The organism is Streptomyces canus (genome assembly GCF_041435015.1).
In the GTDB taxonomy this organism is placed as follows: domain Bacteria; phylum Actinomycetota; class Actinomycetes; order Streptomycetales; family Streptomycetaceae; genus Streptomyces; species Streptomyces canus_G.
Window position 1 is genome coordinate 5,812,047 of sequence record NZ_CP107989.1, and the last position, 57,514, is coordinate 5,869,560.

The following is a 57,514-nucleotide window of genomic DNA, read 5'->3' on the forward strand; positions in this document are numbered from 1 at the left end:
CCCGGCCGTCCAGGCGGACGTATCCCATGCGGGCCAGCGTGGACGTGATGCGGTCGACCGTGGAACGCGCCAGGCCCGTCGCCCGCTCCAGAGCGCTCGCACTCAGCGTCCCGCCCGCCTCGGTCAGCTCCCGCAGCACGCCGACCCCCCGGATCAGCGGCGCGACCGCCTCGGCCGGCACGGCGGACTCCGGCACCGGCAGGGATGTGGGCGTGTCAGCGGGCATCGGTTCTCCGGTACGGCGGTCGCGGGACGCCTACGGTAATCCGAACGTCGGTCGCGGCACGCCCGCGGTCATCCGACTCGGCACCTTCGCCCCGCGCCTACTCCCTTGTGACCCGCACCCGGTAGTCGCCGTCCCCGTCCGCCCCCACCACCCGCACCCGGACCCCCTGGCCCGGATCCCGGAACTCCTCGCCGACCGCGAAGGACGCGTCCGAGAGTTCCGCGTGGACGTTGGGGCTGCGCGTGCACCCCCCGCTGTTGCGCCGCGAGTCGTACACCCGCACCGGGCCCCGCCCGGTGTCCACGTCCGCGTCGACCTTGTAGACGAGGACCCCCGGCCGGCACACCGTCTCGTCGTTGCCCTCGCGGGTGCGGAGCTCGACCGCGTAGCCGGTGCGGCCGCCGAGGGGGACGAAGAGGAGTTTGGTGCCGAGTCCGGGCCGGGCCAGCGGGGTCAGGGTGTACTCCGAAGCCCCGCGCGCCGTCACGCAGTTGACCTGTGTCGCGTCCAGCCAGCCCAGCTTCCACTTGTGCCAGCCGAGGAGGTCGTTGTTGGCACCCCAGTCCTCGCTCATGATGTCCCAGTGGCCGACCGCGCTCCCGCCCGCCTGGGTGTAGAGGTCGGGCAGGCCGAAGACATGGCCGTTCTCGTGGGGCAGGACCCGGTAGCCGGTCTGCGCGTAGGAGCCGGAGCCGTCGTCCTGGCGGGAGTAGACGAAGGAGGCGTTGGCGACCGGGACGCCGTCGGCGACCGGGGCGTCGGGGTTGCCGGCGAAGCTCACCGACAGGACCGTGTCGAGGGCGGAGGGGCCGGCGTTCGGGGTGACCAGCACGTTCAGGAAGTCGTAGGAGCGGAAGTCCACCGTGGGATCGGCGGCGGTCACGATGTCCTGGACCAGCCGGCGGTAGCCCGGGTCGAAGGGGGCGCCGCGCTCTATGCCGTAGGCCCGGAAGGACTTCGGCATGCGCAGCCAGTCGGTGATCGGGGCCTCGGGGCGGTAGTCGAGACGGCCGTAGGAACTGGTGCGGAACCAGTCCTGGGTCTTCGGGAAGAACTCGCGGAAGCGGTCGAGCGCGGGCCCGGAGCCGGGAGCGTCGGAGAAGTCGATCATCAGGGTGAGGGCGTGGACGGTGCCGGTGGAGCGGGAGTAGCCGCCGGGCGTGGGCAGGCCCTCGGACATCTGGACCGCCGGGCCGCCGCTGATCAGACAGGCGCCGTGGGCGTCGGAGCGGGCCACGGCGATCGGACCGGCGGTCGTGGCACCCGGAGCGAGGCGCTCGGTGCCTGCCGAGGTGCTGACCGCGAGGGTCAGCGCGGTCACGAACACGAGGGCGGCGACACGGCGCGGGCGTATGCGACGACTGGTCCACGGCATGCGGGCACCCTTCGGAGCGCGGCAGCCGCTGGTCGGAAGGCTGCACCTTCTCGATCACCCTCTTCCGGGGGAGGGGGCGACGCGCGCTGGAGGAGACCGAACGTGGGTACCGCCAGATCTGTGACTCAGGTCACAACATGATTTCTCCTCAACCTGAAATAACCGGGGAGCGTCTCCCCGTTTAGACGTGTGTCCGAGCGAAACGGGGACCGAATCCCCGGATCGCGGAAACCAGACCCCGAGGGGAGCACACCGTGACCGCCACGACGACCGCGCAGCGCAAGGCGCCCCGGCCCCGCGCCGACGCCCTGCGCAACCGCGAGCGGATCGTCACCGCCGCCAGCGAGATGTTCACCGAGTTCGGCCCCGACGTGCCGCTCGACGAGATCGCCCGCCGGGCCGGCGTGGGCAACGCCACGGTGTACCGCAACTTCCCCGACCGCGACGCGCTCGTCCGTGAGGTCGTCTGCTCCGTCATGGACCGGACGGCGGAGGCGGCCGAGCTCGCGCTCGCGGCGACCGGGGACGCCTTCGGCGCGCTGGAGCGCTTCGTGCACACCGCCGCCGACGAGCGGATCACCGCACTGTGCCCGATGGTCCAGAGCACCTTCGACCAGTACCACCCCGACCTGGTGGCCGCACGCGAACGCATCGAGCAGCTCGTCGAGCAGCTCATGGACCGGGCCAGGGCGGCCGGTCAGCTGCGCGGCGACGTGAGCGTCGGTGACCTGATGGTCGCCGTGGCCCAGCTGTCCCGGCCCCCGGCCGGCATCGGCTGCCTCACCCTGGACGGGTTCGTGCACCGCACCCTTCAGCTGTTCCTGGACGGACTGCGGGCCCCGGCCCGGTCCCGCCTGCCGGGTGCGGCGCTGACCATGGAGGACCTCCGCCAGGCCTGATCCGACGAGAACCGATTAGTTCAGAGCGCGAGAACAGTCACTTACAACGACTTTCGACCGGCCGTCACCGAAGACGGACCGTCCCCTCAAGACATCTTTTTTCCGTCCCGAAGTACCGGAGTGGGTACCCCCATGTCTGAAACAGCCGCAAAGGCACCCGGCGCACCGGCCACGTCCGGTGACGCCAACCGCTGGAAAGCGCTCGTCTTCATCGCGCTCGCCCAGCTGATGGTCGTCCTCGACGCCACCATCGTGAACATCGCCCTGCCGTCCGCCCAGACCGACCTGGGCATCTCCGACGGCAACCGTCAGTGGGTCGTCACGGCCTACGCCCTCGCCTTCGGTGGCCTCCTGCTCTTCGGCGGCCGCATAGCCGACCTGTGGGGCCGCAAGAACGCCTTCGTGGTCGGCCTGATCGGCTTCGCGCTGGCCTCCGCACTGGGCGGCGCGGCCACCAGCGGCGCCATGATGTTCGGCGCCCGTGCCCTCCAGGGCGTCTTCGGCGCGCTGCTCGCGCCCGCCGCGCTCTCCCTGCTCGCCGTGATGTTCACGGACGCCAAGGAGCGCGCCAAGGCCTTCGGCATCTACGGCGCGATCGCCGGTGGCGGCGGCGCCGTGGGCTTCATCCTCGGCGGTGTGCTGACCGAGTACATGAACTGGCGCTGGACCTTCTTCGTGAACATCCCGTTCGCGATCGTGGCCGCGCTCGGCGCGTACTTCGTCATCCGTGAGCCCGAGGGCGGCCGCAACCGCAACCCGCTCGACATCCCCGGCGTCCTGCTGTCCACCCTGGGCCTGGTCGCGCTGGTCTACGGCTTCACCCGCGCCGAGTCCAACGGCTGGGGCGACTCCGTGACCGTCGGCATGTTCGTCGCGTCGGCCGTCCTGCTGACCGCCTTCGTCGTCACCGAGGCCAGGGTCAAGGCCCCGCTGCTGCCGCTGCGTGTGATCACCGACCGCAACCGCGGCGGGATCTACCTCTCCCTCGGCATCGCGATCATCGCGATGTTCGGCACCTTCCTGTTCCTCACCTACTACCTGCAGATCGTGAAGGGCTTCTCGCCGATCAAGACCGGCTTCGCCTTCATGCCGATGATCGTCGGCATGATGGTCGGCTCGACCCAGATCGGCACCCGTCTGATGACCCGCCTGCCGGCCCGCCTGCTGATGGGCCCCGGCTTCCTGGTCGCCGCGGTCGGCATGCTCCTGATGACCCAGCTGGAGATCGGCTCGTCGTACGCCTCGACGATCCTGCCGGCGATGCTGCTGCTCGGCCTCGGCATGGGTACGGCCTTCATGCCCGCCATGTCCCTGGCCACCCTGGGCGTCGAGCCCCGGGACGCCGGTGTCGCCTCCGCGATGGTCAACACCTCGCAGCAGGTGGGCGGCGCGATCGGTACGGCCCTGCTGAACACGATCGCCGCCTCCGCCACGACCTCCTACATCGCCGACCACATCGGCTCCGCGACCTCCAAGTCGCAGCAGCAGCTGGTCGCGCTGGAGGGCCAGGTGCACGGCTACACCAACGCGATCTGGTTCGCCGTCGGCATGCTGGTGCTCGCCGCCGCGATCGTCGTGACCCTCGTCAACGCCGGCCGCCCGGACACGACCGCCGTGACCGGGTCCGGAGAGGGCGCCGAGGAGGAGCTGGCGATCCCGGTCGTCGCCCACTGACGGCGGCCGGCCGGTCGTACCCCTTCGAGAACCACGTACGTACGGGGAAGGGGACGCCCCGTACGTACGACCCCAGGAACTGCCCTGGTCCCGCTGAGTGAGCGGCTCAGCGGAGCCAGGGCAGATCCGCGCCCGCCTCGTTCGGCTGAAGTCCCTCGGCGACGATCTGCATGATCTCGCCGAGGGACTTCTGCTGTTCCGGGGTGAGCCGGTCGAAGACGGCGTTGCGTACGGCCCGCACATGGCCGGGCGCGGCGCCCCGCAGCATCTCCAGGCCCGGGTCCGTGAGCACCGCGAACTGGCCGCGCTTGTCGTCCGGGCAGTCCTCGCGGCGCACCCAGCCGTTGCGCTCCAGGCGGGCGATCGCGTGGGAGAGGCGGGACCGGGTGATCTTCGCCTTCATGGCCAATTCAGTCATCCGCAGCCGCCGGTCCGGGGCCTCGGCCAGCCCCACGAGCAGCCCGTAGTAGATGTGCGGCATGCCGGCGTCCCGCTGGAGCTGGCGGTCGAGGTGATCCTCGAGGAGGGTCGTGGCGTGCACATAGGAACGCCAGATGCGCTGCTCTTCGTCGTCGAGCCACTGGGGCTCCTCGTCGGGGACGGATGCCGTGTTCATGTACCCCACTCTACGAGCTTTCTCCTTGAAGTTTAAACAAGTGAGGCGTACAGTCATCTCCAGAAGCTTTAAATTTTAAGCATTACCCGCATCGGAAGTACCGGAGGAGTCCCCGCCATGTCCGCCGACACGCTGGAGCGCATGCCCGCCCTCTATCTGAGTCACGGCGCCCCGCCGCTCGCCGACGACCCGATCTGGCCCGGTGAGCTCGCCGCCTGGTCCGCGGACCTGCCCCGCCCCAAGGCGATCCTCATGGTCTCCGCCCACTGGGAGGAGGCCCCCCTCGCCCTCGGCGCGGTGCGGACCGTCCCACTCGTCTACGACTTCTGGGGCTTCCCCGAGCACTACTACCAGGTGACGTACGGCGCCCCCGGCGCCCCCGAGCTCGCCGAGTCCGTACGCAAGTTGCTGCGCGCCCCCGGCATCCCCGTGCAGGACATCCCGGACCGCGGACTGGACCACGGCGCGTATGTCCCGCTGGTCGAGATGTTCCCCGAGGCCGACATCCCCGTCCTGCAGATCTCCATGCCGACCCTCGACCCGGTCAGGCTCATGGAGATCGGCCGCAAGCTCGCCCCGCTGCGCGACGAGGGCGTCCTGATCGTCGGCTCCGGCTTCTTCACCCACAACCTCGCCGCCCTGCGCCACGTCGGCTCCGGAGTGCCCACCTGGTCCTCCGAGTTCGACGACTGGGGCCGGCGGGCGCTGGAGGCGCGGGACGTGGACTCCCTGCTGGACTTCCTCAACAAGGCTCCGGCCGGGCGCTACGCCCATCCGCGCACCGAGCACTTCGCGCCGCTGTTCGTGACGATGGGCGCGGCGGACGTGAGCGGCGAGCTGGACGCGCAGAGGTCCGTCATCGACGGGTTCTGGATGGGGATGGCCAAGCGGTCGGTGCAGTTCGGCTGACACCCTCGCGCGGGGGTCTAGAGCGCCTTTTCGTACCAGGCCACGTCCCAGTAGCGGCCGAACTTCCTGCCCACTTCCCGGTAGGTGCCGACGTGCCGGAAGCCGAAGCGTTCATGCAGCCGCGTGGACGCTTCGTTGGGTTGTGCGATGCCCGCGTAGGCGCGATGCAGGTCCTCGTCGGCCAGAGCCTCGAAGAGGGCCTTGTAGAGGAGGGTGCCGATGCCCCGGCCGCCGGCGTCCGGGGCGAGGTAGACGGTGACCTCCACGGAGGTCGCGTACGCGGGCTTGGCGCGGAAGGGGCTGGACGTGGCGTACCCGAGGATCCGCTGTGAGGTTCCTGTCGGGTCCGTGTCGGTGGCAACCATTAGACGGTACGGGCCGTCTTCAGGGTGGGAGAGCAGCCAAGGGCGGCGCTCTTCCGGAGTGAAGACGGCGGTGTCGAATGTGATGGGCGTCTCACGAGCGTAGTGGTTGTAGATGTCGGTGAGGGCCCCGAGGTCGCTTTCGGCTCCCGGCCTGACCTGCACCTCTGTACGTTCTGACGGCATCACGCCTCCTCGTGTGGCCGGACAGGGTACTGCAAGATCAGAAAAATAGCGGCACGCCTTGGGAATTCTGTCCGGTTTCCAGTCGTTGTTTCCATCGGATGCAGGGCACCCGAGGAGAGTCCGGGAAGCAACCGGAGCCGGGAACCAGCACCCGAAGGACCACCCGCTGACCCAAACATCGCAAGGGAGCACGCATGGCAACCCGTGCCGTCGCCCGTCGTAAGTCCGCCACCGGCGGGTCTACCGACGCGGCGCGCAGTGTTCGCGTCCATGGCGGCGAGATCGCCGACCGCGACCTGGTCGGCATGTACCTCGACGAGATCGCGCGTACGCCGCTGCTCGACGCCGCCAAGGAAGTCGAGCTGTCCCAGATCATCGAGGCGGGTGTGTTCGCCCGACAGGTCCTCGACGGGTATGAGGAAGCCAAGGCGGACGCCACCCGTGCGGAGCTGGAGGCCCTGGTGGAGGAGGGGGAGCGCGCCAAGGACGTGTTCATCCGCTCCAACCTCCGCCTGGTCGTGGCCGTGGCCCGCCGCTATCCCCGCAGCGGCCTGCCCCTGCTCGACCTGATCCAGGAGGGCAACGCCGGCCTGGTGCGCGCGGTCGAGAAGTTCGACTACCGCAAGGGCTTCAAGTTCTCGACGTACGCGACCTGGTGGATCCGTCAGGCCATCACCCGCTCCATCGCCGACCAGTCCCGCACCATCCGGCTGCCCGTCCACCTCGTGGAGGAGCTCGGCCGCATCCGCCGTGTGCAGCGCGAGTTCAACCGTGAGCACGGCCGCGACCCGGAGCCCGCGGAGATCGCCGCGGAGCTCGGCTCCAACGCGGAGCGCGTGGTCGACGTCCTGGACTGGGCCCGCGACCCGGTCTCGCTGAACATGTCGGTGGACGACGACGGCGACACCCAGTTCGGTGACCTGTTGGAGGACACCTCCGCGGTCTCACCGGAGCAGTCGGTGCTGACGTTGCTGCGCAGCGAGGAACTGGACGACCTCATCGGCCGCCTCGACCAGCGCACCGCTTCCATCATCAAGATGCGGTACGGCATCGACGACGGGCGCGAGCGCACGCTGACCGAGGTCGGCAAGGAACACGGCCTCACCCGTGAGCGGATCCGGCAGATCGAGAAGCACGCCCTGCTGGAGCTGAAGAAGCTCGCGCGGTCCACCGGGTTCGACGCGGCGGCGTAGACGGGGTCTGCCCGCGTACGCCGGGTGGCGAAAGACCGCGTAAACATGGCTGTACTAGGCCGCTTCAACCTGGCGGACCCTGGGAACAAGACTTCAGGGTCCAAGTGTTCGGGTCCCGGAGGTCCTGCCTCCGGAACCTCGTGAACCAAGTCCCGACGCAACCCCCCCCGGCGCCGGGACTCTCCCCGAGCCGGACTTCGGCGCCCCTCCCCCCGGGCGCCGGGGTCCGGCTCGTTTTGCGCCCGGCAAACGGAACGGTGGGTCACCCCGTACCTGAACCACGGGGTGACCCACCGGACGGCAGATTCTGTCACATCGGCATGGTGCGTCCGGTCCGTCGTGGTGCGCGACGTGGTGAACGGTCCGTCCTGGCACGGGTGGCTGCAACTCCCAGGGGCGCGGGGAACTGCGCGACCAGCCCCCGCCGGCCCTCAGCCGCCCGACAACCGAACCCGGCACCCCCTAGACGTCTCCCCCCGACGCCCGAACCAGCCGTCCCCCCAACTCCCTTACCGCCTCCACCAGTTCCGCGGGTTCCTCCACACGGAACTCCACCCCCGTCATCGCCAACCGCACCGCCATCCACTCCACCGCGTCCCCCACGGTCGCCCGCAGCCGACACCGTCCCTCCCCGAGAGACTCCGGCACCCCCATCCACGCCGGCACCCGAGCCCCCACCACCGTCGCGTCCGCCTCGAAGGTCACGGCGATCTCGTATGTCTCCTGACGGTGGTACATCGACTGCCGCAGATACTCCGCCGCACTCCCCGTCGGCAACTCCCGCGGAGCGAACCGCGCCCCCGTCGCGAAGGGATCGTTCACCCGGTCGACCCGGAAGGTCCGCCAGTCGCCGCGGTCGAGGTCGTAGGCGACCAGGTACCACCGTCGCCCGGTGGAGACCAGACGGTACGGCTCCACGACGCGTCGCGACTCGGCCCCGTCCTTCGCGCGGTAGGAGAACCGCAGCCGCTCGTGCCCGGCCACCGTGGACGCCATCACCGTCAGGGTCCCGGTCGCGATGCTCGCCCCGTCCCCGCTGGTCAGCGGAGTCGTCGCGGCCTGGAGGGTGGACACACGGTGCCGTAGGCGGGACGGCAGGACCTGTTCCAGTTTCGCCAGGGCCCGCACGGACGCCTCGTCCATCCCCTCGACCGCGTGCCCCGCCCCCGCCCGCAGCCCGACCGCGATGGCCACCGCCTCCTCGTCGTCGAGGACGAGCGGGGGCATGGCCTTGCCCGCGACGAGCCGGTAGCCGCCGTCGGAGCCCTTCGTCGCCTGGACGGGATAGCCCAGCTCGCGGAGGCGGTCGATGTCCCGTCGGACCGTGCGGCGGGAGACCCCGAGGCGGTCGGCGAGCTCACCGCCGGGCCATTCACGGGGCGTCTGGAGGAGGGAGAGGAGCGTCAGGAGCCGTGCCGGGGTGTCCGTCGTCATGAGTGCGAGGATGCCGTAGAACTAGGACACGATCTGACCTAATGGGGTCGTAGCTTCACGGTATGACCTCCACCGAGACCACCCTTTCGGGCACCCTCGACGCGCCGCCCGCCGCGGGCGACCGGCGTCGCTGGTTCGCCCTCGCCATCGTGATGACCGCCGCCTTCATGGACCTCGTCGACGTCACCATCGTCAACATCGCCATCCCGTCCATCCGGCAGGAGGCCGGTGCCTCCGTCAGCCAGATCCAGTGGATCACCGCCGGCTATGCCCTCGCCTTCGCCGCGGGGCTGATCACCGGCGGGCGGCTCGGTGACATCCACGGGCGCAAGCGGCTGTTCCTCGTCGGCATCGGCGGGTTCACGCTCGCGTCGGCGCTGTGCGGCTTCGCCGCGAACCCGGAGATGCTGGTCGCGGCCCGGATCCTGCAGGGCGGCATGGCGGCGATGATGGTGCCGCAGGTCCTGTCGATCGTGCACGCGACCTTTCCGGCGCACGAGCGGGGGAAGGTGTTCGGACTGTTCGGCGCGATCGTGGGGCTCGGGGCCGTCTCCGGCCCACTGCTCGGCGCGCTGCTGACCGAGTGGAACCTGTTCGGGCTCGAGTGGCGGCCGATCTTCCTCATCAACCTGCCGGTCGGGATCGTGGGGCTCGTGCTCGGCAGCCGCTTCATTACCGAGTCCAAGGCTCCGCGGGCGCTGAAGCTGGACCTGGTGGGCGTGGGACTCGTGGTGGTGGGGTTGCTGCTGCTGCTCTACCCGCTGACCCGCGGTGAGGAGCTGGACTGGCCGCTGTGGGGGTATGTGGCGATGGCCGGTGCGCCCCTCGTCTTCGCCGCGCTGGTGGCGTACGAGAAGGGCAAGGGCGCGCGGGACGGGTCGCCGCTGGTCGAGCTGTCGCTGTTCAAGGTGAAGAGCTTCGCGGCCGGCATCGCGGTGCAGACCGTGTTCGGGGTCGGACTCGGCATCTTCTTCCTGGTGTGGACGCTGTACATGCAGACCGGGCTGGGCTGGAGCCCGCTGCGTGCGGGGCTGACGGGGGTGCCGTTCTCGATCGCGGTCTCCACGGCGGCGGGTCTGTCGGTGCAGAAGCTCGTCCCGCGCTTCGGGCGCAAGGTGCTCCAGGCCGGTGCGCTGCTGATGGCGGTGGGTGTGCTGCTCTACCTCTGGGAGGCGGAGCGGTACGGCATGGGGATCAGCTCGTGGCAGATGGCGTTGCCGCTGGTCGTGATGGGTGTCGGCATGGGTCTGATCGTCGCGCCGCTGACGGACGCGGTGCTCTCGGAGGTGCCGCGCGAGCACGCCGGTTCGGCGTCGGGGCTCATCAACACCGTGCAGCAGATGGGCAACGCGCTCGGACTCGGGCTGGTGTCCGTGGTGTTCTTCGGGGTCATCGGCGACGACCTGCGACCCGCTCAGGTGGGCCCGGCCTTCGTGGACGCGTTCCAGCACGCGCTCGGATGGGTCGCGGCGGTGATGGGCGTGATCTTCCTGCTGATGTTCGCGCTGCCGAAGCGGCCCGCGCAGCACGTGGAGGGAGCCGAGACAGGGGCGGAGCTTGCGGTGGTGGAGGAGAAGGCACCCGAGCTCGTATAGGGGTTGCTCGGCGTGGGGCCCGGTACCTGTCGTCAGGTGCCGGGCCCTTCTGACGTGCCCCTTCTGGCCCACGCGATCAGGGCCGGAAGTCCGTTCATGCCCGGATCACGCCCGAACCTGTTTACTTTCCAGAAATGCAGGCGTAGCCTCCGTCTGAAACCACACGTTCGGGCATGGATCGGAGGCGAGCGGACATGTACGCACCGGAGCGGCAGCAGGAGATCCTCCGGCTCGCTCGTGACGGCGGGCGCGTCGACGTCGTCTCACTGGCCGAGGAGTTCCAGGTCACGGCCGAGACGATCCGCCGGGACCTGAAGGCCCTCGACCGTGCGGGGCTGCTGCGCCGGGTGCACGGCGGAGCCATCCCGGCCGGGCGCCTCGACTTCGAGCCGGACCTCGCCGAGCGCGAGACGACCTCGGCCGACGAGAAGGACCACATCGCCAAGGCGGCCCTCGCGGAACTGCCGACCGAGGGCACCCTGATCCTCGACGCCGGTACGACCGTCGCCCGCCTGGCCGCCGCCGTCCCGCTGGAGGCCTCGCTCACCGTCGTCACCCACAGCCTGCCGATCGCGGCCCGCCTCGCGGACCACCCCGGCATCCAGCTCCACCTGGTCGGGGGGCGCGTACGTCACCGTACGCGCGCCGCGGTCGACGCCTGGGCGCTGCGGGCGTACGGCGAGATCCGGGCCGATGTCCTCTTCGTGGCGGCCAACGGCTTCTCCGCCGATCACGGCCTCACCACCCCCGACCTCGCCGAGGCCGCGGTCAAGCGCGCGGCGATCGCCGCCGCCCGCCGGGTGGTCCTGCTCGCCGACTCGGCCAAGCACGGCCAGGAGCACTTCGCCCGCTTCGGCGACCTGAGCGACGTGGACCTGCTGATCACCGACAGCGGGCTGAGCCCCGACGACGCCGCCGTGATCGAGCGCGGTGGCACGGAAGTAGTGCGCGCATGATCCTCACCGTCACCCCGAATCCGTCCCTGGACCGTACGTACGAGGTCCCGTCCCTGGAGCGCGGCGAGGTCATCCGCGCCACCGGTGAACGCATGGACCCCGGCGGCAAGGGCGTCAACGTCTCGCGCGCCGTCACGGCCGCCGGGCAGCGCACGGTCGCGGTCCTGCCCCTGGGTGGTGCGCCGGGGGCGCTCGTCGCCGACCTGCTCGACGCACAGGGCATCGAGGTCGCACCGGTGCCGGTCGCGGGCGCCACCCGCTCGAACATCGCGCTCGCCGAGTCGGACGGGGTGCTCACGAAGATCAACGCGCCGGGTCCGGACCTGTCCGCCGCCGAGCAGGAACTCTTGCTGGAGACCGTGCGCGAGCAGTCGCGCGACGCCTCATGGATCGCGTGCTGCGGGAGCCTGCCCCGGGGCCTCGCGCCCTCGTGGTACGCCGAGGTGGTCGCGCGAGCGCACGCAGGTGGTGCGCGGATCGCGCTGGACACCTCGGGGCGCGCGCTCCTCGAGGCGCTGCGCGAACGGCCCGACGTGGTGAAGCCGAACGCCGAGGAACTCGCGGAGGCCGTCGGGCGCCCGCTCGCCACGGTGGGCGACGCCGTGAAGGCGGCCGAGGAACTGCGTGAGATGGGCGCGCGCGCCGTGCTCGCCAGCCTGGGCGCCGACGGGCAGCTGCTCGTGGACGGCTCGGGCGCCTGGTTCGGCAGCGCGCACGTGGAGGTCGTACGCAGCAATGTCGGCGCCGGCGACTCCTCGCTGGCCGGCTTCCTGATCGCCGGCGGCAGCGGCCCCGAGGCCCTCGCCTCCGCGGTCGCTCACGGGGCGGCGGCCGTCCAGCTGCCCGGCAGCGAGATGCCGACGCCGGACGACCTGGACCCGGCCGCGGTGACCGTCACGGCCGAGGTGCCCATGGACCGCGCGCTGAAGGAGCCGGTGTCGTGACGGCCCCCCTGTTGTGCCGGCGGGCGCTGAAGGGGCGAGACTTCCTGTTACTCGCCGCGGCCCACGGGTGGCATGGCCACCTGAGCCACCCTGCCGCGCGGTGGGGGCGGGGCTTCCCCGGTCCCGCCCCCACCACCCCCGAAACCCCACACCGCTGCACCCCCGTCCCCCTCACCACCGCCCACCCCACTCCCCGGGCGATACGCGTGCGAAGGAGCCCGCGATGAGCGACATGATCACCGCGGACCTGGTCGATCTCGACCTGTCCGCCGACACCAAGGAAGCGGCGGCGCGTGCCCTCGCCGAGCGCATGGTCGCCCTGGGCCGGGTGACCGACCTGGAGGGCTTCCTCGCCGACGTGGCCGCCCGCGAGGCACAGATGCCGACCGGCCTCGACGGCGGCATCGGCATCCCGCACTGCCGCAGCGAACACGTCACCGAGCCGACACTCGCCTTCGGGCGCAGCGCGGCCGGGATCGACTTCGGCGCGGCCGACGGTCCCGCGGACCTGATCTTCCTGATCGCCGCACCGGCCGGCGCGGACGACGCCCATCTGACGATCCTGTCCTCGCTCGCGCGCCAGCTGATGAACGCCGAGTTCACGGACGCGCTGCGGTCGGCGGGGAACGCGGAGAGCGCCGCGGCGCTGATCCGCGGGGACGAGGCACCGGCGCAGGCGGCCACCGAGGCCACCGCGGGTGCCGATGAAGACTCCGTTGCGGCATCGGCGGCGGCCTCCGCCGATGCCGCAACGGCCAGTACGGCAGCGGAGCCGGCGCAGGACACGCGCCCCTTCCGGATCGTCGCCGTCACGTCCTGCCCGACCGGTATCGCCCACACCTACATGGCGGCCGAGTCGCTGGAGAACGCCGGCCGCGAGGCGGGTGTCGAACTCGTCGTCGAGACGCAGGGCTCGGCCGGCTTCACCCGGCTCGACCCGGCGGTCATCGCGGACGCGGACGGCGTGATCTTCGCGCACGACGTCCCCGTACGCGACAAGGACCGCTTCGCCGGCAAGCCCACCGTCGACGTCGGCGTGAAAGCGGGCATCAACCGCCCGGCCGAACTCATCACCGAGGTCCGCGGGAAGGCCGAGCGCGGCGAGGTCAGCGCGGCGGGCCGGCCCGGCTCCACGCCGGTCGAGCGGGCCGGCGAGTCCGGCGACAGCTACGGCACCAAGCTCCGCAAGTGGCTGATGACCGGCGTGAGTTACATGGTCCCGTTCGTAGCCGCGGGCGGTCTGCTGCTCGCCCTCGGGTTCGCGATCGGCGGCTGGCAGATCGCGAGCGCGCCCTCGGTCATGAAGCACTTCTCCTGGACCGAGATCGACAGCTGGGGCGCCCTGCTCTTCCAGATCGGCCAGGTCGCCTTCGGCTTCCTCATCCCGGTCCTCGCCGGATACATCGCCTACGGCATGGCGGACCGCCCCGGCCTCGTCCCCGGCTTCGTCGGCGGAATGATCGCCTCCAACATCGCAGCGGGCTTCCTCGGCGGTCTGGTCGCCGGTCTGCTGGCGGGTGGTGTGGTCCTCGCGATCCAGCGGATCAAGATCCCGCCGGTGCTGCGCGGCATCATGCCGGTGGTGGTGATCCCGCTGATCTCCTCGCTGATCGTCGGCTTCCTGATGTTCGTGGTGGTCGGCAAGCCCATCGCCGAGGCCCAGAAGGGCATGACGGACTGGCTCAACGGCCTCTCCGGTGCCAACGCCGTCCTGCTCGGCGTCCTCCTCGGCCTGATGATGTGCTTCGACCTCGGCGGCCCGGTCAACAAGGTCGCGTACGCCTTCGCCACCGCCGGCATCGCCGTCCAGGACCCGAGCGACTCCGCGATGAAGGTCATGGCCGCCGTGATGGCCGCGGGCATGGTCCCGCCGCTGGGCATGGCGCTGGCGACCACCGTCCGCAAGAAGCTCTTCACCCAGACCGAGCGTGAGAACGGCAAGGCGGCCTGGGTCCTGGGCGCCTCCTTCATCTCCGAGGGCGCGATCCCGTTCGCCGCGGCCGACCCGCTGCGCGTCATCCCCGCCTCCATGGCGGGCGGCGCGGTCACCGGCGCGCTGTCGATGGCCTTCGGCGCCACCCTGCGCGCCCCGCACGGCGGCATCTTCGTGGTCCCGCTGATCGGCAGCCCGTTCCTCTATCTGATCGCCATCGCGGCGGGCGTGTGCGTCACGACCGGCCTGGTGATCGTCCTGAAGAGCATGCGCAAGCCGGCCGCGGGGACGGCGGCCACCGCGGCGACGGGGGCCGCCGACGCCCCGACGGCCGATCAGAAGCAGCCGGTCGCCGCGTAACCCCTGCCCCTTTGGGGCTGCTGTGAGTTGTTCACGGCACCTGCGAGATACGTCACGGTCCGGGACCAAAGTCCCGGACCGTGGTGTCTACTGGAACGCATGCCTGAGCACGTCTCCGTCTACCAGTTGCTGGGTATGACCCTTCTCGTCCTGGTGGCCGTCGCCTGGGTGATCGGGCTGGCCGTCATGCTGCGCCGTGGCCGCCGCGAGGCCGCGCTGTGGCGTTCCGGCCATGGCCTGCCCGCCCTGCCCCACCAGCGACAGACCGGCCCCGGCCGCGAGTCCGTCGAGCTGACCCCGGCGGAGGAGGACGCGTTCGCGGGTCTGGTACGACAGCTCGGCGGCGGTCGCTGACACGGGCGCCGGAGCGGGACCTACGGGGGTTTGTACGGGGGCGCTCGTGCGGGAGCGTGAGCGGCTCAGGAGACCTGAGCCGCGCGTCGCTCCATGGCGTCGCGGGCCGCGTCCTCGGTGACGTACACCTCGCACATGTGCCGCCCGTCGGGCGTCGCCGTGTGCTCGACCTCCCACAAGGAGATCTCCGCGCCGTCGCGCAGCAGGAACGCGTGCTCGTACAGCGAGAAGCCCAGTCCGGCGCGCCCCGCCCGGCACGGGCGTCCGAACGCCTGCGTGATCTGGTGGGCGAACGCGTCCGCCAGCAGCGCGGCCGTCTCGGGGCCCGGCCGGTCCGTGTTCTCCGCCCGGCGCAGGAGCCGCCGCGCGTGGTCCGCCGAGTCATCCGGGACGTAGGCGTGCCGCGGCGTCTGCACGGCGGTGAGCTGCACCGTCACCGGCAGCTCGAAGTCCGGGGTGTCGGGCGGTAACGGCAGCCGCGCGGTCGCCGCACGCACCTCCTCCTCGTCGACGTACACCTCGTGCTGCGGAACGCTGTCCCGCGCGGTGTTGTGGACGAGCTCCCACAGAGTGAGCGCCGAACCGTCGGCGAGCAGCCACGTGTGCCGGTACGTCTCACGGTGCAGCCCCGCGCTGTGGTGCGCGGAGTGCAGCGAACTGTCGTGCGCCAGCGCGCAGTCCAGTCGCCGTATCGTCTCGTCGGGCAGCTCGAAGGAGTTCAGGGCACGACCGAGGAGCCGCGCGAGGTGCTCCTCCGGAGACTCGGGCGACTCGGGTGGTTCGTACGCTGCCGTCTCGTACGGAACGCTCAAGGTTTCTCCCGGCGTTGCTGCATGTCACCTTGTGGGTGCATACCGTAGCTCCTCGGTCGGACATCATGTCCGGGAACCGAGAAAACGTACGCCCGGAAAACGCCCGGGCCGCGCAGGAAGTTCCCACGCGGTCCGATGTTCCGTCAAAAACCCCCGGTCAGAAGGCCTTTGCGATGATCAGGAGGTGCTGACGGCGCTCCCCGCGACCCACTCGTTCCATGACAGGTTCCAGCCGTTCAGCCCGTTGTCGGGCGCCACCGTCTTGTCGGGGGAGTTCTTCACGATCACCACGTCCCCGATCTGTGAGCTGTCGTAGAACCACTTCGCCGGGGTGTTCCCCTGGCCGCCCTTCACATCCTGCAGTCCGACGCAGCCATGGCTGGTGCCCGCGCGCCCGAACGGCGGATTGCCCTTGTTGTACCAGTAGTTGCCGTGGATGAAGGTGCCGGACCGGGTCAGCCGCATCGCGTCCGGGACGTCGGGGATGTCGTACGCGTTGGCGAGGGCGACCGTCCGGCTGTCCATGCGGATCTTCTTGTACTTCTCGGAGATCACCATCTGCCCGTTGTACGTGGTGAACTCCGGGCTGCCCGTCGAGATCGGCACCGACTTGATGGTCCGCCCGTCCCGTACGACCTTCATGGTCTGCGTGTCGGCGTCCACCGTGGACACCTGGGAGCGCCCGATGGTGAAGCTGACGGTCTTCTCCTGCACACCGGTGACGCCGCCCGCGCCCTCGACCCCTTCCAGGTCGATCTTCATCGTGACCTTGGAGCCGGCCTTCCAGTACTCCTCGGGCCGGAAGTCGAGCCGCTGCGCCCCGAACCAGTGCCCGACCACCTGCTGTCCACTGCTGGACGTCACCGTGATGTGCGACTGCACGGCCTTCTTGTCGCTGATCGCCTTGTCGAAGCTGAACGACACCGGCATCCCCACGCCGACCGTCGTCCCGTTGTCCGGCGTGTACGTCCCGATGAAGCTGTGCGCCTTGGAGACGGTCGTGAAGACGGACTTCGCGGCCACGGACCTGCCGTCCGAGTCCTTCGCCGTGGCGGCGATCCGGTACTTCGTGGCACGCTCCAACTGCTCCGTGGGCTTCCAGGTCTTTCCGCCCGCGGTCATCGACCCCGGCACGTCCTGCCCCGTGCCCGCCACCGTCATCCTCACGCCGGTCAGTGTGCCGTCACTGACCTTCACGCCGGTCGAGTTGATCGACGCGCCCGTCGAACCGTTCTTGGCGGAGATGGCGATCTGCGCAGCGGAGGTCTGCGCGGGGTCCTTGCCGCCCTTGCCTTCGCTCCCGGCGTCGGAGTCGCCTCCGCACGCGGTGAGGGTGAGGGCGCCGACCATCAGGACGGCACAGGCCCCCAGTGCGCGCCGTGCTGCTATGTCCGGCGTTGTCACGAGATGCTCCATATTCGTGTGATGTGCGCTGTCCGCTCCACTCGGTGAAGAAAGAGGGACTCGGTCCCTGCCCGGGTTCCCTGACAACGCGACGAATGCCATGCCGTGACAGAACCCGGACGGGATGTGGGGGTGGGCTTGATGTTGGCCGGGGTGCCTACGGGGGTGCCGGGTCGGGTTGTCGGGCGGGTGCGGGTCCGTTGTGGCTGGTCGCGCAGTTCCCCGCGCCCCTGAGAGTTGAGGTGACCCGTGCCACGATGGACCGTTCGGGTCGCTGCAGGCATCCGCCTCAGCCCCCGACGGCGTGCCCCCCGTACAAGTCCTCATACGCCGGCCACACCCCACCCGCCCCCTCCACCGACTCCGCCGCCCGCACGGCCCGTACGATCGCCCGCGTCACCGCGTCCGCACCCGCGGCGAGCACGGAGTTGAGTGCGAGGGGATCGTCGGCGTCGAGGGGTCGCGCCCCCGTGGCCAGGGTGAACACCGTGTCGCCGTCGTGCAGCAGGTGCACCGGCCGCACGGCACGCGCGATGCCGTCGTGCGCGGTCCCGGCCACCTTCTGGGCCTGCGCCTTCGACAGTTCCGCGTCGGTGGCCACCACCGCGAGCGTGGTGTTCAGAGGCGGCGGCGCATTCTTCGACGCGGTCTCGGCGAGCCGCCGGCGCGCGGCGTCGTGCACCCGCTCCTCCGGATACCGCACCCGCCCGTCGAACAACTCCCCATACAGAACCCCCGTCTCCGGATCGGACACCGCCCCCACCGCATTGGCCACCACCAACGCCGCCACGGTGATCCCCGAGGGGAGGGCAATGCTCGCCGTCCCGACCCCGCCCTTCATCGCCCCGACCGCGGCCCCCGTCCCCGCCCCCACGCACCCCTCCGGCACCTCCGCACCGAAGGCACTCGCCGCGGCGGCCTCGACGGCGGCCCGCCCGGTCGCCGCGTCCGGCCGGGCCCGGAAGTCACCGCCGCGCCCCAGGTCGAAGACACACGCCGCTGGCACGACCGGCACCACATGCGAGGGATCCGGCCCCACCCGCACCCCCCGCCCCTGCTCCTCCAGCCAGGCCATCACCCCGGAGGCCGCGTCGAGCCCGTACGCGCTGCCCCCGGTCAGCACGATCGCCTCGACCTTCTGCACCAGGTTGCGCGGATCGAGCGCGTCGGTCTCCTTGGTGCCGGGACCTCCACCGCGTACGTCCACCGCGGCGACGGCCCCGCCCTCCGGGGCGAGCACGACGGTGGTGCCGGTGAGCCAACCGTCGCCGGTGCGCGTCGCGTGCCCCACGCGTATCCCGGCGACATCCGTCAGAGCGTCAACTGTCATGGAACCAGTCTCGTCCAGCCCCGCCGCACTCCTCAGAACCGGCGGTCCGACATCCCCGCGGACCGGCCGGACGAGGTCACGTCGCCCGAACCGGCTCCCCGCGCGTCCGGGCCGCCATACGGGCGGTCAACGTCGTCCCGGTCACCACCGCCAGCGCCGCCACGATGCCCGCAGCCGGCACCGCCCAGTCACCCAGGAAGGTGCAGCAGATCACCAGCAACGCCGTGACCGGCAGCACCAGTTGCTGCACGATGCCCACCTTGAAATACCGCGCGTGCAGGCCCCAGACGGTCAGCAGATAGAGGGCGGTCGGCAGGGTCACCGCGGACGACGCGGCCAGTGTCGAGATGTGGGCCTTGCCGACGGCCTGTTCCACGACCACCTCCAGGCCCGCCCCGATCGCGGCAGCCGAGGTGAACACCAGGTAGTGGCCGTATCCCCACAGGAACGCCTGCTTGCTGGAGCGCAGATGGCCATGGATGGGCACCACGAAGTAGATCCACCAGGCGGCGAAGATGATCAGCAGTCCGCCCATGGCGATCGGCAGCAGCTCGTCCAGCGCGTCGTTCTCGTCGATGCCGGCCTTCACGGCGACCGTGGCGGCGGCGATCGTCTCGCCGAGCACGATGATCGTGAACAGCCCGTACCGTTCCGCGATGTGGTGCGGATGCCACGACGTCGGATGGTCCCTCTCGGCGAAGGGCGGCACGCACATCTCCAGCACCGCCATCACCAGGAAGACCCAGGCCCGTCCGCCCTCGGGCAGCACCAGCAGCCCCAGCCAGCCGACCTGGCACAGCAGCACGCCGAACGCGTACCGCAGGGCCATCGTCCGTTCCGCGCCCTGGCTCGAACGCGCCACCCGCAGCCACTGCGTGATCAGCGCCAGCCGCATGATCACATAGCCCAGCAACACGGCCAGGAACTCGTGGTCGTCGAACGCCCGGGACACCCCGGCCGCCAGCACCAGAACACCGGCGATCTGCACCAGGGTGACGACCCGGTAGAGCGCGTCGTCGTTGTCGTACGCCGAGGCGAACCACGTGAAGTTCATCCACGCCCACCAGATGGCGAAGAAGACCATCGCGTAGTCGAGGACTCCCTCGCCGGCGTGGCCCTCGGCGATGGCGTGCACGAGGGCCACCCCCGCCTGGGCGATGGCCACGACGAAGCACAGGTCGAAGAAGAGCTCCAGCGGCGAGGCGACCCTGTGGGCCTCGTCCCGGCCACGGGCGGTGAGTCTGCGCAGTGGACTGCGCGTCGGACTGGACGTCATGGCCCAAGCACACCAGATGCCGACCGGAAATTCCCTCGCGCCCGTTCACGGGGCGCCCGGGTGAGGGATCCGCGGCATACGAGCCGTCGGGACCGCTGCCGTACCCTGGACCAGTGAGCACCGCCCCCGACCCCGCGCCCTCCGAGCCGAAGCCCGCGCTGGTCTTCGACGATCCGCTGGACCAGCAGTCCCCGGACGACACCGACCGAGGCTGGGGCGACCGGCCGCGCGCCGACAGCGACGGCGCGGCCGACCTGAAGCGTTTCCTCGACGAGAAGCCGCCCCACCACCTCTGAGCGAGGCGCACGGCCCGGCTCGCTAGCGCCCGTCGTGGCCCGAGCCCCGCTGCGCGACCAGGGCGTCGCGGATCTCCTTGAGGACCTCCAGCTCGGTCACCTCGATGACCTCGTGCGTGCCCTCCTTCGCCTTCCGCCGGGCCTCCATCCGAGCCAGGTACTTCGACATCGGCAGGACCATCAGGAAGTAGACGACGGCCGCGGTGATCACGAAGCTGAGCGTGGCGCCGAGAACGGAACCCCACCTGATCGGGATGCCGCGCAGCACGGTGCCGTCCGCCGCGACCTTGCACGGGGCCTGGAGACACGAACTGTAACTGTCGAGGTTCTTGGTGCCGATCGCTCCGACCAGCGGGTTGATGATGCCCTTCACCACCGAGTTGACGATGTTGGTGAAGGCCGCGCCGATGACCACCGCGACAGCCAGATCGACGACGTTCCCGCGCATCAGAAAGGCCTTGAAGCCCTCCAGGACGCTCGGCTTCTTCTCGCTCACCTAGAGGCCTCTTCTCGCACGCACAGGTTGTGGAACAAACAGCTCCGCAACCTACGTCAACGCGAGGTGACCCTGTCCAATGGGGTCGCTCGAAGGGGGCCCTTGACAGGAACTCCCGCAACGGACGGACTGCACTGCTCAACACAGCGTCACCGCCAACCGTGCCGTCGCGCTCGCGCCCGCGAGGCGTGCCGCCGTCGACCGCGGCACCGAGAGCACGACCAGTGCCCCGCCCTCGGTCACACCGTCCAGCGGCTCCGGCACCTTCGCCACCCGCGCCCCCCGCGCGACCACCCGGGCATCCCCACCCAGCGCCGACTCCTCCGCGGCGATGACGTCGACCCGATCCCCGGGGCGCAGCAGCCGGACCGTCGCACCGTCGGCGATCCGCACCGGCGCCGACACCGTCTCCACGGCACGGTGCCGGCGTACCGGCTCGGTTACCGGATGACCCCGCGCCCCGTCGTCGCCCCCCGGGCCCGCCGCCACCAACGCGGCCGCGGTGACGGCGAGGCCGAGGGCCAGGGGCCGTCCGCGGTGCCGTACGAACCGTTGTAGTTGCCGGCGCCCGCCGCGCACCCGCACCGGCGCGAAATGCGGGACCTCGCAGGTCGGGGGAGCGTCGGTACCCAGCGGGAGGGGCACGAGGGGAGAGGGAGACGGAGCGAAGGACATGAGGACCACCACCAGTGACGAGACATCGGCTTGCGCTGCCACGATGAGGCTTCGCGCCGGATCCCGCCGAGGCCGGTGGACTACCGGCCGGTTGTGGAAAACTCGCTCACCCGAACGAGAACTTCCGTCCCCGCCAGGGAAGTTCGGACTCAGGGAAGTTCGGGCTCAGGGAAGTTCGGGCTCAGGGAAGTTCGAACCCAGGATTCATGCCGCCCAGCGCGTTCACGCACAGGCAGTCCCGCTCCACGTTCGGAGGCAGCGCCGCCACCGCGTCGAACAGCACGCCCCGCAGCCGGTCCACGTTCGCCGCGAACACCCGCAGCACCTCGTCGTGCGAGACGCCCTCGCCGGTCTCGGCGCCCGCGTCGAGATCGGTGACCAGGGTCAACGACGTGTAGCAGAGCTCCAGTTCACGCGCGAGCGCCGCCTCGGGGTGGCCGGTCATGCCCACCACCGACCAGCCCTGGGCCTGGTGCCACACCGACTCGGAGCGCGTCGAGAACCGCGGCCCCTCGATCACGACGAGCGTGCCGCCGTCCACCGCCTCCCAGTCACGCCCACGGGCCGCCTTCAGCGCGGCCGCCCGCCCGACGGGGCAGTACGGGTCGGCCAGCGACACGTGCACCACGTTCGGCACACCGCCGTCCGGCAGCGGCAGCCCGTCGAAGTACGTTCCCGCCCGGGACTTCGTACGGTCGACCAGCTGGTCCGGCACGAGCAGCGTGCCCGGGCCGTACTCGGGGCGCAGCCCGCCCACGGCGCACGGGCCGAGGACCTGCCGTGCCCCCACCGACCTGAGGGCCCACAGATTGGCCCGGTAGTTGATCCGGTGCGGCGGCAGATGGTGGCCGCGCCCGTGCCGGGGCAGGAAGGCGACCCGTCGGCCGGCGACCTCGCCGAGGAAGAGGGAGTCGCTGGGCGGACCGTAGGGGGTGTCCACCTGGACCTCGGTCACGTCGTCGAGGAACGAGTAGAAGCCGGAGCCGCCGATTACGCCGATCTCTGCGTTCACCATGACCAGCACAGTATCCGGCCCCGGAAACCCGCGGCGGCCGGGCCCGGGAAACGCCGAAGACCCCGCCGTCGTACGACGGCAGGGTCCCGGAAGTGAGACCTACGCGGCGGAGCTGCTGCTGGACGAGGTGCCCGAGCTCGACGACTTCGAGTCCGAGGAGGACGAGGAAGAAGACGAGGACGACTCGGACGACGACGAGGTGGACGTCGACGGCTTCGAGGACGACGACGCCGGGGAGCTGCTCGACGAGGAGCCGCGGCTGTCGTTGCGGTAGAAGCCGGAGCCCTTGAAGACGATGCCGACCGCGGAGAACACCTTCTTGAGGCGACCCTGGCAGTTGGGGCACTCGGTCAGAGCGTCGTCGGTGAACTTCTGCACCGCCTCGAGGCCCTCGCCGCACTCGGTGCACTGGTACTGATAGGTGGGCACTGTCTTCCTCCTGGCACTCTCACTCAGTGAGTGCTAACGATGGTCCATAGTGACGTATTCCCGGGAATCAGTCCACTGCCATCGGCACTCGGTGACCGATGCCACGTGCGACGGTCCGGCCGCGGGGCCGCGCCACGAGGTGTGAACGCAGCGCCAGCAGAGTCGCCAGGGCGAGCAGCGTGCCGCCCATCGGCACCAGGAACCCGGCGCCGTCCCGGAAGCGGTCCTCCAGCTGTCCGGCGATCGTGACGGCGGCCGCCTGGCCGAGCGCCACCGCGCCGGTCAGCCAGGTGAAGGCCTCGGTGCGGGCGCCTGCGGGGACCAGGCTCTCGACCAGGGTGTAGCCGGTGATCAGGGTGGGCGCGATGCACATGCCGACCAGGAGGCCGAGGCCCGCCAGGACGAGCACCGAGTGCGCGGCCCACAGGCCGGAGGCCGTCAGTGCGAGGGCGCCGTATCCGACGATCAAGCGCCGCTGGGGGGCCACCTTCCAGGCGATGGCGCCACAGACCAGGCCCGAGAGCATGTTGCCCGCGGCGAAGACGCCGTACAGGACACCGTTCAGGCCGGGTTCGCCGATCGACTCGCTGAACGCGGCCAGCGAGACCTGCATGCCGCCGAAGACGGCACCGATGCCCAGGAATGTCACGATCAGGACCCGCACCCCGGGGATGCGCAGTGCCGAGGCGTGCTCCACGCGTGCGTGGCCGTCGACGGCCGTGACCGACGGCTGCGTGCTCTTCTGTGCGGCGAACAGCAGGCCGCCGAGCAGTGTGAGGGACGCCTCCGTCAGCAGGCCCGCGGCCGGGTGCACGGCGGTGCACAGGGCGGTGGCGAGGAGCGGGCCGAAGACGAAGGTCAGCTCGTCCGTGACGGACTCGAAGGCCGCCGCCGTGGTCATCAGGGGCGAGCCCTGAAGCTTCACGCCCCAGCGGGCGCGCACCATGGGCCCGATCTGCGGCACCGAGGCACCGGTGGGCACGGCGGCCGCGAACAACGCCCACAGGGGCGCGTGCGCCAGGGCGAGGGCCGTCAGGGACAGGCCCGCAACGGTGTGCACCAGCACGCCGGGGATCAGCACGGCGCGCTGGCCCCAGCGGTCAGCGAGACGGCCGCTGTAGGGCGCGAACAGCGCCATGGCGACACCGGTGACGGCCGCGACGGCGCCCGCCGCTCCGTACGAGCCGGTGGTGTGCTGCACGAGCAGCACGAGGGAAAGGGTGAGCATCGCGAACGGCTGGCGCGCCGCGAAGCCGGGGAGCAGGAACGTCCAGGCGCCGCGGGTACGCAGCAGCTGCCCGTATCCCGGGCGGGAGGAGGTGACCGTGGATGCCACGGCCCGTGCCTTTCTGCCGCCTGGTAGCGCGGCTCCCCTTCCGAAGGGGCGGCGCCGAGAGCTGTCCTCTTGCGCGGACTGCGGTAGATGCCGAATCCGACTGCTCAGGGACGTCTCGGCCGCCATACGGTCGCGCCAGCTCTGCGTCAGGCAGAGTTGGTTCGATCAGGGGTGCGACCTCATCGTACAGGGGAGTGCGTAACACGCTCTTAACGTGTGCCGCCACCGCCGTCCGTACCCAGCCAGTCGGCCAGCTTGCCGCCGTGGCCCACCGCGCGCAGCCGCCGTTCCGCGGCGTCGCGGACCGGGTCGGTGGCGACGACGAGCAGTTCGTCCCCGCGCCGCAGCACCGTGGTGGGCAGCGGAACGAACGATTTTCCCTCGCGGACGACGAGGGTGACCGCGGCCCCGGCCGGCAGCCGCAGCTCGTTGACCTCGACGCCGTGCATCCGGGACCCCTCGGGGATGGCGACGGACAGCAGGTGCCCGCGCAGCCGCTCCAGGGGCGCCGACTCGATGCCGAGGTCGGCGGCCTCGGGGTCCCCGCCCAGGCGCAGCTTGCGCGCCAGCCAGGGCAGCGTCGGCCCCTGCACGAGGGTGTATACGACGACCAGGATGAAGACGATGTTGAAGATGCGACGGCTGCCCTCGACACCGCTCACCATCGGGATCGTCGCCAGGATGATGGGCACGGCGCCGCGCAGTCCGGCCCAGGACATGAGCGTCTGCTCCTGCCAGGGCACCCGGAACGGCGTCAGGCACAGCACGACGCTCAGGGGTCGCGCCACCATGGTCAGCACCAGCCCGATGACGAGTCCGGGCAGTACGTCGTCGCCCAGCTCGTGCGGGGTGACCAGCAGGCCCAGCAGGACGAACATGCCGATCTGGGCGATCCAGCCGAGCCCGTCGGCGAAGCCGCGGGTGGCGGGCCAGTGCGGCAGCTTGGCGTTGCCCATCGCCATGGAGGCGAGATAGACGGCGAGGAAGCCGCTGCCGTGTGCCAGCGCGCCCGCCGCGTACGCGGTGACGGCGATCGCCATGACCGCGATCGGATAGAGGCCGGAGGCGGGCAGAGCGACGTGCCTGAGGCCCCAGGAGCCCAGCCAGCCCACCGCGATGCCGATGGCCGCTCCGATGGCCAGCTCCAGGGTTATCTCGCCGATCAGCGTGTACCAGTGCTCGACCGGGCCCACCTGGGAGAAGGCGACCACCAGGATGACCACCGGGGCGTCGTTGAAGCCGGACTCGGCCTCCAGCGTGCCCGTCACGCGCGTGGGGAGCGGGATCTTGCGCAGCACCGAGAAGACCGCCGCCGCGTCCGTCGAGGAGACGACCGCCCCGACGATGAGCGCCTGACGCCACTCGAGGCCGATCAGATAGTGCGCGGCCGTCGCCGTGACCCCGACGCTCACCGCGACCCCGCCCAGCGCCAGCGCGGTGGCGGCCGGCAGGACCGGCTTGATCTCCTTCCACTTCGTGCCGAGGCCACCCTCGGCCAGGATCACGACCAGGGCCGCGTACCCGATGACCTGGGTCAGTTCGGCGTTGTCGAAGTGGATGTCGCCGATGCCGTCCTGGCCCATGGCGATCCCGATCCCCAGGTACACGAGCAGGCTGGGGAGCCCGCTGCGCGAGGAGATCCGGACCGCTGCCACGGCGACGAGCAGGACGAGCGAGCAGACGAGGAGGAGCTGGTTGAGGTGGTGGACAGTCAGCGGCCGTTCCCTTCCCTGGCTCACCCGCATCACGCGCGCGTGAGCTCACGTACATAGGACACGAAGTGGTGGGACTCCGCATCCAAGTACTTCGTTACCTTACCTAACTCTTGACGATTTCTTGACGCTCCGCGAGGTGAGATCGAACGCTCGTCCGCGCTGGTTCCCCACTCCGCGTCAAGTCCGCCTGGGCCCTGCGCCTATGGTTGCTCCAGCGCGCAGAGCCTGCGTCACATCCCCGGCCGGGCGCGCGGCGTCTGGCGGCCGGGGATGTGACGCAGGCTCCCCGTCAACAGCACAGCCAGCCCGCCCTGCCGCTCGCGTTAGGACAGCAAGGACAGCGATGCCCCCCACCACCACCGCCTCATCGGGTCAGCAGCCCGGCAAGTCCGGCAGGAAGAAGGGGCGAAGAGCCCGTCTGATCGTTCTCGTCCTCGTCCTGGCCGTCATCGGCGGCGTCGCCTACGGCGGGTACTGGTCGGTGAGCACCGTTCGCGCCTCCTTCCCGCAGACCAAGGGCTCGATCGAGCTCGAAGGCCTGTCGGGCCCCGTGGACGTCAAGCGCGACAGCTACGGCATCCCGCAGATCTACGCCTCCTCGGACGCGGACCTGTTCATGGCGCAGGGCTACGTCCAGGCGCAGGACCGCTTCTACGAGATGGACGTGCGCCGCCACATGACCTCCGGGCGCCTGTCGGAGATGTTCGGCAAGGGTCAGGTCGACGACGACGAGTTCCTGCGCACCCTGGGCTGGGACCGGGTCGCGAAGAAGGAGTACGACACCAAGCTGTCGGCCTCCACCAAGAAGTACCTCCAGGCCTACGCCAAGGGAGTCAACGCCTACCTCCGGGGCAAGAGCGGCAAGGACATCTCCCTGGAGTACGCGGCGCTCGGCTTCAAGAACGACTACAAGCCCGCGGAGTGGACCCCGGTCGACTCGGTCGCGTGGCTGAAGGCCATGGCCTGGGACCTGCGCGGCAACATGCAGGACGAGATAGACCGCGCCCTGATGACGAGCCGCCTCGGCCCGAAGCAGGTCGCCGACCTGTACCCCGACTACCCGTACAGCCGGAACCAGACGATCGTCCAGGAGGGTCAGTACAACGAGCTGACCCAGACGTTCGAGCAGAACGGCAGCACGGAGAACAGCGGGACGACCGGCACCGGCACTTCCTCGAGCGGCTCCGGAACGTCCACGAGCGGCACTACGGGCACGTCGTCGGCCTCCACCGCGTCGTCGACCTCCTCCTCGACCGCCTCGGCGCTCCAGAGCCAGCTCTCGGGCCTCTACAACGTCCTGGACGACGTCCCCACGGCCGTCGGCGTCAACGGCCAGGGCATCGGCTCCAACTCCTGGGTCGTCGACGGCTCGCACACCATCACCGGCAAGCCGCTGCTGGCCAACGACCCGCACCTGTCGGCCTCCCTGCCGTCCGTGTGGTACCAGATGGGCCTGCACTGCCGGACCGTCTCCAGCACGTGCCAGTACGACGTCTCCGGCTACACCTTCGCGGGCATGCCCGGCGTGGTCGTCGGCCACAACGCGAAGATCGCCTGGGGCATGACGAACTCCGGCGTCGACGTCACCGACCTCTACCTGGAGAAGCTCTCCGGCGACGGCTACCTCTACGACGGCGAGACCAAGCCCTTCACCACGCGCGAGGAGACCATCAAGGTCGCCGGCGGTGAGTCCAAGAAGATCGTCGTCCGTGAGACGAACAACGGCCCCCTGCTCTCCGACCGCTACGACGAACTCGTGAAGGTCGGCAAGAAGGCCACCGTCGACAACGCGGCCCCCGACCGCGGCGACGGCTACGGCGTCGCCCTGCGCTGGACCGCGCTCGACCCCGGCACTTCCATGGACGCCGTGTTCGCGATGGACAAGGCGTCGAACTGGAGCGATTTCCGCGCGGCGGCGGCCCTGTTCGACGTGCCCTCGCAGAATCTCGTCTACGCCGACTCCGAGAACATCGGTTACACGCTGCCCGGCCGCATCCCGATCCGCGCGAAGGGCGACACCGGCGCGATCCCGGCGCCTGGCTGGGACCCCAAGTACGCCTGGACCGGCAAGTACATCGAGCAGGACGAGCTGCCCTACGAGTACAACCCGTCGCGCGGCTACATCGTCACCGCCAACCAGGCCGTGATCGACAAGGACAAGTACCCCTACACGCTCACCACGGACTGGGGCTACGGCACCCGCAGCCGGCGCATCACCGATCTGATCGAGCAGAAGATCAAGGGCGGCGGCAAGGTCTCCACCGACGACATGCGCCAGATGCAGCTCGACAACAGCAGCGAGATCGCCAAGCTGCTCGTGCCCAAGCTCCTGAAGATCGACCTCAAGGACAAGGACGTCCGTCAGGCGCAGGAGCTGCTGGAGGGCTGGGACTACACCCAGGACGCCGACTCGGCGGCGGCCGCCTACTTCAACGCGGTCTGGCGCAACATCCTCAAGCTCGCCTTCGGCAACAAGCTGCCCAAGGAGCTGCGGGTCAAGGGCCAGTGCCTGTGGGTCGACCCCATCAACACCACCGGGCCCGCGGACGAGGCGGACAAGGTCCGCGAGTGCGGCCAGCGTGACGCCGACCAGGCACAGCCGGACGGCGGCGACCGCTGGTTCGAGGTCGTGCGCAACCTCATGGACGACGAGAACAGCGACTGGTGGAAGACCCCGAAGGGCGTCGGTGACCGCCCCAAGGCCGACAACCGCGACGAGCTGTTCGAGCGCGCCATGATCGACGCCCGCTGGGAGCTGACCGCCAAGCTCGGCAAGGACATCGACACCTGGAGCTGGGGCCGGCTGCACCGCCTGTTCCTGAAGAACCAGACCCTGGGCACCGATGGCCCCGGCATCGTGAAGTACCTGCTCAACCGCGGCCCCTGGAAGCTCAGCGGCGGCGAGGCGACGGTCAACGCGACCGGCTGGAACGCCGCGGGCGGCTACGGCGTCGTCTGGGTGCCGTCGATGCGCATGGTGGTCAACCTCGGCGACCTCGACAAGTCGAAGTGGATCAACCTCACCGGCGCCTCCGGGCACGCCTACAGCGCGCACTACACCGACCAGACCGGCAAATGGGCCAAGGGCGAGCTGCTGGACTGGTCGTTCTCGGACGACGCCGTCGACAAGAGCACGACCGACACACTGGTGCTGAAGCCGTGAGCCTCCGGCGGTAGTGCGAAGAAGGGGCCCGTCACACGCGCGTGTGGCGGGCCCCTTCTTCGCACGCCGGGCACTGCGCGGCGGCACGGGGGCGGCACGTGGCCGAGGGGCGCACGCCATCCCGTGCGCCCCCTGGACGTTCATGCCCCGCTACGGAAGCGGCGCACGCCCGACGGCGTCACCACCGCGTGCACCAGCCGGTCATGCGCCTCCTCCGGGACATGCGCGACGACCTCGGAGTCGTACAGGAGTACCACCAGCGCCGGTCGTGCGCCCGCGCGCTCCAGGCGCGCGAGCACCCGGTCGTACGACCCCCCGCCGCGCCCCAGGCGCAGCCCGCGCCCGTCCACCGCCAGGCCGGGCAGCAGCACCACGTCGGCGCTGGTCACGGCGTCCGGGCCCAGCCGCTCGCCGGAGGGCTCGAAGAGGGCCATCTTCCCGCCGTGCTGGACGCGCGCGACGGAGCCCTCGCCGGTGTAGGCGCCCCAGTCCAGATCGTTGTCCGGCAGAAGCGCCGGGAGGAGAACACGCACGCCCCGCTCGCGCAGCGCGTCAAGGAGCGTGAGCGTGCCTGGTTCGCTCCCCACCGAGACGTACGCCGCCACCGTGCGCGCACGCGCCAGTTCGGGCAGCTCAAGGGCCCGATCGGCCAGTGCGGCCGCCGCTTCTCGCACGTCATCGGCCGTCAACCTGTTCCTCACTGCTAGGTATTCTTGCCGCAACGTTCGCTTGTCAGGCTCGGTGGGACGTCCGATGTGACTCAAGGTCTGCACCCATACCCTTCCAATACGCTCATATAAGAGCTTATTAACCGGAGCCCCAGATTCCAGGCAAAGGCACCGGATAGGGTGGCGAACATGACTCAGTCGCACCCCCGGATCAGCAAGGCTGTCATTCCGGCAGCAGGGCTCGGCACCCGCTTCCTGCCGGCGACCAAGGCCACTCCCAAGGAGATGCTGCCGGTGGTCGACAAGCCCGCGATCCAGTACGTGGTCGAGGAGGCCGTCTCGGCGGGCCTCGATGACGTCCTCATGATCACGGGACGCAACAAGCGCCCCCTGGAGGACCACTTCGACCGCAACTACGAGCTCGAGTCCGCCCTCCAGAAGAAGGGCGACGCCGGCCGGCTCGCCAAGGTCCAGGAGTCCAGCGACCTCGCCACGATGCACTACGTGCGCCAGGGCGACCCCCGCGGCCTCGGCCACGCCGTCCTGTGCGCGGCCCCCCACGTGGGCCACGAGCCTTTCGCCGTCCTCCTCGGCGACGACCTGATCGACGCCCGCGACCCCCTGCTCAAGCGGATGATCGAGGTGCAGGAGCAGTACGGCGGCAGCGTCATCGCGCTGATGGAGGTCGCGCCCGAGCAGATCCACCTCTACGGCTGTGCCGTCGTCGAGGAGACCGAGGACAGCGACGTCGTCCGGGTGGGCGGCCTGGTCGAGAAGCCGGAGGCGTCCGACGCCCCGTCGAACTACGCGGTCATCGGCCGGTACGTTCTCGACCCGCACATCTTCGACATACTCCGCACGACCGAGCCGGGCCGGGGCAACGAGATCCAGCTCACCGACGCCCTCCAGCAGCTCGCACAGGACGAGAAGGTCGGCGGCCCGGTGCACGGCGTCGTCTTCAAGGGCCGCCGCTATGACACCGGGGACCGCGGCGACTATCTGCGTGCCATTGTCAGACTCGCGTGCGAACGTGAAGACCTGGGCCCGGACTTCCGGACCTGGCTTCGCAGTTTCGTAGCCGAGGAGATGTAGCGAGTTGAGCAGCGCCGCGAGCCGCCCCACCGACCAGGACCACCTCTGGTCGGTGGACGAACACCTGGAGGACATCCTCGCGACCGTCCGCCCCCTCGAACCCATCGAGCTGCAGCTGCTCGACGCCCAGGGCTGCGTCCTGGTCGAGGACGTCACGGTCCCGGTGTCCCTGCCGCCGTTCGACAACAGCTCCATGGACGGGTACGCGGTGCGGGTCGCGGACGTGGCGGGCGCGAGCGAGGAGTTCCCGGCCGTCCTGGACGTCGTCGGGGACGTCGCGGCGGGCGAGGCGGAGTTGCTGCAGGTCGGTCCCGGGCAGGCCGCCCGCATCATGACCGGCGCCCCGCTGCCGCCCGGCGCCGAGACCGTCGTCCCCGTCGAGTGGACCGACGGAGGCCTCGGCGAGGGCCCGGTGACCGGGATGCGTGCCCGCAGTCTCGCCCCCGAGGGCGCCGAGGGACAGGTGCACGTGTACCGGCCCGCCGAGGCACGCGCGCACGTGCGCGCCGAGGGCAGCGACGTGCGGGCCGGCGACCGCGCCCTGGACGCCGGCACCGTCCTCGGCCCCCCGCAGATCGCCCTGCTCGCCGCCATCGGCCGCGGCACCGTCCGCGTGCGCCCGCGCCCGCGCGTGGTCGTCATGTCCACCGGCAGCGAACTCGTCCAGCCCGACGAGAGCCTGGGCACCGGCCAGATCTACGACTCCAACAGCTTCGCCCTCACCGCGGCCGCCCGGGACGCCGGCGCCATCGCCTACCGCGTGGGCGCCGTCGCCGACGACGCCGAGACCCTGCGCTCCACCATCGAGGACCAGCTCGTCCGCGCCGACCTCGTGGTCACCACGGGCGGCGTGAGCGTCGGGGCCTACGACGTCGTCAAGGAGGCGCTCTCCTCCGTCGGCGACGAGGACGAGCCCGGCAGCGGCGTCGACTTCCGCAAGCTCGCCATGCAGCCCGGCAAGCCGCAGGGCTTCGGCTCCATCGGCCCCGACCACACCCCGCTGCTGGCCCTGCCGGGCAACCCGGTGTCGTCGTACGTCTCCTTCGAACTGTTCGTCCGCCCCGCGATCCGCACCCTCATGGGCCTCGACGACGTCCACCGGCCGCGGACCAGGGCGACCCTGACCGCGGACAAGGCGCTGACCTCGCCCAAGGGACGCCGGCAGTTCCTGCGCGGTGCCTACGCCGACGGCTCGGTCGGCCCGGTCGGCGGCGCCGGCTCCCATCTGGTGGCCGCCCTCGCGCAGGCCAACGCGCTGATCGTCGTCCCGGAGGACGTGGAGTCCGTCGAGCCCGGGACCGAGGTCGAAGTGGTCCAGCTCGGCTGAGCACCCCTGGTTGGCGGTACCGTGTCGCGCACAACAGGCCGGACCGGGAGCGCCGCACAACCATGAGTACGCAGGACCGACTGACGCACATCGACGAAGCGGGGGCCGCCCGCATGGTCGATGTCTCCGGCAAGGACGTCACGGCACGCACCGCGCGTGCCAGTGGACGTGTTCTCGTGTCGCCCCGAGTGATCGAGCTGCTGCGCGGGGAGGGCGTCCCCAAGGGCGACGCGCTGGCCACCGCGCGGATCGCGGGCATCATGGGCGCCAAACGCACGCCGGATCTGATCCCGCTGTGCCACCCGTTGTCGGTGTCCGGTGTGAAACTGGACGTGTCGGTCGCGGACGACGCCGTGGAGATCCTGGCCACCGTGAAGACGACGGACCGCACGGGCGTCGAGATGGAGGCCCTCACCGCGGTGTCCGTCGCCGCGCTCACCGTGATCGACATGGTCAAGGCGGTCGACAAGGGAGCGGTCATCACGGACGTGCGGGTGGAGGAGAAGACGGGCGGCAAGTCGGGCGACTGGAGCCGGGCATGACGGCCGACGGGTCGATCGGCGGCGCGCTCCTCGCGCCCTACAGCGCCCTGGTCGTCACCGCCTCCAACCGGGCCGCCGCCGGGGTCTACGAGGACAAGGGCGGCCCGCTGATCGCCGATGGCCTCAAGGGCTTCGGCTTCGCCGTCGACGGCCCGCAGGTCGTGCCCGACGGTGACCCCGTGGAGGCCGCCCTGCGCGCCGGCGTCGAGGCCGGATACGACGTCGTCGTCACCACCGGCGGCACCGGCATCTCGCCCACCGACCGCACCCCCGAGGCCACCCGCGCGGTGATCGCCTACGAGGTGCCGGGCATCGCGGAGGCCATCCGGGCGTTCGGGCGGGAGAAGGTGCCGACCGCCGCGCTCTCCCGGGGCCTGGCCGGGGTGGCGGGACGCACCCTGATCGTCAACCTGCCGGGTTCCAGTGGCGGGGTGAAGGACGGACTGGCCGTTCTGGAGCCCCTGTTGATGCACGCCGTCGACCAGATCCGCGGCGGCGACCACCCGAGACCCGGCCACGGCAGTGGGGGTGCGAGCTGAACAGCCCATCCTGGCCCGTCGTACTGGCGGACGGCGATGTCGTCCTGAGGCCGATAAGAATGCGTGACCAGCGGCTGTGGCGTGAGGTCAACCGGCGCAACCGGGACTGGCTGCGCCCCTGGGAGGCGACCATTCCGCCGCCCACCCCGAGCGGGCCGATCGCGCACCGTCCGACCTACCGTCAGATGGTCCGCCACCTCAGGGCCGAGGCGAACGCGGGGCGGATGCTGCCGTTCGTCATCGAGTACCGGGGGCAGCTGGTCGGGCAGTTGACGGTCGCCGGAATCACCTGGGGCTCGATGTGCTCGGGCCATGTCGGCTACTGGGTGGACCAGTCGGTGGCCGGGCGCGGAGTGATGCCGACCGCTGTGGCGCTTGTCGTGGACCACTGTTTCCGCACGGTCGGCCTGCACCGCATCGAGGTCTGCATTCGCCCCGAGAACGGGCCCAGCCGTCGGGTCGTCGAGAAACTCGGATTCCGCGAGGAGGGACTGCGGCCGCGTTATCTCCACATCGACGGCGCCTGGCGCGACCATCTCGTGTTCGCGCTCACCGCGGAAGAGGTGCCCGACGGTTTGCTCCGACGCTGGCAGCGGGCACGCTCCAGGAGTACGCCGCACGACAATCCCGCATAGCCGGGAAGCCGGTCCGGCGCCTTGGCCAGAAAATGGAATAGGTGTTCGAAAATGATCGGTGCATGACCGTCTCGGGACATTGAATTCACGACTCGTGCGGCCTGCTGATCGGATCGGTCACAAAAAAAGCTCGAAATATCAGCCAGATCGTGCGACACACCGGCGCAATTGGCAGATGGCCTCACGCAAACCCCTCTACCGTGTGAGGCGTGAGCAGCAGCGGCCTCATCTACGCAGTCATTGTCGGGGCCTGGGCCGCCTACTTGGTGCCGATGTGGCTCCGTAGGCAGGACGAGCTGAACGAGGCCCGTCCGACGGAACGCTTCAGCACGGCCATCCGGTTGCTGTCCGGACGGGCGGGCATGGAGCGTCGATACGCCAAGGACCTGCGCGCGCGCTCCGCCGACGAGGGGGAGCACGGCGCCGACGAACCGGATGCCGTCACCGAGTCGGTGGACGTCCGGGCCTTCGCTATGCCTCCGGCCCCCCGTCCGCAGGCCCAGGCGACGGTCCAGCCGCCGGCTTCGGAGCGCCGGGAGGCGCCGCGCGAGCCCGCGCCCGAACACGGTGGCGCGCCGACACGGAAGCAGGCACCCGCACCCGCCGCCCCGGCGCCATCCCACGCTCAGACGCATGCCCCCGCGCCCCGGCGCACGGCCGCCGCGGAAGCGGCCGCGGCGCGCGCCCGGCGCACGAAGGTACTCGCGCGCCGACGGCGTACGACTGTGATGCTCTTCCTTGCCTTCACGCTCGGCACGATCGTCGCCGCCGTCGGAGGACTCGCCTTCCTGTGGGCGCCCGGCGTGCCCGCCGTGATGCTCAGCGGGTACATCGCGTACCTGCGCTCCCAGGAACGCCGCCGCTTCGCCTACCAGATGGACCGGCGCCGGGCCGAGGCCGCCGCACAGCGACTGCGGGAGCGCGCGCGCCAGCCGCGCCGGCGCGCGTCCGTGAGCACCGGCGTGGAAGCCGACGAACCGGAAGAGGGACCAGGGACGGAGACCGATCCCGGACTCTCGGCGCTCGCCGCCGACCGGCGCGCCCTCGTCGAGCAGACCGATCACGCCGAGTGGATCGACCAGCAGCGCGAACGGCAGCACCGGCCGGGGCACGGGGACAGCTGGGACCCGGTACCGGTGCCGCTGCCGACGTACGTGACCGCGCCGGTCGCTCCGCGGGCCACCTCGGACGTGGACCTCGGGGCGCCGGACGCGTGGAGCTCGGCGCGGTCCAGCAGTGCCGCCACTCCGGAGCAGTCGGCCCGGGAGGCGACGCCCGTCGCGGAGGACGAGGAGTCGGAGGACCTGTCGGACGACGCGGAGGGCAAGCCGGCGGCGGGCGGCCGCAGTGACGCCCGTCGCGCCGCCTCCGCCCGCCGCGCACGCGAGCGGGGCCGTACGCCGCTCTTCGACCAGTACGAGGAAGGCGACCGGCCGCGCGCGGCCAACGAGTGACGGACGGGGCGGGATCACCGCGCCCTGACCAGCCGGGAACGGATTTCCAAGCACCCGGACCGGGATGCTAGAGTTTCACTCGTTGCAAGGGCCTGTGGCGCAGTCTGGTAGCGCACCTCGTTCGCATCGAGGGGGTCTGGGGTTCAAATCCCCACAGGTCCACGTATCATGAAGGCCCGCTCCTGATTCAGGAGCGGGCCTTCTGCCATGTGTACGGCCCTCTCACAGCGGCTTCGCGAAGCAGCGGCTCGCCTCGTGGTGGCGGTAATAGCCGAACTTGACGCAGGGTTCGTAGCCGCTGGAGGTGTACAGCGCTATCGCCTCCGGCTGCTTGGTGCCGGTCTCCAGGACCATGCGCAGTCGGCCCGCCGCGCGGGCGTCGTCCTCCAGGGCCGCCAGGACACGGCGGGCGAGACCGCGGCCGCGCATCTGCTCGATCACGTACATGCGCTTGAGCTCGGCGTCGCCGTCCAGGTTGCCCTCGCCGTTCGCGTCCTGGGCGCGCCAGCCGCCCGTGGCGACGGGGCTGTCCCTCTCGTCGTACGCGATCAGGTACACGCCGTTCGGCGGCTCGAAGTCCGTCGGGGCCAGCTCGGTGGCGTCGCCGCCGTCGCCATAGCGGACGTGGTACTCGGCCTGGACCTGGTCGTTGAGCTTGACGGCGTCGGGGTGGTCGAAGGGGACACGGCGGATCATCATGTCCTCCAGTGTGCCGGTATCGTTCGCGGGTGCTCACTGTGACCTCCGCCAATGTGAACGGACTGCGGGCCGCCGCGAAGAAGGGCTTCGTGGAGTGGCTCGCGGACACCTCCGCCGATGTGCTCTGCCTGCAGGAGGTGCGCGCCGAGCCACAGCAGCTGCCCGAGAGCGTCCGGGCTCCCGAGGGCTGGCACGTGGTGCACGCGCCCGCCGCCGCCAAGGGGCGTGCCGGTGTCTCCCTTTACACCCGCCGCGAGCCCGACCGGGTCCGGATCGGCTTCGGCTCGGCCGAGTTCGACACCAGCGGGCGCTACGTCGAGGCCGACCTGCCCGGCGTCACCGTCGCCTCCCTCTACCTGCCCTCCGGCGAGGTGGGTACCGCGCGGCAGGACGAGAAGGTCCGCTTCATGGACGAGTTCCTCGTGTACCTGAAGAACCTGCGCGAGCGCGCCGCAGCCGACGGCCGCGAGGTCGTCGTCTGCGGCGACTGGAACATCGCCCACCAGCAGGCCGACCTCAAGAACTGGCGCGCCAACCAGAAGAGTTCCGGGTTCCTGCCGGAGGAGCGGGCCTGGCTGAGCCGGGTCCTCGACACCACCGACGGGGGGTACGTCGACGTCGTACGGTCACTGCATCCGGACGTGGTGGGGCCGTACTCGTGGTGGTCGTACCGGGGGCGGGCGTTCGACACGGATGCGGGTTGGAGGATTGATCTCGCGGTTGCGACCCCAGGCCTCGCGGGCAGGGCGGTCAAGGGGTTTGTGGAGCGGGCCGCCAGCCATGATGAGCGGTGGTCGGACCACGCTCCCGTGACGGTCGTCTTCGACATGTGACGTGGGCTGTGGGGGGTAGGGCGGCTACGTTCTGGCCCTGGCGTCGGGCACTGCTGACGAGAGCAGCCAGATCACTCAGGATCACCTGACGCGTCATCCGGAGCCGCGAAGAACTCGACGATGATGCTCACCCAGGCATCATGCCGGACCGTCCACGACCATGATCGGCCGGACAGGTCCTAGTCCCGCTTCCGCAACCGCCGGTCCAGCGCCAGCGAAAGTTCCGCCTCCACCACGCTCCGCGCCAGCGGGCGCAGGCGCTGGAGGTCGTCCTCGCTCGCGTGGCGCAGGACCAGCTCGGCGAACATCTCGGCCAGGTCGTCCACGTGCTCGCGGACGCGTTTGCCTGCCGCCAGGACCTCCCCGAGGGGAATGCCCTCGCGGACCAGTTCGGAGGAGACGTCCAGGAGGCGGCGGCTGATGTGGACGATCTCGTCGCCGTCGGTGCCGAGGTAGCCGAGCTCCATCGCGGCGGCGAGGTTCTCGGGGGTGACCTCGCCCTCGAAGCGGGCGGCGAGTTCCTCCGGGGTGAGGCGGACCGGTTCCTCCTCGGTGGGAGGCGCCACACCCAGGACGTCGGCGACGTCGCGGCCGTGGTCGAGGGCTTCCGCCAGTTCCGCGATGCCGGTGAGCGTGTGGCCGCGTTCCAGGAGTGCGGCGATCGTGCGCAGGCGGGCCAGGTGGTGGTCGTCGTACCAGGCGATACGGCCCTCGCGGCGGGGTGGCGGGATCAGTTTGCGTTCGCGGTAGAAGCGCAGGGTGCGCACTGTGATGCCGGCCAGGCGGGCCAGTTCCTCCATGCGGTATTCGCGCTTGTCCGTCACGGCCGCAGCCTATGTCGTACCCCCAGTAACTTTCCTTCCCCCCGACCCCTACCCATCGGTACGGAGCTGCTCTACCCTCCCATTGCGCCAGTGTTCACTGGCAGAGTCGGGCAGGGAAGGCATCGGCATGGCCGAACAGGAGCATGTGCGGGTGGCGGTGGTCGGGTCCGGATTCGGTGGGCTGGGGGCCGCCGTACGGCTGCGGCGCGAGGGTGTCACCGACTTCGTCGTGCTGGAGCGGGCCGCCAGTGTGGGGGGTACCTGGCGGGACAACAGTTATCCGGGGTGTACCTGCGATGTGCCCTCCCACCTGTACTCCTTCTCCTTCGCGCCCAACCCGGACTGGCCGCGCACCTTCTCCGGGCAGGACCACATCCGCGCCTACCTGGAGCATGTGACCGACGTCTTCCGGCTCCGCCCGCACATCCGCCTCAACTCCGAGGTCAAGCGGATGACCTGGGACAGCGAGAAGCTGCGGTGGGACATCGAGACCGCCGGTGGCCATCTGTCGGCCGACTTCGTCGTCTCCGCCACCGGGCCGCTCTCCGATCCCAAGATCCCCGACGTTCCCGGCCTGGACTCCTTCCCGGGCAAGGTCTTCCACTCCGCCCGCTGGGACCACGACTACGACCTGCGCGGCAAGCGGGTCGCGATGGTGGGGACCGGCGCCTCGGCCATCCAGATCGTGCCGGCAATCCAGCCGCTCGCCCGGAAGGTCACGCTCTTCCAGCGCACCCCGCCCTGGGTGATGCCCCGCATGGACCGGGCGATCAGCGGCACCGAGCGCTGGCTGCACCGGCAGCTGCCCTTCACCACCCAGGCCCGTCGTGGACTGCTGTGGGGCATCCGGGAGTTGCAGGTCCAGGCGTTCACCAAGCGGCCGGGCGAGCTCGGCGCGGTGGAGCAGTTGGCCAAGCGCAACATGGCCCGTGCCATCAAGGACCCGGCCCTGCGCGCCAAGCTCACCCCCGACTACCGCATCGGCTGCAAGCGGATCCTGCTGAGCAGCACGTACTACCCGGCGCTCGCCCAGCCCAACGTGGACGTGGTCGCGAGCGGGCTCAGCCGGGTCGAGGGGTCGACACTCGTCGCCGCCGACGGCACCGAGGCCCAGGTCGACGCGATCGTCTTCGGTACGGGCTTCCACGTCACCGACATGCCGATCGCCGACCGGGTCGTCGGCGCGGACGGCCGGACGCTCGCCGAGGCGTGGAAGGGCGGGATGGAGGCGCTGCGCGGTGCCTCCGCCGCCGGCTTCCCCAACTGGATGACCATCATCGGGCCCAACACCGGGCTCGGGAACTCCTCGATGATCCTCATGATCGAGTCCCAGCTGAACTACCTGGCCGACTTCGTACGCCAACTCGACGTCCTCGGCGGCCGGGTGGCCCTCGACGCCCGGCCCTCCGCGGTTCGGGACTGGAACCACCGGGTGCAGGAGCGCATGAAGCGCACGGTGTGGAACACCGGCGGCTGCACCAGCTGGTACCTGGACGCGAACGGCCGCAACAGCACGATCTGGCCCGGCACGACGACCGAGTTCCGGCGGGCGACCCGGCGGGTGGACCTCGCCGAGTACGAGGTGCTGCGGGTTCCGGCGCACGCGGAGGCGACCGCCGTATGAGCCGTCCGACGCACGTGGTCTCCGGGCCGTACGCCCCACCCGTCCCGGTGCGCGAACTCACCGCCGTCTCCGCCGACGGGGCGCGCCTGCACGTGGAGGTGCACGGTCCCGACGACGCGCCCCCCGTCGTCCTCGCCCACGGCTGGACCTGTTCCACCGCCTTCTGGGCCGCCCAGATCCGCGAACTCCGCGTGGACCACCGGGTCATCGCGTACGACCAGCGCGGCCACGGACGCAGTCCGGCGAGCCCCGCCTGTAGTGCGGACCTGCTCGCCGACGACCTCGAAGCCGTACTGGAGACGGCCCTCGGGGCAGGCGGAAAGGCGGTGATCGTCGGTCACTCCATGGGCGGGATGACCGTCATGGCCGCCGCCGAACGTCCCGCGTTCCGTGCGCACGCGGCCGCCGTTCTGCTGTGCAGCACCGGTTCGTCGCGGCTGGTCGCCGAGTCGACCGTCGTACCGATCCGGGCCGGGCGGCTGCGCACCTGGCTGACCCGGCACGTCCTCGGGGCGCGGGCGCCGCTCGGACCGGTCACGCCGCTCGCCCGGCGGATCCTCAAGTACGGGACGATGGGCCCCGGTTCGGCCCCGCACATGGTGGAGGCGTGCGCGCGGATCGTGCACGCCTGCCCGCGCAAGGTGCGTCACGCCTGGTCGCAGGTCCTGGATCTGCTCGATCTGGACCACGGCGTACGGCAGCTCACCGTGCCGACGGCCGTCGTCGTCGGTACGGCCGACCGGCTCACCCCGCCCGTGCACGCACACCAGTTGGCCACCGCGCTGCCCCACTGTCTCGGAGTGACCGAACTGCCCGGCGTCGGCCACATGACGCCCATCGAGGCGCCCGAGCCGGTCACCGCGCGGATCCGGGAACTCGTCACCACCTACGTCCAGGTCAAGGAGGGCGCATGAGCAGGGTCGGACTCGACGGACAGGTCGCGGTCGTCACGGGGGCCGCGCGGGGCGTGGGCGAGTTGCTCGCCCGCAAGCTGTCGGCGCGCGGGGCGAAGGTCGCGCTGGTCGGCCTGGAGCCGGACGCGCTCAAGCAGCTCTCCGGACGGCTGCACGGCGACAGCGACCACTGGTACGCCGACGTCACCGATCACGAGGCGATGGCCCGGGTCGCACGGGAGGTCAAGGAGCGGTTCGGGAAGGTCGACATCGTGGTGGCCAACGCCGGGGTCGCCACCGGCGGGCCCTTCGTCGACTCCGATCCGCAGGCGTGGCGGCGGGTGATCGAGGTCAACCTCATCGGATCGGCCGTCACCGCCCGGGCGTTCCTGCCGGTGCTGATGGAGAGCCGCGGGTATCTGCTGCAGATCGCCTCCCTGGCCGCGATCACCCCGGCGCCGATGATGACCGCGTACTGCGCGTCCAAGTCCGGTGTGGAGGCGTTCGCGCACAGCCTGCGCGCCGAGGTCGGCCACAAGGGCGTGCGGGTCGGGGTCGGGTATCTGTCGTGGACCGACACCGACATGGTGCGCGGGGCCGACCAGGACGACGTCATGCGGGAGCTCAGGCAGCGGCTGCCGTGGCCGGCCAACAAGACGTATCCGCTGGGGCCGGCCGTCGAGCGGATCGTGGCCGGGATCGAGCGGCGGTCGAGCCATGTGTACGGGCAGGGGTGGCTGCGCGGGATGCAGGGGATGCGCGGGTACCTGCCGGGGCTCATCGGGACGGTCGGGCAACGGGAGATGCGGCGCTTCGGGGAGCGTCTGGAGGGAATGCGGGTGGGGCTCGTCGGTGCAGGTGGGGCCGCGGATGAAGAGGCTCGCGCTACGCACCGTGACTGATCGAAATGCGTTCTTTGTCCGGGCGTGTGAATCTGGTCGAGGCCCCGGCCAGGGGCCTTTCCCCTCACCCCCACGGGAGTGAACCCACATGGGTATGAAGGACCAGTTCCAGGACAAGTCCGAGCAGTGGCAGCAGCAGGCCAAGCAGAAGGCCGAGCAGGCCAAGCAGCAGGGCCAGCGGGGTCGTCAGGGTCAGGGCCAGGGCCCGGACCGCGACCGCATGCGGGACGAGGAGACCGAGCGGCTCCAGCGCGAGGAGCAGGAGCGGCTCGACCCCGACTACGACATGTAGTCACTGCTTGACGCGTGGGGTGCCCTCTCTTTCCTGGGAGGGCACCCTGCGGTGCTGTGTGTCTCAAGACCTCGGCGGAAGCTTCGGCCTCGACCTGTCCGGTACGTCCCGGTAGGTGGGCGGCGTGGCCGGAGGGTTCGTCTCCAGCAGGCTCAGCGCCAGCGTTACCGCGTCGTCCAGTTGGGCGTGGCGGCCCTCCGCCCAGTCCAGCGGGGTGCGGAGGATCTCCAGGTCCGGGGGCACGCCCTGGTTCTCGATCGACCAGCCGTACGCGTCGAACCACGCCGCGTTCATCGGTACGGTGATCACCGTACCGTCGCCGAGCTGGTGGCGGCCGGTCATGCCGACCACCCCGCCCCAGGTGCGCTGGCCCACCACGGGCCCGAGCTTCAGCAGCTTGAACGCCGCCGTGATCATGTCGCCGTCCGAGGAGGTCGCCTCGTCGGCCAGGGCGACGACCGGGCCGCGCGGGGCGTTCGAGGCGTACGACACCGGTTGGGCGTTTCTCGTCAGGTCCCAGCCGAGGATCGTGCGGGTCAGTTTCTCCACGACCAGCTCGCTGATGTGACCGCCCGCGTTGCCGCGTACGTCGACGATGAGGGCGGGGCGGGAGACCTCCATCCGCAGGTCCCTGTTGAACTGGGCCCAGCCCGAGCCGCCCATGTCCGGGATGTGCAGATAGCCGCACCGGCCGCCGCTCAACTCCCGTACGACAGCGCGGCGTTTGGCCACCCAGTCCTGGTAGCGCAGGGGGCGCTCGTCCAGGAGCGGGACCACCGCCACCCGGCGGGCCCCTCCGGCGGGTGGGGCGAAGGTCAGCTCGACCGTCGTACCGCCCGCCGCCGCGAGCAGGGGATAGGGGCCCGCGACCTCGTCGACCGCGCGGCCGTCCACGTGGGTGAGGACCGCGCCCTCGCGGATGCCCGTGCCGGCCAGCGGGGAGCGTGCCTTGGAGTCCGAGGAGTCGCCGGGGAGGATCCGCTTCACCGTCCAACCACCCTCCCTGAGCACGAGGTTCGCACCCAGCAGACCCTGACGGCGCTGGTAGTGCGGGGGGCCCTCGTTGCGGCGGGCGGCGGTGACATAGGCGTGGGAGGTGCCCAGTTCGCCGAGGACCTCGCGCAGGAGGTCGGCGAACTCGTCGGGGGAGGCGACCCGTTCGACCAGCGGGCGGTACTGGTCGAGCACCGCGTCCCAGTCGATGCCGCACATCCCCGGTTCCCAGAAGTACGACCGGATCAGCCGGCCCGCCTCCTCGTACGACTGGCGCCACTCGGCGGCCGGGTCGACCTCGTGGAGGATACGGCGCAGGTCGATCCAGACGATCGTGTCGCTGTCGCCGGACTCCGTGGCGGGGGTCGCGCGCAGCTCGCCCTCGTCCACCACGACCAGCCGGGAGCCGTCGCCGCTGACCGCGAACCAGTCCAGGTGCTCGACCAGTTCGGTCTTCTTCGCCTTGCCGATGGCGAAGTGTTCGAGGGTCGGGCGCTCGGAGGTGTCGTCCGGGTTCACGAAGGTCTCGCCGAGGGCGCCCGAGATCGGCCAGCGCAGCCAGACCAGGCCGCCGCCCGCGACCGGGTACAGCGCCGAGTACTTGGAGGCGGGGACCGGGAACGGGGTCACCCGGCTCTCCAGCCCCTCGAGTTCGACGGTCACGGCCCCGCCCTCGCCGCTCTCGTCCTCGACCGGGTCCAGGCCTCCGGCGGCCGGGCGGCCCTCCGGGTTCAGGGCGAAGGGGGAGGGGGTCGCCGAGGACAGCGGGACCAGGTAGGGCCGGCAGCCGAGCGGGAAGGACAGGTCGCCGGTGTGGACGTCGTACACCGGGTCGAAGCCCCGCCAGGAGAGGAAGGCCAGGTAGCGGCCGTCCCGGGTGAAGACCGGGTTCTCGTCCTCGAAGCGGCCGTTGGTGACGTCGACGATCAGACGGTCCTTGATGCGGGCCATCTTGATCTGGCGCAACGAGCGACCGATGCCCGGGTGCGACCACGTCAGCCAGGAGCCGTCCGGGGAGAAGGCGAGGTCCCGCACCGGGCCGTTGACCGACTGGATCAGCTCGTTGACCTCCTCGTCGGCGTCCTCCGTTGCGTCGAGCAGGAGCAGGCGTCCGTCGTGCGAGGCCACGGCCAGGCGCTCGCCCTGCGGATCCGAGACCAGCTCCAGAACCCGGCCCAGCTCACCGGACGCCAGCCGCCGCGGTTCGCGGTCCCCCGTCGCACGCGGCAGATACGCGATCTCGATCGCGTCCTCGCCCTCCGCGTCCGTCACATACGCGACCTGGCCGACGGAACCGAGCATCTCCGGGAGCCGGACCCGTACCCCCGGGGTGTCCGTGATCGTGCGGGCCGGGCCGTCCCGGTGGGTCAGCCAGTACAGGCTGCCGCGGACCACGACGGCGCTCGCGCGGCCCGTCTCGTCGACCGAGATGCCGTCCACGTGCTGGGCGGCGGGCACCTGGTACGTACGGCGTCCCGCGCGCGGCCCGCTCAGCCGTACGTCGAGCCTGCGGGCCTCGGACGAGAGGTCGTCGACGATCCACAGGTCGCCCCCGCACTGGTACACCACCCGGGTGCCGTCGCTGGAGGCGTGCCGGGCGTAGAAGGCGTCGTGGTCGGTGTGGCGGCGCAGGTCGGAGCCGTCGTGGGCGCAGGAGTAGAGGTTGCCGACGCCCTCGTGGTCGGAGAGGAAGGCGATCCGGTCGCCGACGAACATGGGGGAGTGCAGGTGGCCGCCGAGGTCGGGCAGCAGACGTTCGCCGTGCAGCCAGAGCCGGCCCATGGCGCCGCCCCGGTAGCGTTTCCAGGCGGCCGGTTCGTGCGGTGGGGTGCCGGTGAGGAGCAGGGTCTTGCGGTCGGCGACCTGGATGTCGGAGACCGGGCCCCAGGGGAGCTTGTGGCCCGGGGAGCCGTCGGTGGGGACCTTGTAGGCCCAGGTGAAGTAGGAGAAGGGCTCGCCGTGGGAGGCGACGGCGAGGATGGTGCCCCCTTTTTCTCCTTCGACGGGCGTCCATCCACAGACCTGGGTGTCGGCGCTGCCCCAGTAGGTGAGCCGCCGGCCCGGTCCGCCGTCCACGTCCGCCAGGTGGATCTCGGGCACGAGACTGCGCCAGCTCGTGTACGCGATGTGGCGGCCGTCCGGCGAGAAGCGCGGATGGCCGACCTTGGTGCGGTCGACGGTCAGACGCCAGGCGCGGCCCGGACCGTCGAGAGGAGCCAGCCAGAGATCGTCCTCGGCCACGAAGCACAACAGGTCGCCGCTCAGATGCGGAAGGCGCAGATAGCTCACCTCCCCATGCTTTTCCGGGGGATGGACCGGAGCAACTTGTGAAAAAACGGCCAGTGGTGACCTGCGGCGTCAGCACGTGACCCACAACACGAACGAAACCGTTTCGTTTCGCTGAGGAATGCGCTACATTCGTGTCGTACGAAACAGTGTCGTTCGAAGTCCCGGAGCGGAAAGGGTGAGTGACATGACCGAGGTCTCGACCGCGCGTCGCAGCCGCATCACCCCCGAGCGTGAGGCCGAGCTGTACGAGGCCGTGCTCGAACTGCTCCGTGAGGTCGGCTACGACGCCCTCACCATGGACGCCGTCGCCGCGCGCACCCGTTCCAGCAAGGCCACCCTCTACCGCCAGTGGGGCGGCAAGGCCGAACTGGTGGCGAAGGCGGTGCGGCACACCAAGCCGGGCGGTCTCGGTTTCGACGAGATCGACACCGGGTCGCTCAAGGGCGACCTGCACGCGCTCACCATGCGCTCGGACGACTGCACGATGGAGCAGAACTCCGCGCTCATGCGCGGTCTGGCCATGGCGATCCACGGCAACCCGGATCTCCTGAAGGCGTTCCGCGCGCATCTCATCGAACCCGAGATCGCGGAGTTCCGCCAAGTGGTGCAGCGGGCGGTCGACCGGGGCGAGGTGCGCCCCGACAACCCGGCGATCGAGTTCATGATCCACATGATGATCGGCGGGTTCGCGGCCCGCACGATGATCGACGAGCTGCCGCCGACCCAGGCCTTCCTCCTTTCGTACATCGACGCCGTGGTCCTCCCCGCCCTCGGTGTTGCGCACGACTGACCCACAGTCACCCCAGCAAGCCCTCCACCTGACGTACCCGCTCACGTCGTCGGGCTGATCATCCCTGCCCTTGGGCCGTGTCGCCCTAGATTCCACGACCTGACCGGGAGTACGCCTTCGTGGCCACTTTCCTCTACAAACTCGGCCGCCTCGCCTTCCGGCGACGGCACTTCGTCGCCCTGATATGGGTGGCCCTGCTGACCCTCGCGGGCGTCGGAGCGGCCAGTGCGCCCGCCGCCGGATCCACCTCCTTCTCCATCCCCGGCACCGAGGCACAGAAGGCCTTCGACCTGCTGGAACAGCGTTTCCCCGGAGCCAGCGCCGACGGCGCGACCGGGCGCATGGTCTTCAAGGCGCCCGAGGGCGAGAAGATGACGGACGCCGCCCACAAGGCGACCGTCGCGAAGACCGTCAAGGAGCTGGGCGACGGCTCCGAGGTCGTCTCCGTCACCGACCCGTTCACCACCAACGCGGTGAGCAAGGACGGCACGGTCGCCTACCTCTCGGTGAAGTACGACGCTCCCGCCGTCGGCCTCAAGGACGCGACCAAAGACGCCCTGGAGACCGCCGGTGACGACGCCCGGGCCACCGGTCTGACCGTCGACGTCGGAGGCGACGCGCTCCAGGCCCAGCCCGACGCGGGGGGAGTCGGCGAGGCCATCGGTCTCGCCATCGCCGCGGTCGTCCTGGTCATCACCCTGGGCTCGATGATCGCGGCCGGGTTGCCGCTGCTGACCGCGATCATCGGTGTCGCGATCGGCGTCTCCACCATCACCGTTCTCGCCAAGGCGCTCGACCTCGGCACCACCACGTCCACGCTCGCGGCGATGATCGGCCTCGCGGTCGGCATCGACTACGCGCTGTTCATCGTCTCCCGCTACCGCGCCGAACTGGCCGAGGGCCGCGACCGCGAGGAGGCGGTGGGCCGGGCCACCGGCACCGCCGGTTCCGCGGTGGTCTTCGCGGGCCTCACGGTCGTGATCGCGCTGGCCGGTCTCTCGGTCGTCAACGTGCCGATGCTGACCAAGATGGGTCTCGCCGCGGCGGGCACGGTCGTGATCGCCGTCCTCATCGCGCTGACGATGATTCCGGCGCTCCTCGGGTACGCGGGCCGCAAGATCCGCCCGGCGGGCGAGAAGCGCAGGAAGACCACCGGGACGGCGCTCTCGAAGCCCAACCTGGGCACGCGCTGGGCGAGCTTCGTCATCCGCCGACCGGCCGCCGTACTGCTGCTCGGTGTGGTCGGCCTCGGCGCCGTCGCGCTACCGGTCAGCCAGTTGGAACTGGGCCTGCCCGACGACGGCTCGCAGCCGACGTCCACGACCCAGCGCCGCGCCTACGACCTCCTCTCGGAGGGCTTCGGGCCCGGCTTCAACGGCCCCCTGATGATCGTGGTCGACGCGAAGAACAGCGACGACCCGAAGGCCGCGGCCACCACGGTGACCGACGGCATCAAGGGTCTCAAGGATGTCGTCACGGTCACCCCGGCGACCTTCAACAAGGCCGGCGACACCGCGACCATCACGGTCGTCCCCGACTCCAAGCCGTCCTCGGCCCAGACCCAGGACCTGGTGCACGCCATCCGTGACGACGTCGCGTCCAAGGCGGACGCGGACGTCCTGGTCACCGGCACGACGGCGCTGAACATCGACTTCTCGCAGAAGCTGAGCGACGCGCTCATCCCGTACCTGGCCCTGGTCGTGGGCCTGGCCTTCCTCCTCCTGATCGTGGTCTTCCGCTCGATCCTGGTCCCGCTGAAGGCGGCCCTCGGCTTCCTGCTGTCGGTCCTCGCCGCGCTCGGTGCCGTCGTCGCGGTCTTCCAGTGGGGCTGGCTCGGCGGGCTGCTCGGCGTCGAGGAGACCGGCCCGATCATGTCGATGATGCCGATCTTCATGGTCGGCGTGGTCTTCGGCCTCGCGATGGACTACGAGGTCTTCCTCGTGACCCGCATGCGCGAGGCGTACGTCCACGGCGAGTCCCCGAGCCAGGCCATAGTCACCGGCTTCAAGCACAGCGCCCGGGTCGTGGTCGCCGCCGCGGTCATCATGATGGCCGTCTTCGGAGGCTTCATCAGCTCCGGCGAGTCGATGATCAAGATGATCGGCTTCGGCCTCGCGATCGCCGTCCTCTTCGACGCCTTCGTCGTCCGCATGGCGATCGTCCCCGCGGTCCTCGCCCTGCTCGGCCGCCGCGCCTGGTGGCTGCCGAAGTGGCTGGACCGCGCGCTGCCCAACGTCGACGTCGAGGGCGAGGGACTGCGCACCCAGGCGGAGAAGGACGCGGATCCGGACGAGGACCGGGAGCTGGTACGCGTCTGACGCACGCCGCGTGAGAGAGGTGGGCCGGTGAGGGAGGTGCCCTCACCGGCCTTCTTCTGCCGTGGACCGGCCAAGATAGGTGACGGGCCCGGGATCCGGTACGGCGATCTCGTGAAAGCCGAGACGGTCGTAGAAGGCACGGGCGGGCGTGTTGGCGGACACCATCGACAGGTGTACGGCGGCCACGCCCCGCTCGTGCAGCGCGCGCAGGAAGCTCCCCATCAGCGCGCGCCCGTACCCGCGCCCCTGCCACTCGGGGAGCAGATCGATGTGCAAGTGGGCGGGACAGGCGGCGACTTCGGGCACCAGCATCCGCTCGGGGCGGTGCAGGAGCGCGACGATCTCCTCGTCGGGGCTGCGCGGCTCGTGGCGGGGCTCCGGGTAGCGGTCGGCCACCAGGGGCAGCCATTTCGCGCGGTAGTCCGCCACGAACCGGGGCGTGTCGGCGGTCCCGAGGATGTACCCGACGGCCCGTCCCTCCCCGTCGTCCAGCACGAAGGCCAGCTCCGGTTCGAGATGGACGTACGGCGCCGCGAAGGCCGCCGGGAAGACGCCGGGGTCCTTGTAGTGCGGACGGCTGTCCCGGCCCGCGTGGGCGGTACGGACGCAGATGTCCTCGAGGGCGTCGCGGTCCTCGGGGCGGTAGGGGCGTACCGCGGGAGACGGGGTCATCGCAGCATCCTGCCGCTTCAGCACGGCGGGACGCCACAACAAGCCCGGTCCACACCGTCCGACGATGAATTCGGTCGTGACGTTTGTATCCGGCAGCTAACCTGCCGGGCATGACGCCTTCGGACTCTGCAGCCCATCCCCGTTTCGCCGAGGCCCTCCGCGAGCTGGGGCTCGGTGAGCTCATCGCGCAGGTCCGCCGCTTCCCGGACGCGACCCGTACCGCCGCCGAGGCCGCCGCTGCCATCGGGTGCGAGCTGAGCCAGATCTGCAAGTCGCTGATCTTCGCGGCGGACGGGGTGCCCGTGCTGGTGCTGATGGACGGGGCCTCGCGGGTCGACCTCGAGCGCGTCCGGGAGGAGCTCGGCGCCGACAAGGTCACCCGGGCCAAGGCCGATGTCGTACGGGAGACGACCGGGTACGCCGTCGGGGGCGTGCCGCCCTTCGGGCACCGTACGAGGACCCGGGTGCTGGCCGATCGGTCGCTGCTCGACCATGACCTCGTCTGGGCCGCCGCCGGCGATCCGTACGCCGTGTTCCCCATAGCTCCCAAGGACCTGGTCGCCCAGGCCGGTGCCGCTCTCGTGGACGTCCGCGAGCGCACCGCGTGACGCCGCTGGTCACCGCGGCCGTACTGCTCGCCGCGGTCACGCACGCCAGCTGGAACGCCATCGCGCACCAGATCACCGACAAGCTGGTCGGGTTCACGCTGATCTCGGGCGGGGGGATGCTGATCGGGCTGGCGCTCATCCCGCTCGCGGCGGTCCCTGCGGCGGGCGCGTGGCCGTATCTCCTCGCCTCGTCCTGCATCCATATCGCCTACTACGCGCTGCTGATGAAGTCGTTCCAACTCGGGGACTTCGGGCAGGCCTATCCGATCGCACGCGGCACCGCGCCCCTGGTCGTGACCGTGCTGGCCGCCCTCTTCGCGAACGAGGTGCCCGACGGGTGGGCCGCCGCCGGAATCGCCCTCTCCTGCGCGGGACTGACCGGCGTCGCGCTGTGGGGGCTGCGCGGCCGTCGGCCCAACTGGGCGGCGATCGGCGCCGCGTTGGCGACCGGGCTGACCATCGCCGCGTACACCGTCGTCGACGGGCTCGGGGTGCGCGCCTCCGGTTCCCCGCTCGGGTACATCGCCTGGCTGATGGCGGTGCAGGGAGTCGTGATCCCGGCGTACGCCCTCACACGGTGGCGCGGCCGATTCGTCGCCGTACTGAGGCCGTTCGCGGGGGTCGGGCTCGTCGGTGCCGCCCTCTCCGTGGCCGCGTACGGGCTCGTCCTGTGGGCCCAGACCAAGGCCGAACTCGCCCCCGTCGCCGCCCTGCGCGAATCCTCGATCATCGTCGGCGCGGCCATCGGCGCCCTGTTCTTCAAGGAGCGGTTCGGGGCGCCGAGGATCGTCGCGGCGGGGCTGCTGGTCGCGGGCATCGGGCTGATGCTGCACGCCGGTTAGCCGTCCGTCTCGGGGGTTTGTCCCAAGCGCTGCCCAAGTCCGGCCCAACGTCGGCTATTCGTTTGCCGACTTGCCGATGCCTTGACGGTCCGTTCCCTGTGCGTTCAGGCGGACGTCCGTGGCCGGGTCGTGTGTCGTCCCTAAGGTCCCAGCGGACCGCGAAAGAAGGGACGCACGGGACTCATGGACGCACTCCACGCAGTCCGGGCCCGAGGGATCACCAAGTGCTTCGGTGACGTCGTGGCGCTCGACGGCGTCGACCTGGAGGTGACGCGAGGTCAGATCCACGGCCTGGTCGGGCCGAACGGTGCCGGCAAGACGACACTGCTCGGGCTCCTGCTGGGCCTCGCCGTCGCCGACGGCGGGCAACTGGAGATCCTGGGCGTGCCGGTCGGGCGGGCCTTCGCCGCTCCCGACGGAGTCGCCGGATTCGTGGACGGCCCCGGCCTCTATCCCTCGCTCACCGCCCGGCAGAACCTCACCGCGCTGGCCGAACTCCGGGGCAGGGAGGGGCGTACGGCCGGCATCGACGACGTGCTGGAGCAGGTCGGGCTCACCGATGTCGCCGACGACAGGACCCGCGGTTTCTCCCTCGGCATGCGCCAGCGGCTCGGGCTCGCCGCCGCACTGCTGACCCGGCCACGGCTGCTGGTGCTCGACGAGCCGTCCAACGGCCTGGACCCGGCCGGTAAACGGCATGTGCACGGAGTCCTGAACCGGCTCGCCGCGGACGGCACGAGTGTCGTGCTCTCCAGCCACCGTATGGACGACCTGGAGGCGCTGTGCTCCGAGGTCACCATCCTCGCCACCGGGCGGGTCGTGTTCTCGGGCCCGCTCGGCAAACTGGCCGCCGAGAGCCGTGAACTCGACTACCGGGTGCGGACGTCCGACCCGGAGGCCGCGCGGCGGCTGGCCGACGGCACCGACGGCATCCGGATCGCCGACGACACCGGACGCCGGACGCGGGACGCGGACGTGCTCGTCGTCCGCGCGCCGGTGCCCGCTCTCGACGCACTGGTGGCGCGGCTCGTGACGTCGGGCGTCGCGGTGCGCGAACTCGCGCCCGTCATCTCGCCCTTGGAGGCCGCGTTCCTGGCCCTGACCGAGGATCAGGAGACAGGCAGATGACCACCACCGTCACCGCGTCCCCCACCCCCGTGCGGCCCGTCTCGGTCCCGCGGAGCTACCGTTTCGAACTCGTCAAGCTCGTCTCGCAGTGGCGGATCCGCCTCCTCGTCCTCGCCTGCTGGATCCTGCCGGGGCTCTTCGTCGCCGGGGTGAGCGAGCAGAGCACGCTGCCCTCCGACACCCTCTTCGGCCGCTGGATGCACGCCACCGGCTGGGCGGGACCGCTGGTGATGCTCGGTTTCGCGGGTACCTGGGCGCTTCCGCTGCTGACCTCGGTGGTCGCCGGTGACGTGTTCGCCGCCGAGGACCGGCTCGGCACCTGGCGGCATCTGCTGGTGGCGGTCCGCTCACCGCGGCGGATCTTCGTGGCGAAGGTGCTGGCCAGTCTCACCGTCATCCTGCTGCTCGTGACCGGGCTGGCCTGCTCCAGCGCCGTGGGCGGGCTCGCCTCCGTCGGCAGCCGGCCGCTCGTCGGCCTCGACGGCCACCTGCTGTCGCCTTCCGATGCCGCGGGGAGGGTTCTGCTCGCCTGGGTCGCCGCCCTCGCCCCGACCCTGGCCCTCGCGGCCATCGGGCTGCTCGGGTCGGTCGCCCTCGGACGGTCCCCGATGGGGCTGCTGCTGCCCCCGCTGGTCGCGCTCGGGATGCAGGTCGCCCAGATGCTGCCGCTGCCCGTCGCCGTACGCCTGGCCCTGCCCGGTTACGCCTTCCTCTCCTGGAACGGTCTGTTCACCGCCCCGGCCCAGCTCGCCCCGCTGCTGATCGGCGTCGCCGTCAGCCTGGCGTGGGCCGTCCTCGCGACCGTACTGGCCCATCTGCTGTTCCTCCGGCGGGACTTCACCCACCTCGCCTACGACGGGGGCGGGCGGCGCGCGTTCACCGTGGGCGTGCTGCCCCTGACCGCGCTGACCGCTCTCACCGTCGGGGTGGTCGCCGTCGCGACCGACTCGACGGGCATCACCCAGGCCAAGGTCCAGCGCTCCCTCGCCACGGCCTTCGCCCACCTCTACCGCCTGCAGACCGAACAACTCCACCGCCCCGCCGTCACCGAGGCCCAACTGAGGGCCTCGGCGGCGTGCACCAAGAGCGACGGCCAGGCCGCTCAGCAGGGGGCGGGCAATGACTGGCGGTGTGTCGTGACCTGGCACCTGCCCGGCGTACCGGTGGCGGGGACGGCTGTCTATCAGCTGGACGTCGGATCGGACGGGCGGTTCGTCGCCGACGGCGACGGACCGAAGGAAGTGAACGGCTACTTCCTGGTGCGGACCTCCACCGGGGACGCCCCGAACCCGTTGTGGCAGTTCGACGGCAACGTCGAGCTGCTGGACACCACCTCGAAGGGATAGTCCCATGCAGGTAACACGGCAGCGCCGGAGCAGCGAGAAGGTCAGACGCCTCAGTCGCCGGACCACGCTGGTGACGGCCGGTATCGCCGTCGCCCTCGGCGTCACCGGCACCGCGGTCGCCTCCACCTACCAGTTCGGCACCCAGCAGGTCGCGCAGAACACCGCCAGGGGCGAGGTCATCTCCAGCGACCAGTACCTCAAGCCGTACGGCAGCCGGACCGTCATCAACGACGGCAAGATCATGTCGTCCACGGTCAGCCCGGACGGCACCCACCTCGCGGCCGCGGTCACCGACGGCGACGCGGCACTGGTGATCATGGACCTCGCGACCGGGCAGGTGAAGCAGAAGATCGGCGCCAATGCCGCGGACGACCTGCGCATCGGCAGCGCCGCGGTCGGCCAGGAGGGTCCCACCTACTCGCCTGACGGCAAGCAGCTGTGGCTCGGACAGGCGAACGGCTACACCAAGTTCACCGTGAACGCGGACGGCACCCTCTCCACCCCGACGGCCGTCCCCATCCCGGCCGTCGGCACCCAGCAGGCCCTGGTGGGCGCCGCGGTGTTCTCGGCGGACGGCTCCACCGTGTACTCCGCGGTCAACGGCCAGAACCGGGTCGTCGCCCTCGACGCCACCACCGGGACCGTCGAGCAGAGCTGGGCCGTCGGCAACGCCCCGCGCGGCCTCGCCCTGGTCGGCGGGAAGTTGTACGTCAGCAACGAGGGCGGACGTCCGGCCAGGGCCGGCGAGACCACCATGAACTCCTACGGCACCCAGGTGCCCGCCGACCCGGACACCGGCGCCGCGACCACCGGCACGGTCAGCGTCATCGACACCGGCGCGGGCACGGTCGTCCGGACCATCGACGTGGGTCTGCACCCGACCGCCGTGTACGCGAAGAAGGGCGCGGTGTTCGTCACCAACACCGCCGACAACAACGTGTCGGTCATCGACACCCGCAAGGACAAGGTCGTCCAGACCATCGCCACTCAGCCGTGGCCCGAGGCGAAGGTCGGCTACGAGCCCGACGCGGTCACCCTCACCGACGACGGCCACCTGCTGGTGACACTGGGCCGGGCCAACGCGGTCGCGGTCTACCGGTACAAGTCCGCGCAGGAGCCCGCCAGTTACGTCGGCCTGCTTCCCACCGACTACTTCCCCGCCGAGATCACCACGGTCGGCAAGCAGGTCGTCGTCTCCCACACCCGTGGCATAGACGCCCGCCGCCCCACCGCCGCCTCCGGACACGGCACCCACGACACCACGTCCAGCCTCACGCAGTTCACGCTGCCGAGCGACCTCGTCATCAGGTCCCAGACGGCCAAGGTCTTCCAGCAGAACGGCTGGACGCCCGGCTCGGTCACGACGGCGAAGGGCGAGAGCCACGCCAAGCCGGTCCCGGTCCCGGCACGGCTCGGCGACCCCTCGACGATCAAGCACGTCTTCCTGCTCGTCAAGGAGAACCGCACCTACGACCAGGTCTACGGCGACCTCCCGCAGGGCGACGGCGACCCGGCCCTGACGACCTTCGGCGCCAACGTGACGCCCAACCAGCACGCCCTGGCCCAGCAGTTCGGCCTCTACGACAACTTCTACGACATCGGCACCAACTCCGCCGAGGGCCACAACTGGCTGATGCAGTCGGACAACCCGGAGTACACCGAGTCCTCCGCCGGTGAGTACACGCGCAGTTACGACACCGAGAACGACGTCCTCGGTCACCAGAAGTCCGGCTTCATCTGGACCGGCGCGCAGGCGGCCGGGAAGTCGGTCAAGGACTTCGGCGAGTTCCAGTCGACCGAGTCCAAGCCGGCCGGCGCGACCTGGCAGAACCTGTACTGCGACAGCAAGAACATGGCCGCGACCGGGGCGCGGACCCAGTACCCCATCCAGACCGGCTCGGCGATCCCCTCGCTCAACAAGGTGTCGGTGCAGGGTTTCCCGATGTTCGACCTCGACGTCCCGGACATCTACAAGGAGCAGATCTGGCAGCAGGACTTCGAGAAGAACGGCCCGGCGAACCTGAACATGTTCTGGTTCTCCAACGACCACACCGGCGGCCCGGCGAACGCGTCCGCCGAGGTCGCCGACAACGACCTCGCGGTCGGCCGGATGGTCGACGAGATCTCCCACAGCACGTACTGGAAGGACTCGGCGATCTTCGTCGTCGAGGACGACTCACAGAACGGGCTCGACCACGTCGACGGCCACCGGGCTCCGGTCCAGATCATCAGCCCCTACGCCCGGCGCGGCACCGTCGACAGCCGCTACTACACGCAGATCACGATGATCCGCACCGTCGAGCAGATCCTCGGGATCCATCCGATGAACCAGAAGGACAGCGCGGCCACGCCGATGTTCGGGGCGTTCACGGGGAAGCCGGACACCACCCCGTTCACGGCGGTCCCCAACCGCACCTCGCTGACCCTCGGAGTGAGCCCCACGCCCTCCTGCGGCGCGGACACCCCGGCCGCCCAGGACGCCGACGCGGCCCCCGCTCCGACGTCCGCCGCGGTGCCGCAGGCCGAGCAGGAGCTCGCGGCGCAGTGGAAGACCTGGGCCTCGCACCAGCGGCTGACCGGTGCGCACGCCGTGCCGGACTACGCCAACGCCGAGCAGATGAACCGTTACACCTGGTACCAGACGCACGCCTGGACCAAGCCGTACCCGGGCGACGGCAAGGTCTACGCGCCGAACGACGTACCCGGCGCCTACCTGCCGTCGGCGGAGTCCGACGGCTAGACAGCCCGGTCCGGCCGGGGCACACCCGCCCCGGCCGGAATCCGGAACACGGCCAGGGGCCCCGGTCCCGTGCGGCGGGGCCCGGGGAGGAGCACTCTGGAAGCAGAGGTCTCCGGAGGTGATCCCCATGACGCACACCGCAGTCGGATGGCACGTCGAGATGGAGTTCCGGGAGGACGAACGGCACACGGAGGCGGTCGCGCTGGTGCGCCTGCCCGACGGGAGCGAGGTACGGGCACGCGGACACGCCAGCCGCCACCGCAGCGACACGAATCAGCCGCGGGTCGGCGAGGAGGTCGCGGGAGCGCGGGCGCTCAACGAAATCGCGATGCAGTTGCTGACCAAGGCGCACGACGAGATCGACGAGGCGTCCGGGCGGACGTCCCACACGATCAACGTGTAGCCGTCACAGGGCCGCCCGCACCGCCCTGACCAGAGCCTGGGCCCTCGGATCCGCCGTGACCGTCTTGCGGAACCCGTTGGTGACATAGCCGAAGGCGATGCCCGTCTCCGGGTCGGCGAACCCGAGGGAGCCACCGCGGCCGGGGTGCCCGAAGGAGCCCGCGCCGAGGAACGGCGACGCGCTGCCGTGCAGCATGTAGCCCAGTCCGAAACGGGTGTTCACGACGAGCACGCGGTCCGGACCCGCCGACTCCTCGGCGCGGGCGAGCTCGACCGTGGCCGGGTCGAAGAGCCGCACCCCGTCGATCTCTCCGACCAGCGCCGCGTAGACGCGCGCCAGCCCGTCGGCCGTCGCGATCCCGTTGGTCGCGGGCAGGGCGCTCGCCCGGTACTCCGGTGCGTTCTGGTCGGGGAAGGGGGTGATCGCGGCGAAGGCGCGGCGGGTGAGGGAGCCGGGGTCGTCGTAGGCCTCGGTGACGGACCGCTTGGGACGGGCGCGCAGGCCGCCGGTGGGCTCGGGGCCCTCGATCCGTCCGACCCGTCCCGTCCGCCCGGCCGCTTCCTCGTCCTCCGGCAGCCCGAGCCAGAACTCCGCCCTCAGCGGCCCGGCGATCTCCCGCGCGATCCACTCACCGGCCCCGAGCCCGGTCACCCTGCGCACCAGTTCGTCCAGCAGCCAGCCGTACGTCAGCGCGTGATACCCGTGGTCCGTGCCGGGCTCCCAGGCGGGCGCCTGCGCGGCGACCGCCTCGGGGCCCTTCAGCGGATCCAGGGCCTCCTCGGGCGTGAGCGGCCGGTCGATCACCGGCAGCCCGGCCCGGTGGTTCAGGACGTGCCGGACCAGTACCCGCTCCTTGCCACGGGCCTTGAACCCGGGCCAGTACTCGGCCACCGGCGCGTCCAGGTCCAGCTCCCCACGCTGGTGCAGCATCAGGGGTACGGCGGCGGCGACGCCCTTGGTCGCCGAGCGCACGACCTGCGCGGTGCCGTGCCGCCAGGGCTCGGTGCCGTCGATGTCCCTGGTGCCGGCCCACAGGTCGACCACCTTGCGCCCGTCCCGGTACACGGCGACCGCCGCGCCCCGGTCCCCGAGCGTCTCGAAGTTCCGCGCGAACACATCCCTGACCGGCTCGAAGCCCTCGGCGACTGTGCCGTTCACGTCCACGCCCGTACTCCCTCTACTGCCGCTCGAAGCCCCCCTCAGCCAAGCAGAATCGTCACGTCGATGTTCCCGCGGGTCGCGTTCGAGTACGGGCACACCTCGTGGGCCGCGTCCACCAGCTTCGCCGCGAGGCCCGCGTCGAGGATCGGCAGCGAGACGCTCAGGGCGACCGCGAGGCCGTAACCGCGGTGTTTGTTGGGGCCGATGCCGACCTTCGCGGCGACGGTGGAGCCGGTCAGGTCGTAGCCCTCGCGGTTGCCGACGAGGATCAGCGCGTTGTGGAAGCAGGCGCTGTACCCGGCGGCGAACAGCTGCTCCGGGTTGGTGCCGTTGCCGTCCCCGCCGAGCGCCGGCGGCATCGCGACCTTCAGCTCGATCTGGCCGTCCTGGCTGGTCACATAGCCGTCCCGGCCGCCGTGGGCCGTGGCCTCGGCGACATACATGATCTTCGTCGGCCGGGTGTCGACGGCGGTTTCCTCAGGCATGGCTGATCTCCCCCCGGAGAGGTGCGCGCAAATACATCGTGCACAAGGTACCGGCCGGTAGGTAGGCCCTGGATTACCAGGGGGTAGCAACCTTGGGTAACAGGAGGTCAGCGGGGGCGCTCGGAAGCTTCGTGCGCTCTTTTCGCGAGCCCCCACAAGTCCTCGCGCAGTCTCGCGGCCTCCGTGGTGTCGAGCCCGGTCGCGGAGAGGAGGGCGCCGGGGACGGCTGCCGCACGCTCCCTGAGTTCCTCCGCGCGCTCCGTGCACGCCACCAGCACCGAGCGCTCGTCGCTCGCGTCGCGCTCCCGGCGTACGAATCCCGCGCTCTCCAGCCGCTTGAGCAACGGCGAGACCGTGCCGTAGTCGAGGCGCAGGGCGGCCGCCAGCTCCTTCACACTCGTCTGACCGCGCTCCCACAGCACCAGCAGCACGAGGTACTGCGGGTAGGTGAG

General features: G+C 70.7%; 53 protein-coding genes and 1 tRNA gene (2 of these 54 only partly in view). 31 read left to right on the forward strand and 23 right to left on the reverse strand.

The features are described from left to right. Together OG841_RS26645 and OG841_RS26650 are read right to left on the reverse strand one after the other, a co-directional pair. On the reverse strand, positions 1-226 hold the 5' end (the start) of the coding sequence (locus OG841_RS26645) for an IclR family transcriptional regulator domain-containing protein (RefSeq protein ID WP_328639188.1). The gene continues 1,400 nt to the left of window position 1, outside the view; 226 of the gene's 1,626 nt are visible here — the first part of the coding sequence; it begins with the start codon at positions 224-226; the stop codon falls past the left edge of the window. 97 nt (positions 227-323) lie between these two features. Further along, complete coding sequence (locus OG841_RS26650) at positions 324-1,601, reverse strand: M6 family metalloprotease domain-containing protein (RefSeq protein ID WP_328639187.1); 1,278 nt, start codon at positions 1,599-1,601, stop codon at positions 324-326. Positions 1,602-1,855: 254 nt separating this feature from the next. Between OG841_RS26650 and OG841_RS26655 the strand changes: the two genes are divergently transcribed. Continuing rightward, positions 1,856-2,500, forward strand: coding sequence for a TetR/AcrR family transcriptional regulator (locus tag OG841_RS26655; protein WP_365118512.1), 645 nt, complete (start codon positions 1,856-1,858; stop codon positions 2,498-2,500). Positions 2,501-2,632: 132 nt separating this feature from the next. Further along, positions 2,633-4,174: an MFS transporter gene (locus OG841_RS26660; protein WP_328639185.1), complete on the forward strand. Its 1,542-nt coding sequence runs from the start codon at positions 2,633-2,635 to the stop codon at positions 4,172-4,174. Positions 4,175-4,280: 106 nt separating this feature from the next. On the opposite strand, the gene OG841_RS26665 is transcribed toward OG841_RS26660, so the two are convergent. Further along, positions 4,281-4,790, reverse strand: a complete 510-nt coding sequence (locus OG841_RS26665; RefSeq protein WP_328639184.1) for a MarR family winged helix-turn-helix transcriptional regulator — start codon at positions 4,788-4,790, stop codon at positions 4,281-4,283. Between the two features lie 117 nt (positions 4,791-4,907). On the opposite strand from OG841_RS26665, the gene OG841_RS26670 reads away from it, so the two are divergent. Next, positions 4,908-5,699: a dioxygenase family protein gene (locus OG841_RS26670; RefSeq protein ID WP_328639183.1), complete on the forward strand. Its 792-nt coding sequence runs from the start codon at positions 4,908-4,910 to the stop codon at positions 5,697-5,699. Positions 5,700-5,716: 17 nt separating this feature from the next. On the opposite strand, the gene OG841_RS26675 is transcribed toward OG841_RS26670, so the two are convergent. Continuing rightward, positions 5,717-6,247 (reverse strand): GNAT family N-acetyltransferase, encoded by a 531-nt coding sequence (locus OG841_RS26675; RefSeq protein WP_328639182.1) that lies wholly within the window; start codon positions 6,245-6,247, stop codon positions 5,717-5,719. Positions 6,248-6,441: 194 nt separating this feature from the next. On the opposite strand from OG841_RS26675, the gene OG841_RS26680 reads away from it, so the two are divergent. Next, positions 6,442-7,440 carry a sigma-70 family RNA polymerase sigma factor gene (locus tag OG841_RS26680; protein ID WP_328639181.1) on the forward strand — a complete coding sequence of 333 codons (999 nt, stop codon included), beginning with the start codon at positions 6,442-6,444 and terminating at the stop codon, positions 7,438-7,440. A 462-nt stretch (positions 7,441-7,902) separates the two neighbouring features. Here OG841_RS26680 and OG841_RS26685 read toward each other — a convergent pair whose 3' ends face one another. After that, a complete protein-coding gene (locus OG841_RS26685; protein WP_365118515.1) occupies positions 7,903-8,874 on the reverse strand; it encodes a helix-turn-helix transcriptional regulator in 972 nt (323 codons plus the stop codon). Between the two features lie 62 nt (positions 8,875-8,936). Between OG841_RS26685 and OG841_RS26690 the strand changes: the two genes are divergently transcribed. The 5 genes from OG841_RS26690 (at position 8,937) to OG841_RS26710 (ending at position 15,016) form a co-directional block, all read left to right on the forward strand. Then, positions 8,937-10,469, forward strand: coding sequence for an MFS transporter (locus tag OG841_RS26690; protein WP_365118517.1), 1,533 nt, complete (start codon positions 8,937-8,939; stop codon positions 10,467-10,469). Positions 10,470-10,663: 194 nt separating this feature from the next. Beyond that, entirely contained in the window at positions 10,664-11,425 is a 762-nt protein-coding gene (locus OG841_RS26695; RefSeq protein ID WP_371566968.1) for a DeoR/GlpR family DNA-binding transcription regulator, read from the forward strand. Continuing rightward, positions 11,422-12,369 carry a 1-phosphofructokinase gene (gene pfkB, locus OG841_RS26700; protein WP_328639178.1) on the forward strand — a complete coding sequence of 316 codons (948 nt, stop codon included), beginning with the start codon at positions 11,422-11,424 and terminating at the stop codon, positions 12,367-12,369. The genes OG841_RS26695 and pfkB overlap by 4 nt, the downstream gene beginning before the upstream one ends. 223 nt (positions 12,370-12,592) lie before the next feature. Next, positions 12,593-14,662 carry a PTS fructose transporter subunit IIABC gene (locus tag OG841_RS26705; RefSeq protein WP_328639177.1) on the forward strand — a complete coding sequence of 690 codons (2,070 nt, stop codon included), beginning with the start codon at positions 12,593-12,595 and terminating at the stop codon, positions 14,660-14,662. Positions 14,663-14,761: 99 nt separating this feature from the next. Continuing rightward, a complete protein-coding gene (locus OG841_RS26710; RefSeq protein WP_328639176.1) occupies positions 14,762-15,016 on the forward strand; it encodes a hypothetical protein in 255 nt (84 codons plus the stop codon). 65 nt (positions 15,017-15,081) lie between these two features. Here the strand turns inward: OG841_RS26710 and OG841_RS26715 are convergent, their stop codons facing one another. From OG841_RS26715 to OG841_RS26730, 4 genes are all read right to left on the reverse strand, one after another. Further along, positions 15,082-15,828, reverse strand: coding sequence for a DUF6227 family protein (locus OG841_RS26715; protein WP_328639175.1), 747 nt, complete (start codon positions 15,826-15,828; stop codon positions 15,082-15,084). A gap of 177 nt (positions 15,829-16,005) precedes the next feature. Next, positions 16,006-17,232, reverse strand: coding sequence for a L,D-transpeptidase family protein (locus OG841_RS26720; protein WP_371566969.1), 1,227 nt, complete (start codon positions 17,230-17,232; stop codon positions 16,006-16,008). A 289-nt stretch (positions 17,233-17,521) separates the two neighbouring features. After that, a complete protein-coding gene (locus tag OG841_RS26725) occupies positions 17,522-18,562 on the reverse strand; it encodes a P1 family peptidase (protein ID WP_371566970.1) in 1,041 nt (346 codons plus the stop codon). Between the two features lie 76 nt (positions 18,563-18,638). Then, complete coding sequence (locus OG841_RS26730) at positions 18,639-19,838, reverse strand: low temperature requirement protein A (protein WP_328639172.1); 1,200 nt, start codon at positions 19,836-19,838, stop codon at positions 18,639-18,641. A gap of 113 nt (positions 19,839-19,951) precedes the next feature. On the opposite strand from OG841_RS26730, the gene OG841_RS26735 reads away from it, so the two are divergent. Then, complete coding sequence (locus OG841_RS26735; protein ID WP_328639171.1) at positions 19,952-20,134, forward strand: hypothetical protein; 183 nt, start codon at positions 19,952-19,954, stop codon at positions 20,132-20,134. A gap of 22 nt (positions 20,135-20,156) precedes the next feature. Here the strand turns inward: OG841_RS26735 and mscL are convergent, their stop codons facing one another. From mscL to OG841_RS26765, 6 genes are all read right to left on the reverse strand, one after another. After that, positions 20,157-20,630, reverse strand: a complete 474-nt coding sequence (gene mscL / locus OG841_RS26740; protein ID WP_328639170.1) for a large conductance mechanosensitive channel protein MscL — start codon at positions 20,628-20,630, stop codon at positions 20,157-20,159. 138 nt (positions 20,631-20,768) lie between these two features. After that, entirely contained in the window at positions 20,769-21,305 is a 537-nt protein-coding gene (locus OG841_RS26745) for a hypothetical protein (protein WP_371570836.1), read from the reverse strand. A 181-nt stretch (positions 21,306-21,486) separates the two neighbouring features. Beyond that, positions 21,487-22,320, reverse strand: a complete 834-nt coding sequence (locus OG841_RS26750; protein ID WP_328639169.1) for an S-methyl-5'-thioadenosine phosphorylase — start codon at positions 22,318-22,320, stop codon at positions 21,487-21,489. A 99-nt stretch (positions 22,321-22,419) separates the two neighbouring features. Continuing rightward, positions 22,420-22,749, reverse strand: a complete 330-nt coding sequence (locus OG841_RS26755; RefSeq protein WP_079072329.1) for an FmdB family zinc ribbon protein — start codon at positions 22,747-22,749, stop codon at positions 22,420-22,422. Positions 22,750-22,816: 67 nt separating this feature from the next. After that, entirely contained in the window at positions 22,817-24,085 is a 1,269-nt protein-coding gene (locus tag OG841_RS26760; RefSeq protein ID WP_328639168.1) for an MFS transporter, read from the reverse strand. A 209-nt stretch (positions 24,086-24,294) separates the two neighbouring features. Continuing rightward, the gene (locus OG841_RS26765; protein ID WP_365118523.1) at positions 24,295-25,830 is read right to left on the reverse strand and encodes a potassium/proton antiporter; all 1,536 of its coding nucleotides are present in this window, start codon (positions 25,828-25,830) and stop codon (positions 24,295-24,297) included. Between the two features lie 313 nt (positions 25,831-26,143). Between OG841_RS26765 and OG841_RS26770 the strand changes: the two genes are divergently transcribed. Beyond that, positions 26,144-28,963, forward strand: coding sequence for a penicillin acylase family protein (locus OG841_RS26770; protein ID WP_365118524.1), 2,820 nt, complete (start codon positions 26,144-26,146; stop codon positions 28,961-28,963). A gap of 140 nt (positions 28,964-29,103) precedes the next feature. Here OG841_RS26770 and OG841_RS26775 read toward each other — a convergent pair whose 3' ends face one another. Then, positions 29,104-29,652 carry a 5-formyltetrahydrofolate cyclo-ligase gene (locus tag OG841_RS26775; RefSeq protein WP_371566971.1) on the reverse strand — a complete coding sequence of 183 codons (549 nt, stop codon included), beginning with the start codon at positions 29,650-29,652 and terminating at the stop codon, positions 29,104-29,106. Between the two features lie 168 nt (positions 29,653-29,820). Here OG841_RS26775 and galU point away from each other — a divergent pair, with 168 nt between their 5' ends. From galU to OG841_RS26810, 7 genes are all read left to right on the forward strand, one after another. Then, positions 29,821-30,723, forward strand: coding sequence for a UTP--glucose-1-phosphate uridylyltransferase GalU (gene galU, locus OG841_RS26780; protein WP_328639164.1), 903 nt, complete (start codon positions 29,821-29,823; stop codon positions 30,721-30,723). A gap of 4 nt (positions 30,724-30,727) precedes the next feature. Continuing rightward, positions 30,728-32,050, forward strand: coding sequence for a molybdotransferase-like divisome protein Glp (glp, locus tag OG841_RS26785; RefSeq protein ID WP_328639163.1), 1,323 nt, complete (start codon positions 30,728-30,730; stop codon positions 32,048-32,050). A gap of 62 nt (positions 32,051-32,112) precedes the next feature. Then, entirely contained in the window at positions 32,113-32,592 is a 480-nt protein-coding gene (gene moaC / locus OG841_RS26790) for a cyclic pyranopterin monophosphate synthase MoaC (RefSeq protein ID WP_328639162.1), read from the forward strand. Then, complete coding sequence (locus OG841_RS26795; protein WP_328639161.1) at positions 32,589-33,131, forward strand: MogA/MoaB family molybdenum cofactor biosynthesis protein; 543 nt, start codon at positions 32,589-32,591, stop codon at positions 33,129-33,131. Before moaC ends, OG841_RS26795 begins: the two co-directional genes overlap by 4 nt. Continuing rightward, positions 33,128-33,766, forward strand: coding sequence for a GNAT family N-acetyltransferase (locus tag OG841_RS26800; RefSeq protein WP_328643565.1), 639 nt, complete (start codon positions 33,128-33,130; stop codon positions 33,764-33,766). Before OG841_RS26795 ends, OG841_RS26800 begins: the two co-directional genes overlap by 4 nt. A gap of 209 nt (positions 33,767-33,975) precedes the next feature. Continuing rightward, positions 33,976-35,220, forward strand: a complete 1,245-nt coding sequence (gene sepX, locus OG841_RS26805; RefSeq protein WP_371566972.1) for a divisome protein SepX/GlpR — start codon at positions 33,976-33,978, stop codon at positions 35,218-35,220. Between the two features lie 88 nt (positions 35,221-35,308). Next, positions 35,309-35,382, forward strand: a tRNA-Ala gene (locus OG841_RS26810). Positions 35,383-35,442: 60 nt separating this feature from the next. Here the strand turns inward: OG841_RS26810 and OG841_RS26815 are convergent. Next, complete coding sequence (locus OG841_RS26815) at positions 35,443-35,919, reverse strand: GNAT family N-acetyltransferase (RefSeq protein ID WP_328639159.1); 477 nt, start codon at positions 35,917-35,919, stop codon at positions 35,443-35,445. A gap of 29 nt (positions 35,920-35,948) precedes the next feature. Between OG841_RS26815 and OG841_RS26820 the strand changes: the two genes are divergently transcribed. Next, a complete protein-coding gene (locus tag OG841_RS26820; protein ID WP_328639158.1) occupies positions 35,949-36,752 on the forward strand; it encodes an exodeoxyribonuclease III in 804 nt (267 codons plus the stop codon). A gap of 179 nt (positions 36,753-36,931) precedes the next feature. Here OG841_RS26820 and OG841_RS26825 read toward each other — a convergent pair whose 3' ends face one another. Continuing rightward, entirely contained in the window at positions 36,932-37,576 is a 645-nt protein-coding gene (locus OG841_RS26825) for a MerR family transcriptional regulator (protein WP_371566973.1), read from the reverse strand. A 127-nt stretch (positions 37,577-37,703) separates the two neighbouring features. Between OG841_RS26825 and OG841_RS26830 the strand changes: the two genes are divergently transcribed. The 4 genes from OG841_RS26830 to OG841_RS26845 all read left to right on the forward strand — a co-directional run bounded on the left by OG841_RS26830 (position 37,704) and on the right by OG841_RS26845 (position 41,287). Beyond that, positions 37,704-39,200, forward strand: coding sequence for a flavin-containing monooxygenase (locus tag OG841_RS26830; RefSeq protein WP_328639157.1), 1,497 nt, complete (start codon positions 37,704-37,706; stop codon positions 39,198-39,200). Continuing rightward, positions 39,197-40,114, forward strand: a complete 918-nt coding sequence (locus OG841_RS26835; protein ID WP_328639156.1) for an alpha/beta fold hydrolase — start codon at positions 39,197-39,199, stop codon at positions 40,112-40,114. Before OG841_RS26830 ends, OG841_RS26835 begins: the two co-directional genes overlap by 4 nt. Next, complete coding sequence (locus OG841_RS26840) at positions 40,111-40,995, forward strand: SDR family oxidoreductase (protein ID WP_328639155.1); 885 nt, start codon at positions 40,111-40,113, stop codon at positions 40,993-40,995. The genes OG841_RS26835 and OG841_RS26840 overlap by 4 nt, the downstream gene beginning before the upstream one ends. 88 nt (positions 40,996-41,083) lie before the next feature. Continuing rightward, positions 41,084-41,287: a hypothetical protein gene (locus OG841_RS26845; RefSeq protein ID WP_266563589.1), complete on the forward strand. Its 204-nt coding sequence runs from the start codon at positions 41,084-41,086 to the stop codon at positions 41,285-41,287. 63 nt (positions 41,288-41,350) lie between these two features. Here OG841_RS26845 and OG841_RS26850 read toward each other — a convergent pair whose 3' ends face one another. After that, on the reverse strand, positions 41,351-44,569 hold the full coding sequence (locus OG841_RS26850; protein ID WP_328639154.1) for a S41 family peptidase: 3,219 nt from the start codon (positions 44,567-44,569) through the stop codon (positions 41,351-41,353). Between the two features lie 184 nt (positions 44,570-44,753). Here OG841_RS26850 and OG841_RS26855 point away from each other — a divergent pair, with 184 nt between their 5' ends. Together OG841_RS26855 and OG841_RS26860 are read left to right on the forward strand one after the other, a co-directional pair. Then, entirely contained in the window at positions 44,754-45,359 is a 606-nt protein-coding gene (locus OG841_RS26855; RefSeq protein WP_328639153.1) for a TetR/AcrR family transcriptional regulator, read from the forward strand. A gap of 119 nt (positions 45,360-45,478) precedes the next feature. Continuing rightward, positions 45,479-47,677, forward strand: a complete 2,199-nt coding sequence (locus tag OG841_RS26860) for an MMPL family transporter (RefSeq protein ID WP_328639152.1) — start codon at positions 45,479-45,481, stop codon at positions 47,675-47,677. Positions 47,678-47,719: 42 nt separating this feature from the next. Here OG841_RS26860 and OG841_RS26865 read toward each other — a convergent pair whose 3' ends face one another. Then, complete coding sequence (locus OG841_RS26865) at positions 47,720-48,349, reverse strand: GNAT family N-acetyltransferase (protein ID WP_328639151.1); 630 nt, start codon at positions 48,347-48,349, stop codon at positions 47,720-47,722. Positions 48,350-48,459: 110 nt separating this feature from the next. Here OG841_RS26865 and OG841_RS26870 point away from each other — a divergent pair, with 110 nt between their 5' ends. The 6 genes from OG841_RS26870 to OG841_RS26895 all read left to right on the forward strand — a co-directional run bounded on the left by OG841_RS26870 (position 48,460) and on the right by OG841_RS26895 (position 55,416). Next, positions 48,460-48,957 (forward strand): YbaK/EbsC family protein, encoded by a 498-nt coding sequence (locus OG841_RS26870; RefSeq protein WP_371566974.1) that lies wholly within the window; start codon positions 48,460-48,462, stop codon positions 48,955-48,957. Next, positions 48,954-49,799, forward strand: coding sequence for a DMT family transporter (locus tag OG841_RS26875; RefSeq protein ID WP_328639149.1), 846 nt, complete (start codon positions 48,954-48,956; stop codon positions 49,797-49,799). Before OG841_RS26870 ends, OG841_RS26875 begins: the two co-directional genes overlap by 4 nt. A gap of 183 nt (positions 49,800-49,982) precedes the next feature. Further along, complete coding sequence (locus OG841_RS26880; RefSeq protein ID WP_371566975.1) at positions 49,983-50,927, forward strand: ABC transporter ATP-binding protein; 945 nt, start codon at positions 49,983-49,985, stop codon at positions 50,925-50,927. Next, positions 50,924-52,273 carry an ABC transporter permease gene (locus OG841_RS26885; protein ID WP_328639147.1) on the forward strand — a complete coding sequence of 450 codons (1,350 nt, stop codon included), beginning with the start codon at positions 50,924-50,926 and terminating at the stop codon, positions 52,271-52,273. The genes OG841_RS26880 and OG841_RS26885 overlap by 4 nt, the downstream gene beginning before the upstream one ends. 4 nt (positions 52,274-52,277) lie before the next feature. After that, a complete protein-coding gene (locus tag OG841_RS26890) occupies positions 52,278-55,013 on the forward strand; it encodes a phosphoesterase (RefSeq protein WP_328639146.1) in 2,736 nt (911 codons plus the stop codon). Between the two features lie 127 nt (positions 55,014-55,140). After that, a complete protein-coding gene (locus tag OG841_RS26895) occupies positions 55,141-55,416 on the forward strand; it encodes a DUF1876 domain-containing protein (RefSeq protein WP_328639145.1) in 276 nt (91 codons plus the stop codon). Positions 55,417-55,419: 3 nt separating this feature from the next. Here the strand turns inward: OG841_RS26895 and OG841_RS26900 are convergent, their stop codons facing one another. From OG841_RS26900 to OG841_RS26910, 3 genes are all read right to left on the reverse strand, one after another. Further along, positions 55,420-56,580 carry a serine hydrolase domain-containing protein gene (locus tag OG841_RS26900; RefSeq protein WP_328639144.1) on the reverse strand — a complete coding sequence of 387 codons (1,161 nt, stop codon included), beginning with the start codon at positions 56,578-56,580 and terminating at the stop codon, positions 55,420-55,422. 35 nt (positions 56,581-56,615) lie between these two features. Continuing rightward, entirely contained in the window at positions 56,616-57,062 is a 447-nt protein-coding gene (locus OG841_RS26905) for an organic hydroperoxide resistance protein (RefSeq protein WP_069763948.1), read from the reverse strand. A gap of 107 nt (positions 57,063-57,169) precedes the next feature. Further along, positions 57,170-57,514, reverse strand: the 3' portion of a protein-coding gene (locus tag OG841_RS26910; RefSeq protein WP_328639143.1) for a MarR family winged helix-turn-helix transcriptional regulator. 117 nt of this gene lie beyond the right edge of the window; only the last 345 of its 462 coding nucleotides appear in the window; its start codon lies off the right edge, out of view; the stop codon is at positions 57,170-57,172.

Coding starts and splice junctions, on each gene's coding strand:
- OG841_RS26650 (WP_328639187.1), bottom strand. CDS start 1,601: ATGCCGTGGACCAGTCGTCGCATACGCCCGCGCCGTGTCGCCGCCCTC.
- OG841_RS26660 (WP_328639185.1), top strand. CDS start 2,633: ATGTCTGAAACAGCCGCAAAGGCACCCGGCGCACCGGCCACGTCCGGT.
- OG841_RS26665 (WP_328639184.1), bottom strand. CDS start 4,790: ATGAACACGGCATCCGTCCCCGACGAGGAGCCCCAGTGGCTCGACGAC.
- OG841_RS26670 (WP_328639183.1), top strand. CDS start 4,908: ATGTCCGCCGACACGCTGGAGCGCATGCCCGCCCTCTATCTGAGTCAC.
- OG841_RS26675 (WP_328639182.1), bottom strand. CDS start 6,247: ATGCCGTCAGAACGTACAGAGGTGCAGGTCAGGCCGGGAGCCGAAAGC.
- OG841_RS26680 (WP_328639181.1), top strand. CDS start 6,442: ATGGCAACCCGTGCCGTCGCCCGTCGTAAGTCCGCCACCGGCGGGTCT.
- OG841_RS26685 (WP_365118515.1), bottom strand. CDS start 8,874: ATGACGACGGACACCCCGGCACGGCTCCTGACGCTCCTCTCCCTCCTC.
- OG841_RS26690 (WP_365118517.1), top strand. CDS start 8,937: ATGACCTCCACCGAGACCACCCTTTCGGGCACCCTCGACGCGCCGCCC.
- OG841_RS26695 (WP_371566968.1), top strand. CDS start 10,664: ATGTACGCACCGGAGCGGCAGCAGGAGATCCTCCGGCTCGCTCGTGAC.
- pfkB (WP_328639178.1), top strand. CDS start 11,422: ATGATCCTCACCGTCACCCCGAATCCGTCCCTGGACCGTACGTACGAG.
- OG841_RS26705 (WP_328639177.1), top strand. CDS start 12,593: ATGAGCGACATGATCACCGCGGACCTGGTCGATCTCGACCTGTCCGCC.
- OG841_RS26710 (WP_328639176.1), top strand. CDS start 14,762: ATGCCTGAGCACGTCTCCGTCTACCAGTTGCTGGGTATGACCCTTCTC.
- OG841_RS26725 (WP_371566970.1), bottom strand. CDS start 18,562: ATGACAGTTGACGCTCTGACGGATGTCGCCGGGATACGCGTGGGGCAC.
- OG841_RS26730 (WP_328639172.1), bottom strand. CDS start 19,838: ATGACGTCCAGTCCGACGCGCAGTCCACTGCGCAGACTCACCGCCCGT.
- OG841_RS26745 (WP_371570836.1), bottom strand. CDS start 21,305: ATGTCCTTCGCTCCGTCTCCCTCTCCCCTCGTGCCCCTCCCGCTGGGT.
- OG841_RS26750 (WP_328639169.1), bottom strand. CDS start 22,320: ATGGTGAACGCAGAGATCGGCGTAATCGGCGGCTCCGGCTTCTACTCG.
- OG841_RS26765 (WP_365118523.1), bottom strand. CDS start 25,830: ATGCGGGTGAGCCAGGGAAGGGAACGGCCGCTGACTGTCCACCACCTC.
- OG841_RS26770 (WP_365118524.1), top strand. CDS start 26,144: ATGCCCCCCACCACCACCGCCTCATCGGGTCAGCAGCCCGGCAAGTCC.
- galU (WP_328639164.1), top strand. CDS start 29,821: ATGACTCAGTCGCACCCCCGGATCAGCAAGGCTGTCATTCCGGCAGCA.
- moaC (WP_328639162.1), top strand. CDS start 32,113: ATGAGTACGCAGGACCGACTGACGCACATCGACGAAGCGGGGGCCGCC.
- OG841_RS26795 (WP_328639161.1), top strand. CDS start 32,589: ATGACGGCCGACGGGTCGATCGGCGGCGCGCTCCTCGCGCCCTACAGC.
- OG841_RS26815 (WP_328639159.1), bottom strand. CDS start 35,919: ATGATGATCCGCCGTGTCCCCTTCGACCACCCCGACGCCGTCAAGCTC.
- OG841_RS26830 (WP_328639157.1), top strand. CDS start 37,704: ATGGCCGAACAGGAGCATGTGCGGGTGGCGGTGGTCGGGTCCGGATTC.
- OG841_RS26835 (WP_328639156.1), top strand. CDS start 39,197: ATGAGCCGTCCGACGCACGTGGTCTCCGGGCCGTACGCCCCACCCGTC.
- OG841_RS26840 (WP_328639155.1), top strand. CDS start 40,111: ATGAGCAGGGTCGGACTCGACGGACAGGTCGCGGTCGTCACGGGGGCC.
- OG841_RS26845 (WP_266563589.1), top strand. CDS start 41,084: ATGGGTATGAAGGACCAGTTCCAGGACAAGTCCGAGCAGTGGCAGCAG.
- OG841_RS26855 (WP_328639153.1), top strand. CDS start 44,754: ATGACCGAGGTCTCGACCGCGCGTCGCAGCCGCATCACCCCCGAGCGT.
- OG841_RS26865 (WP_328639151.1), bottom strand. CDS start 48,349: ATGACCCCGTCTCCCGCGGTACGCCCCTACCGCCCCGAGGACCGCGAC.
- OG841_RS26870 (WP_371566974.1), top strand. CDS start 48,460: ATGACGCCTTCGGACTCTGCAGCCCATCCCCGTTTCGCCGAGGCCCTC.
- OG841_RS26880 (WP_371566975.1), top strand. CDS start 49,983: ATGGACGCACTCCACGCAGTCCGGGCCCGAGGGATCACCAAGTGCTTC.
- OG841_RS26885 (WP_328639147.1), top strand. CDS start 50,924: ATGACCACCACCGTCACCGCGTCCCCCACCCCCGTGCGGCCCGTCTCG.
- OG841_RS26890 (WP_328639146.1), top strand. CDS start 52,278: ATGCAGGTAACACGGCAGCGCCGGAGCAGCGAGAAGGTCAGACGCCTC.
- OG841_RS26895 (WP_328639145.1), top strand. CDS start 55,141: ATGACGCACACCGCAGTCGGATGGCACGTCGAGATGGAGTTCCGGGAG.
- OG841_RS26905 (WP_069763948.1), bottom strand. CDS start 57,062: ATGCCTGAGGAAACCGCCGTCGACACCCGGCCGACGAAGATCATGTAT.